The organism is Duganella flavida (assembly GCF_009857445.1).
Taxonomy (GTDB): Bacteria; Pseudomonadota; Gammaproteobacteria; order Burkholderiales; family Burkholderiaceae_D; genus Rugamonas; species Rugamonas flavida.
This window is the reverse complement of sequence record NZ_WWCN01000001.1, coordinates 400,492-458,162: the sequence shown is the minus strand read 5'-3', so window position 1 is coordinate 458,162 and position 57,671 is coordinate 400,492. Positions and strand designations below refer to the sequence as shown.

The following is a 57,671-nucleotide window of genomic DNA, read 5'->3' as shown; positions in this document are numbered from 1 at the left end:
CGCCGGAACGTGCCTACGCCAAGCTGCAGGCCGGCGAGCTGGCGCAGGCGCTGGCCAGTTCCATGGGCAATGACTGGCAGCAGGCGCAGGTGCTGCGGCTGGCGGCGGCATCGGATGGCGCCAGCGCCGACATGGTGAAACGCGCGCTGGCGCTGCCGCCGGAGCAGGGCATGGACGGCGCCACGGTGCCGCTCAGCATAGCGCTGGCGCTCAAGCACGGCGCCGATCCCAAGCCGTACATGGAAATCAGCGCCAAAGCCTACGACCGCTATCACGCGCCGATGATGGCCTTTCTGTCGGCGCTCAAGCGCGGCCAGGATCCGCTGGCCAGCGAGACCATCCTGCTGGGCCGGGTGCCGATGGAAGTGCGGGCCTACGCCTACGGCGCCGGCATGGTGCTACTCGGCCCCAAAACGCCGCCAGCCTGGCGCCAATTCAACCGCCGCCTGCTGTTCGCCTCGGAGCGGCCATTCTTCAGATAGATTAATTTGCACCTAAATAGTGCATAAATGAATAAGCTAGTAAGAAAACATTCGTTCAGTATCGTGGCCGGATTTGATAAGGTGGCGACCTTTTTCAAATCTGGACCACTTCAATGACAATAAAATTCAAATTGAACCCGCTGGCAGCTGGCGCTATCGCGCTGCTGTGCGGCGTGGCCGGCCCGACCCAGGTGCTGGCGCAAGACTCTTCGGCAGCGACCACGCCGCCCGCCGTTGTAATCACCGGTTCGCGCATCCCGCGCGCCGGCACGGAAGGCCCGACTGCCGTCACGGTTATTACCGCTGACGACATCACCAAGCAGGGCTTCCGCAATGTCTTCGACGCGCTGACCAACCAAACCCAGAACAGCGGCTTTGTGCAAGGCGCCGACTACGGCAATACTTTCACGCCGTCGGCCAACGCCATCAGCTTGCGCGGCCTTGGCCCGAACCACACGCTGGTGCTGCTGAACGGCCGCCGTATGGCGGACTTCCCGATTGCTTACGACGGCACGGTCAATTTCACCAACCTTGCCAATATTCCATCGAGCGTGGTGGAACGCATCGAGATCCTGAGCGGCGGCGCCTCGGCGGTCTACGGCTCGGACGCAATTGCGGGCGTGGTCAACATTATCCTGAAAAAGAAGGCTGACGGTTACGACATCAACGTCAAAGCCGGCGGCACCTCGCGCGGCGGCGCGGAAGATCAGCGCGTGCAGTTCACCGGCGGTAAGAGCTTCGACAAGCTGACCACCCTGTTCAGCGTGGAACTGCTGGAGCGCGAACCGCTGTGGAGCGCGGACCGCGATTTCATGGCACAGAAAACCGGCGTCGCACCGACTTCGGTGCTCGGCCGCAAGAACGTCAGCACCGGCAAATACGTCGACCTGGGCGACACTTGCTCGTCGCTGAGCGACCTGTATGGCGGCAGCACGGTCAAGTACACGGCCAAGGCAGGCAGCTATTGCGCCAGCCCGAAAGTCGGCCCGACCTACTGGACCACCCAGACCAAGAACAGCAGCCAGAATCTGTTCGGCAGCGCCAATTACGAGCTGTCGCCGGAAACCACGCTGTACGCCGAAGCGCTGTTTGGCCAGAACCGCAGCACGCAGAATACGCGCGGCCCGTCGTGGACTTCGCGTTCGCTGACCGATTCCTACTTCTGGAACCAGAACACCAATGTCTACGAGGCGTGGAACCGCTACATTTCGCCGGAAGAAATCGGTGGCGTGGAGCGCTACAACCGCTACTGGGATGACCAAACCAGCTCGCTGTCGATCGGCGCGCGCGGTGTGATTCCGGGCACCAGCTGGAATTATGAAGCCGGCTACACCGCCTCGCTGTACAAGAGCCAGGACCATCGCCCACGCGCGCTGGCCAATATCGACAGCTTCTTCCTCGGCCCGCAACTGGGCGTGGACAAGAGCGGCGTAGCAATCTACGCACCGGATCCGGCACGCCTGACCAAGCGTCTGACGCCGCAGGAATTCGATTCCATCACCGGCACTGCGGTTAGCAACGACAAGTCGTGGACCAACACTGTCAGCCTGTCGGCCAATGGCGATGCGTTCGAACTGCCGGCCGGTCCAGTGAAACTGGCAGCGGTGGCGGAACTGGGCAAGCAGGGTTTCTCGAATACGCCTGACCCACGCATCAACGAAGGCTACTTCAACGTCGCCACTGGTTCCGATGTCACCGCCGGCACCCGCAAGCGTTATGCAGCGGGCCTGGAGGCCAGCATCCCGGTGCTTAAATCGGTCAACGCCACGCTGGCAGGCCGCTACGACAAGTACAGCTTCGCCGGCCGCGATGACGGCAAGTTCACCTACAACGGCGGTGTGGAATGGCGTCCGGCCCAGCAGCTGCTGCTGCGCGGTAATTACGCCACCAGTTTCCGCGCGCCGGACATGAACTACATCTTCAAGGCACGCGGCACCGGCTACTACGCTTCCACCACCGATTACTACCGCTGCGCCAAAGCCGGCCAGCCGATCGCCAGCTGCGAGTTCGCCAACTACTCGCCGGGCGCCGACTACGTGCAGACCGGCAGCAAGGACCTGCGTTCCGAGAAGGGCCGTTCGAGCGGTCTCGGTATCGTGTGGTCGCCAAGCGCGGACTTCGATATGTCGGTCGACTACTGGAACATCAAGATCAGCGACCTGGTCACCAACCTGAGCGCCGACAAGCTGCTGCAGGACGAAGCGGCCTGCCGCCTCAAGGGCGACCTGACTTCGCCAACTTGCGCCGATGCGATTTCGCGTATCACCCGCTACGCGGACAATGCGCTGAACAAGCCGGGCGAGATCAAGTCGATCCTGGTCAACCCGATCAATGCTGCTACCACTAGCGTGGACGGCATTGATATCGCGGGCAAGTACGTGTTCCGCACCAAGGAATACGGCAACGTCATCACCAAGGCCAACTACTCGAAGACGCTGAACAAGCACTCACGCCAATTCACCGGCGATGTGCTGAACGACGACCTGGAAGACCTGACCAACTATGATTGGCGCGACAAGCTGAACGCCAGCGTGACCTGGAATATCGGCAAATGGTCGAACACCGTGTTCTTCCAGCGCTACGGCAAAGTGCCTAACGCCGCCGGCACCGCTTTCCTGACGCCGACCACCTTGGTCAACGCCAGCGTGGTGTATCGCCTGAATGAACGCACTACCCTGTCGGTGGCAGTGAATAACCTGTTCAATCAAGTGAAGACCGATAACAGCGCCGGCTGGCCGTACTACCCGGTGGGTAATTTCAGCCCGGTTGGCCGTCAAGGCTGGGTTGAGCTGAACTACCACTTCGGTGGTTAAAGTACTCGGTTAGCCAGTACAGTAGCGCCGCGCCGTTGAAGGCAGCACCGGTCAACAGCGCGGCGTGCCAGCCGTGGGTGGCAAACATCCAGCCACCCAGGGCCGATCCCACCGCGCCACCTGCAAAGAACAGCGCGAAGTAGACGCCGTTCAGGCGGCTGCGCACTTCCGCACCGAGCGTGAAGATGGCGCGCTGACCCAACACCAGATTGGCCGCCACACCCATGTCCAGCACGATGGACGCAATGACCAGCACTGCCAGCGCCACCTCGCGCGAACCCGGCACCACCATCGGCAGCGCAAATCCAATCACACCCAGCACCAGCGCGGCGGCAGTCGCCATTAGCGTGTGGCCTTTGTCGGCCAGCTTGCCCGCAATCGGCGAGGCGACTGCACCGGCCATGCCGACCAGTGCGAACAGGGCGATGCCAGTCTGCGACAGATGGAATACGGGACCGGCCAGCATCAGCGGCGTCACGGTCCAGAACAAGCTGAATGAACCGAAGATGCCGGCGTGGTAGGCGGCGCGGCGGCGCAGCAGCGGCGTTTGCAGGAACAAGTGCCACACGGAGGCCAGCAGCTTTGGATACGTGATGTGGTGGTTCGGCGCGCGCAGCGGCAGCTTGGCGCGCAGCACGAAGGCCACGATCAGCACCACCACCGCAGCACCCGCGAACACCACGTGCCAGCTGGTGGCATCGGCAATCAGGCTGGCCGCTGGGCGCGACAGCATAATCCCCAGCAGCAGGCCGCTCACCACTTTACCGACTGTCACACCGCGCGTGGATTCCAGCGACAGGTGGGCCGCAAACGGCACCACGATCTGCGCCGCCACCGAACCCAGGCCGATACCCAATGCGGCCATCAAAAACATCCACGCGCTGGTGCTGACCGCAGCCAGCACCAGCATGGCGGAAGTGAACAGCAGGCCGGTGAAGATCAGGCGGCGGTTTTCCAGCAGGTCGCCCAGCGGCACGATGAACAGCAGGCCGATGCAGTAGCCGATCTGCGTCAGGGTGACCACCAGCCCTGCCGCAGCGGGCGACAGGCCGGTGGAGGCGCTGATCGGACCGACCAGCGTTTGCGCGTAATACAGGCTGGCGACGATCAGGCCGGTCGCCGTGGCCAGCAGCCCGACCATGCCGGGGCTGATGTCTTTTTGTTTGCTCATGATGGTTCTCCAGTGGGAATATCGATGGACAAAGTGTAGGCAAAATCCCGGTAAAGATAATTAGGGCATAATGCACCTATACTTTTCACATAATGTGAACAATGGACCGACTCAAAGCCATGCAGACGTTTGTGCGCATCGTTGAGGCCAACAGCTTTACCAAGGCCGCCGAGACGCTGGACCTGCCGCGCGCGGCGCTCACCGCCACCATCAAGAAGCTGGAAGCCTTCCTCGGCACCCAGCTGCTGCAGCGGACTACGCGCCGCCTGTCGCTGACGCCGGACGGCGCCGACTATTTCCGCAAGTGCCTGGACATCCTGCAAGCGGTGGAAGATGCGGACGGGACGTATCGAGGGCAGGGCGGTGGCCCGCCGCGCGGCAAGCTGCGGGTCGAGCTGCCGGGCACTTTCGGCCGCTACGCCGTGGTGCCGTACATCGCCGATTTTTGCCGCGCCTATCCGGATATCGATCTGGTGCTGAGCCTGAACGAGCGCCTGCAAGACCTCACCGAGCAAGGTCTGGACTGCTCGCTGCGCGTGGGCGTGCTGCAGGATTCCGCCATGATCGCGCGTCCGCTGGGCAGCATGCGCTGCCTCACTTGCGCCTCGCCGGATTACCTTGCGGCGCATGGCGTGCCGCAAGCCTGGAGCGACTTGAGCGCACATCGCGGTGTGATGCATTTCTCCGGCCGCACCGGCCGTCCTTACGACTGGGATTTCGTGGTCGACGGCAGCGTGATGATCACCGCCATCCACAGCGCCATCGCCGTCAACGATGCTGAGGCCAATGTCAGCTGCGCCTTGCAGGGACTGGGTTTGGCGCAAGTGGCGGCCTACCAGGTACGTGATCAGCTGGCCAGCGGCGCGCTGGTCGAGGTGCTGGCCGACACGCCACCGGCGCCGATGCCGATCTCGCTGCAGTATCCGCAAGGCCGCATGGCGTCGCCGCGCCTGCGGGTATTTGCCGAGTGGCTGGCGGCGCTGCTGCGCAAAGATCCCGACCTGCAAAGTAAATTGTAATAAATATTGCAAGCTTGGCAGCGGCACCAGAAGCACGCATATAATGCTTTGATGAAATTCCACTTCCTTTTATCCGGCGCGGCGGTAACGGCTGCGCTGCTGGCTGGCTGCGGCGGCGGTTCGTCCGGAACGACGTCGACGCCGCCGGTTACGCCGACCGAGCCAACCACGCCAACGACCCCAACCACGCCAACCGATCCGACGACGCCGACGACGCCAACGACGCCAACGACGCCAACGACGCCAACCGATCCGGGGATACCGACGCCGCCTGAGTGGCACACGCTGCTCAATCACTGCGCTGCGCCACGCGGTGCCGGCTATCCGGACGTACAGGGCACCCTGAACGAGGAGATGCGCTGGCTGCACTCCTTCTTCGACGCGACCTACCTGTGGTACAGCGAGCTACCCAATCTCAACATGGCCGACTACAGCTCTGCCATCGACTACTTCGCGCAGTTGAAGACCAGCGCCGTCACCGCTTCCGGCCGGCCCAAGGACCGCTTCCACTTCACCTACCCGACGGCGACGTGGGAAGCGTTGAATACCGCCGGTGTGAACCTGGGCTACGGCCTGACCTGGCTGCGTAATAACGACGCTGCCTTGTCGCGCATCCTTACCGTCGGCATGGTCGAACCGGGTTCGCCGGCGGCACTGGCCGGCATGCAGCGCGGCGACAGCCTGGTATCGGCCGACGGCACCTCCGCCAGCGATACTTCGAGCGAGGCCAAGGCCATCGTCAACGCCGCACTGGCACCCAAGGCTGACGGTGAAACCCATGTGTTGTCGTGGAGCCGCAATGGCACGGTCATGCAGGCCACGCTGGCCGCACGCAACCTGACGATTCCACCGGTGCGCCTGGCCAAGGTGCTGGACACGACGGACGGCAAGGTCGGCTACCTGCAATTCAACGAGCACAATGCCGTGGCAGAGAGCCAGCTGGTGACCGCCATCCAGTCGTTCAAGACCGCCGGCGTGAAAGATCTGGTGCTCGACCTGCGCTACAACGGCGGCGGCTTGCTGACCATCGCCAGCGAGCTGGCTTACATGATCGCCGGTCCGGAGGCCACCCGTGGCAAGGTATTCGAGCAGCCGGTCTACAACGACAAGACCACGCCGCAAGCAGCCTTCATGTTCCAGACGACGGCGCTGGGCTACAAATCCGACAACACCATCAAGGCCGGCACCGCGCTGCCTTACCTAGGCCTCAAGCGCGTGACGGTGCTGACTGCAGCCGGCACTTGCTCGGCCAGCGAATCGGTGATCAACAGCTTGCGCGGCGTCGACGTGACGGTGAACCTGATCGGCGGTGAAACCTGCGGCAAACCGTATGCGTTCACACCGGCCGCCAACTGCGGTACGACCTACTTTGCCATCCAGCTGCAGGGTACTAACAACAAGGGCTTTGGCGATTACGCAGACGGCTTTACACCAACCTGCCGCGTCAGCGATGATCTGTCGCATGCGCAAGGCGACCCGGCCGAAGGCCTGTTGGCCGCAGCACTCAGCTACCGTAGCACCGGCGCCTGTCCGGTGGTGCCGCAGGCACTGCGCAGTAAGGCGTCTTCCGGACCTTTGACGCCGCTGCGGGATGAGGTGCGGGAAATCTCGATACGCGATCGATAAACAAATTTTTAACCTAACGCTGGAAGTCCGACATGATACGTTCCGCCATTCTGCTTGCCTTTGCCGCCAACTCCGCGCTGGCTATCGCTGCACCTGCTGCACCTGCTGCGGCGCCGTTGAGCACCGTTTCCGAGCGCTCCGGGTTCCAGGCCACCGGCCGTTACGACGAAGTGATCGCGCTATGCACGCAGTTCCAGAAGGCGTATCCGAAGCAGGTGCGCTGCTTTGAATTCGGCCGCACGCCGCAAGGCCGTCCGATGCTGGCACTGGCCGTCTCGCGCACTGGCGCGCTGACTGCGGAACAGGCGAAGAAGAAGGGCGTGCCGGTGCTGCTGGTACAAGGCGGCATCCACGCCGGTGAAATCGACGGCAAGGATGCAGGCTTCCTGGCGTTGCGTGAAGCGCTGGAGAACAAGGCCGCACCGGGTGCATTGGATCAGCAGGTGCTGCTGTTCGTCCCGGTGTTCAACGTCGATGGCCATGAGCGCTTCGGCAAAAACAATCGCCCTAACCAGCGCGGCCCGGTGGAAATGGGCTGGCGCACCACGGCGCAAAACTACAACCTGAATCGCGATTACGTGAAAGCCGATGCGCCGGAAATGCAAGCCATGCTGGCGCTGGTGAACGCATGGGATCCGCTGGCCTATATCGACCTGCACGTAACCGACGGCGCCAAGTTCCAGCCGGACGTTTCAATCCAGGTAGAGCCGGTACACGGCGGCGACGAAGACCTGAAAGTGGCCGGCGCCGCGCTGCAAAAAAATGTGATGGCCGATCTGAAGGCGCAGGGTTCCGATCCGCGTTCCTTCTACATTTCGTTCGCCAAGGAAGATGATCCGACCTCCGGCTTCATCGACAGCATGGCGACGCCGCGCTTCTCGACCGGCTACTTCCCGATGCGTAACCGCTTCGCCATGCTGGTGGAAACCCATTCGTGGAAAGATTATCCGACCCGTGTGCGCATTACGCGCAACACCATCGTGTCCTTGCTGTCGCAAGTGGCGCAGCATGGCAAGGATTGGCAAAAGCTGGTGCAGCAGGCCGACGCGCGCGCGCTGGCGCTGGGCGGCAGCGATTTCCCGCTCAGCTACCGCACCACCTTCAATAGTAAAACCATCGAGTTTCCGGGCTACGCCTACACGCGCGAGCACTCGGACATTTCCGGCGGCCTGTGGACGCGCTACGACGAGACCAAGCCGCAAGTCTGGAGCGTGCCGCTGCGCGATGAAGTGGTGCCGGACTACCGCGTGAAAGCGCCGCTGGGCGGCTACATCGTGCCGGCGGCGGATGCGGCCTGGGTAAGCGCCAAGCTGAAACAGCACGGCATTGAGTTCAAGGTGATCAAGGACGACCAGATGTCGGCCGAAGTGGAGTCCTTCCGCGCCAGCAAGACCACCTTCGGCGCGCAGTCGTTTGAAGGCCACCAGTCGCTGGCGGTGGAAGGCGATTGGGGCCGCGAGCGCCGTCCGGTGGCAAAAGGCGCGCTGTTCGTGCCGATTGCGCAGCCGAAGGCGCGGCTGGTGATGACCATGCTGGAGCCACGTGGCGCCGACGGTCTGCTGGCGTGGGGCGAATTCAATAACGCCTTTGAACGCAAGGAATACATGGAGGAATACGTGGCCGAGGAAGTGGCGCGCGACCAGCTGGACGCCGATCCGGCGCTGCGCGAAGAATTCCGCAAAAAGCTCGATACCGACGCGGCCTTCAACAAGAGCCCGGAGAAGCGCCTGGAGTTCTTCGCCAAGCGGCACGCCTCGTGGGATGAGCGTTTCAATCTCTACCCCGTGATGCGCACTGCGCAGAAGTACTAAAGCATGCCGGAAGAGGAGGCGTCCTGCTTGTGCGCCGCCTCTTCTATCTGCTGCTTGAGCATCGCAGCCACCTTGGCCATGACGCCGGCCTGTTCGGCCGGCGACATGGCGTCGAACTTCTCCTTACCCTGTGGTTGTTGTATTACGTACAAGCCGAGGGAAGAAGCAATTGAACTTCGAGGTCAGTCTTCCCGCTGCAGGGAAATGATGCCTGGCACGGTGGCCGGGGTGGAGCATGGCTCTTCGTCGAAGGCGATGTCGCCTTGTGGATTGGCGATGCCGTCGGCTTTGATGTCTTTGAAGCCGAACAGGTCACGGTCCATCAGGTGCGATGGCACTACGGTCGACAGCGACGAGAAGATGTTTTCAACACGGCCAGGGAATTTCTTTTCCCAGTCGCGCATCATGGCTTTGATCTGCTTGCGCTGCAGGTTTTCCTGCGAGCCGCACAGGTCGCACGGGATGATCGGGAAACCTTTGACTTCGGCGTAGCGCTCGGTGTCTTCTTCCTTCACGTAGGCCAGCGGGCGGATCACCATGTGCTTGCCATCATCCGATACCAGCTTGGCCGGCATGCCTTTGATTTTCCCGCCGAAGAACATGTTCAGGAAGAAGGTCTCAAGGATGTCGTCGCGGTGGTGGCCGAGGGCGATCTTGTTGCAGCCCAGCTCATCGGCCACACGGTACAGGATGCCGCGGCGCAGGCGCGAGCACAGCGAGCAGGTGGTCTTGCCTTCCGGGATCAGGCGCTTGACGATGCTGTAGGTGTCCTGGTTCTCAATATGGAACGGGATGCCCAGCTTTTCCAGGTAGGCCGGCAGAATGTCGGCCGGGAAGTTGGGCTGTTTCTGGTCCAGGTTCACGGCCACGATCTCGAAGTTGATCGGCGCGCGTTCGCGCAGCGTCATCAAAATGTCGAGCAGGGCGTAGGAGTCCTTGCCGCCGGACAGGCAGACCATGATCTTGTCGCCGTCTTCAATCATGTTGAAGTCGCCGATGGCCTGGCCAACCAGGCGGCACAGGCGCTTGTGCAGCTTGTTGTTCTCGTGGGCGATTTTCTCAGCGCTCTTGACGCTGATTTCTTCAATAACGGCGTTCATGCTGCGTCCTTAATTTTGAATACTTCCACGCCCACGCCTTCGCAGTCCGGGTAGACGTCCGGCTTCATGGTCGAGACGCGTGCCGCGCGCACGCTCGGGTGCTCCAGCATCGAGCGCACGATGTCGTCGCACAGCGTTTCTTGCAGCTGCACGTGGCCGCGCGCCATGCGCTGGGCGATGGTGTTGCGCATAAAGTCGTAATCCACCACTTCTTCCAGCTGGTCCTGGGTCGGCGACGACACCGCCAGCGGGATGTACAGGTCAACGTTGATCAGCAGGCGCTGCTCGCCTTTTTTCTCGAACTCGTAGACGCCGATGTTGATCATGACTTCGTAGTTGCGCAGGAACAGGCGGCGGCAGTCGTTCAGTTGTGGATGGATCAGGGCGGACAGCATGGGAAACCTTTTTGATATAAATTATTTAGCTAAAAACATCACGTCGCGTTGCAGCGGCAGCAGGTGCTGGCCGCCATCGACCAGCAGCGTGGTGCCAGTGACGGCACGGGCCGACGCGGCATACAGCACGGCGTCGACGATGTCTTGTGGAGTGCTGGAACGGCCCAGCGGCGTTTGCTGGTGCGCGTTGGCGAAACCGGCTTCGGTCTGGTCGCCGGACACCATGGTCAGGCCCGGCGCCACGCCCACCACCCTTAATTTCGGCGCCAGCGCCTGTGCCAGCATGGTGGTGGCGGTGTGCAGCGCAGCCTTGGACAGGGTGTACGACAAAAAATCAGGATTGAGATTGTACAGCTTCTGGTCCAGCAGGTTGATAACGGCGGCTTGCTGGCCGTCCGGCGTGGCCGCGTGCAGGGCTTGCGCCAGCAGTACCGGCGCGGCGACGTTGGCGCGCATATGGGCGTCCAGTTTGGCGCTGCTGAAATCGGCCGCGCTGTCGTAGTCGAACAGCGAGGCGCTGTTGACCACGCACTGCACCGCGCCCAGCGCTGCCACGGCGCGCGGCAGCAGCTCGCGCACGGCCGCTTCGTCGGCCAGCTCGCAGTGCAGAGCGGCGGCGCGGCGGCCCATGGCGACGATCTCGGCCACCACAGCCTTGGCTTCCGCTTCGGAAGCGCGGTAGTGTACCGCTACGTCCCAGCCGGCATGCGCCATGCCGAGCGCGATGGCGCGGCCGAGGCGGCGGCCCGCTCCGGTAACGAGGGCCACGCGGGGCCCGGAATTGTCCTTAGATGTCATCATGTTTGAACTGGATATAATGCCGGGATGTCCTTACCCGTACCTTCTAGCGACGCGCTGGCCGCGTCCCACGCCCTGCAGCACCTGATCGCCGCCGAAATCGAGAGCAACTCAGGCGCCATTTCCTTCGCCCGCTATATGGAGCTGGCCCTGTATGCGCCCGGCCTGGGCTACTACAGCGGCGGCTCCGCCAAATTAGGCAAAGATGGCGATTTTACAACCGCTCCCGAGCTGTCGCCCTTGTTCGGCGCGGCGCTGGCGCAAGTTGCAGCCGCTATTATCGCCCAAAGCGCGCCGAGCATCCTCGAATTCGGCGCCGGCACCGGCAAGCTGGCGTTCGACATCCTGACCGAGCTCACCGCCGCTGGCGTCAAAGTGGAGCGCTACAGCATCGTCGAACTTTCCGGCGAACTGCGCGGCCGCCAGCAGGAAAAGCTGCGCGACTTCCCGCAAGTGGAGTGGCTGGACGCCATGCCGGCATCGTTCGACGGCGTGGTATTCGGTAACGAGGTGCTGGATGCGATGCCGATTCATCTGGTGATCAAGAATCCGCAGGGCTGGCAGGAGTTGCAGGTGACGGTCAGCGATGGCCGCTTCCAGTACCTGGAGGCGCCGGCCAGCGCAGAATTGCTGCAGCAGGTCGAGCGCCAGATTCCTGAACATGAATTCCTGCCAGTCGGTTATGTGACCGAGCTGCACGGTGTGGCCTGCGGTTTCATGGCGACGCTGGGGCGCATGATGGGCAAGGGCGCCGCCTTCCTGTTCGACTACGGCTTCCCGGCGCGCGAGTACTACTTCGACCAGCGCGCCACCGGCACCCTGATGTGCCACTACCGCCATCATGCTCATCCGGACCCGTTCTACTATCCGGGCTTGCAGGACATCACTGCCCACGTCGATTTCACGGCGATGGCGCTGGCGGCGCAGGATGCGGGCGCGGAAGTGCTGGGGTATTTGAACCAGTCCGGCTTCCTGCTGGGCGCCGGCATCGGCGAACTGCTGCTGCGCACCGACCCGGCCGATGCCATGAATTACCTGCCACAGGCGCGCGCCATGCAAAAGCTGGTGTCGCCGGCTGAGATGGGTGAATTGTTCAAGGTGCTGGCAGTGGGCAAGGGCGTGGAATTGCCCGAGGCGATCGTCGCCCAGGACCGCACGCATCGTTTGTAATCGCCTGTAGACGGAAAAACACAATAGGCAGAAAAGCAAGTCAATTCCGTGCATGCTACATCGATTGCATGCGCTAAGATGGGCTATGATGACTGATTCCGCGTCGATTTCCCTTTATGGCTAAGATACATACTCACTATGACAACCTGAAAGTGGCGCGCATGGCGCCGCAGGAAGTCATACGTGCCGCCTACAAGGCGCTGAGCCAAAAATACCACCCTGATAAAAATCCGGGTGATGAGAAGGCTGCGCGCATCATGGCCATCCTCAACAGCGCCTACGAGACCCTGTCCGACCCGCAGCGCCGCAAGGAGCATGACGAGTGGATCACCTCCGAGGAGTGGGAAATCGAATGGCTGGAGAGCACCCGCAACGAGGACGGCCATGGCCATGCCCATGGCGCCCGCAGCGACAAGCATAAGCACGAGCGCGACTGGCATCCCGAACATGTTCCTGAACCGGCACGCCTGCGTCCGCGCCGCCGCGACTGGAAAGTCTGGGCCGGGTTGGCTTTGTGCCTGGTGGCGGGCTGGCTGGGCGGTGTGACCATGGTGGCCGAACCGCAGCTGGTGTCCAATATGCTGAGTGCGGCCTGGGGCGGCAAGGGCGGTATCAACGCCAATGCCGCCACACCCGACGCGGCGCCGTCGCGTTCGCAGCAAGATCCGCAACGCGCCGAACTGCGCGAAGCCTGGGCTACGGTGCGCCTGAATGAAGCGCACGCAGTCAAGCCGTCGCCGATCAAGGTGCTGGCCTCGTCGCAGGTGGTGGTGCCCGGCGCCGGCGCCGAGTGCGACAGCGAAACCCAGACCCAGACACTGGTGGCGCCCAACGGCGAACCGTGGCCGGCCCGCTCCGGCTATATGGAGGGCTTCCCGGTCGGTAACCGTGGCGATGAAATGCAGCTGACGCTGGATAACGCCGGCAACAACTCGGCGGTCTTCATCAAGGTCTACGACATGGAGCGCCACGCCAATGTGCGCTATGCCTATGTGCAGGCGCACGACAAGCTGCTGGTCGACAAACTGGCCAACGGCAAATATGAAATCCGCTATCAAAACCTGGATGCTGGCGCCAATCCGGGTGCTTGCTCGGCGGCTAACCGTACGGCTGCAGCAGGGGCGGAAGCAGGGACGTCCCCCGTCAACAACTAGTGCCGCAGCGCAGCGCGATATCTGTTGTCACCGGGGGGGATTCTGATTATCCTAGGGTAACAACAGGAGATTGCGTATATGACCGATTCCAACGCCGCAGATGACAACTGGCTGATCGACGAAGACGAAGAAGAGCTTCCAGCCAGCGGTCTCAGCGCGCCAGACCAGCGCTTGTGGCGGGTGTTAATCGTTGACGATGATGTCGATGTGCATGCCGTCACGCGGCTAGCGCTGCGCAATGTCAGCTTCAAGGGCCGCGAGCTGGAATTGTTCTCGGCCTACAGCGGGCGCGAAGCCTACGACATCCTGCGCGACACGCCGGACATCGCCCTGGTGCTGCTGGACGTGGTGATGGAAACCGACGACGCCGGCCTGCTGCTGGCGCGCCGCATACGCGAAGAACTCCACAACACCATCGTGCGCGTGGTGCTGCGTACCGGCCAGCCGGGACAGGCGCCGGAGCAGCGCGTGATCATCGAATACGACATCAACGATTACAAGGCCAAGACCGAGCTGACCACGCAGAAGCTGTTCACCACGGTGATCTCGGCGCTGCGCGCGTACGAGAGCCTGAACATGCTGGAGCGCAGCCGCATTGGCCTCGGCAAGATCCTGGCCGGCGCCACCAATCTGTACCAGATCCATTCGCTGCGCGAGTTTGCCTCGGGCGTGCTGAACCAGGTCAGCGCCATCCTCGACGTCGGTTCGGACGGCGTGCTGTGCCTGATGCAGGGCGACACCGGCGTCACCACCGTGGTGGCGGCCACCGGCAATTATGCGACGCTGAACGAGTCGGAACTGATGCCAACCTCGCACCCGCTATGGCCGACCATCGTCAAGGCCTTCAACGAAAAGAAATCGCAGTTCGAGCATCCGGCCAATGTGCTGTTCATCCACACGCAGGAAAACCGCGAGGTGGCGATTTCGGTGACGCCGCCATGGCCGCTGGCGCAGATCCAGCGCGACCTGCTGGAAGTGTTCTGCCAGCGTATTGCGGCGGCGTTCGACAATCTCTACATGTTCGGCCAGCTGCGCAAGGCGCAGGAGGCCACGGTGGTGGCGCTGGCCGATCTGGCCGAGTTCCGCGACAGCGGCACCGGCGGCCATGTGCGGCGGGTGCAGATGCTGTCCACGGGGCTGGCGCAGCGCCTGCATGAGCGCGGCGCGTATCCGGACGAGGTGACGCCGCAGCTGCTGGAAATGATCGGCCTGGCGTCGATCCTGCACGATGTGGGCAAGGTGGCGACGCCGGATCACATCCTGCTCAAGCCGGGCATTCATACGCCGGAAGAACGCGCCGAGATGCAGCAGCACGCGGCGGTGGGCAAGGCGATCCTGGAGCGGGCGTCGAAAATGGTGGATGGCGTCAGCTATCTAACTTATGGCGCCGAAATCGCCGGCGGCCACCATGAGCATTGGGATGGCAATGGCTATCCCAACCAGCTGAAGGGCCGTGATATCCCGATTGCGGCGCGGATTGTGGCGGTGATCGATGTGTTCGATTCGTTGCTGCACGAGCGCCCGTACAAGGAGCCGTGGCCGCACACCGAGGCGGTCGCCTACATCAAGGACCGCGCCGGCAAGCAGTTCGATCCTGAGGTGGTGGCGGCCTTGCTGGATATGATCGAGCGCGACCCTTCCATCGGCCGCACGCCGGACTGACGTCGTCCCGGCCTACGCCGGAACGACGGTATTTGCGCTGCGCACCATCGCTTCAAATTGCGCTACCGGCATCGGGCGCGCGAACAAATAGCCTTGCGCTTCGTCGCACTGCTTGGCGCGCAAGAAGTCGCGCTGGGCTTCCGTCTCTACGCCTTCTGCAATCACTTCCAGTCCCAGCGAATGCGCCAGCGCAATGGTGGCGGCGACGATCACGGCGTCGTCCGGATCGCTCTCGATATCCTTCACGAAACCGCGGTCGATCTTGATGCGGTCGATCTCAAACAGCTTCAGGTAACTTAGCGACGAGTAGCCGGTGCCGAAGTCGTCGATCGCCACTTTAATGCCGCGCGAACGCAATTCGATCAGCAGCGCGCGGCTGCGTTCCGGGTCCTGCATCGCTGCCGATTCGGTGATCTCCAGTTCCAGCAGGGCCGGGTCGATCCCATGGCTGTGCAGCATGCGGTCCAAATGTGGCAGCAGGCCCGGGCCGTGGCACTGGCGCGCCGACAAATTTACCGCCAGCCGCAAGTGCGACAGCTCCGGCGAACGCCAGGAATGCAGCAGGCTGCAGGCGCGCTGCAGCACCCAGTCGCCCAGCGGCAGGATCAGGCCTGACTCTTCGGCGATCGGGATGAAGCGGTCCGGACTCACCATGCCTAGCTCCGGATGGTGCCAGCGCAGCAGCGCTTCGGCGCCGATGATGCGCTGGGTCGCCAGCTCAATTTGCGGCTGCAGATACAGCTCGAATTCGTTTTGTTCCAGTGCCTGCCACAGGCGGTTTTCCAGCATCAGGCGCTCGTGGGTGGCGCTGTTCATCTCTTCCGAGAAGAACTGGAAATTGCCGCGACCCTGGCTCTTGGCGGCGTACATGGCGGTGTCGGCGTGGCGCATCAGGGTGCCGGCGTCTTCGCCATCGTTGGGGAACATGGCGACGCCGACGCTGGCGCCGCTGTGGACGGTTTTGCCTTGCAGGTGATACGGCGCGGTCAGCGCGTCGACGATGCGCACGGCGATGTTGGAGGCTTCGTCGGGCGTGATGGCGCCGTCCGTCACCACGATGAATTCGTCGCCGCCCAGACGGGCGATGGTGTCGACTTCGCGCAGCAGTTCCTGCAGGCGCTGCGAGACGGCGACCAGCAGCAAATCGCCGGTGGCGTGGCCGTGGGTGTCGTTGATTTTCTTGAAGTGGTCCAGGTCAATGAACAGCACGGCCGCCTGCCCGCCGCTGCGGCGCGTTTGCGCCAGCAGCTGTTCGAGGCGCAGGTTGAGCGACAGGCGATTCGCCAGTCCGGTCAAGGTGTCGTGGTGCGCCAGGCGATGGATGCGTTCTTGTGCCAGATGCTGTTCGGTCAGGTCGTGCAGGATGGCGACGAACAGGTGCTCATCCGGCAGTTCCACTTCCGACACCGACATCGCCAGCGGGAATTCGCTGCCGTCGCTGCGCCAGCCGGGTAGTTCGTATTCGTGGGTGACGCCGCAGGCGATCATGCGCAGCAGGCCTGTTGCATCAAGGCCTGCTGCTTCGCCGACGCCAACCGGGATCAGCTTGTCGAGTGGCAGGTCGGTCATCTTTTCCGGTGCATAGCCGAACAGGCGGCCAGCAGCGGCGTTGGCCGACATCAGGGTGCCGTTGCTGTCGATGGTGAGGATGGCGTCGGCTGCTTTGTTGAGGATCGCTTGCAGGCGCGCTTCGCGCTGGCGCAGGCGCGAGGTGGAATCTTTCACCTCTGCCTGAATGCGCGCGCGCTCACCGGAGATCAGCATCATCAGGGTGCCCAGCAAGCCGGTCAGCAGCAAGCCGCAGGTCAGCACGGTCCAGCTTTGCCAGCCGCGTTGCTGTTGCAGGTAGGCCGGTGTTGGCGCCAGCGTCAGTTCGTAGATGCGGCCGCCGAAGTGCAACTGGCGCTGGTAGTCGCCGGCGTGCACCGGGCGTTTCAGCGTGTCTTGCACCACGCGGCGCGGGCCGTCGTCGTCGGTGTCTTCAAAGCGGATCAGGAAGTGCGGGAACTCGGAGCGTTTCAGCGCCTGGTTGAGGTAAGCCTCGAACTGCATGGCGATCAGCAGCGAGCCGACGGCCTGGCGGTGGTTGCTGTTCGGGTGCACGGTCTGCATCAGCAGCAAGCCAGTGCCGGGCAGGGTGCGGGCAAATTGCAGCGGTGCGGTGGCGGTCGGCTGGCCGGACTGGATGGCGCGTTCCAGCGCGTCGCGGCGGCGTTCTTCGGACAGGAAATCGAGGCCGACGTAATCGCGCGCGGCGGTCGGTTCGACAAAGGTCACGGCGAAATAGCGCTCGCGCTGGCTGGCCACCTTGAGCGGCTGGCCCGGCTCGCCGCGGTCGCGGATAGCGTAGTCGGGCATCACTTGCTGGCGCGCCCAGGCTTCGAACGCGCCACGCTCACTGCCAGCCACCGGCACCAGCCAGCCCATCGACAGCAGCTCGGGGCGCTGGTCGAGATAGCCGTGTGCAAGGTTGCCGAAATCGTCAGCGTTGATGGTGCGGCGCGGATCGTTGAGGGCCTTGGCCATGGCATAGATGAAGCGCTCGTGCTCGCTGAACTGGGATTGCAGCAAGTCGCCGGTCTGCTGTGCCTTGAGGCGGAAGGTTTGCAGCTGCTGGTTGTTTTCCCAGCGGTCGGCTTGCAGATAGATGGCGATGAAGGCGGCAGCCGACAGCAGCAGCGGCAAGCCCACCAGTGTGCGGCGGCGCGCCCACAGCGCGCGCGGACGGCCAATGACAATCCAGGTCAGCGGCGCCGCCAGCATGATGCCGATGGTGTCGCCCATCCACCATGCCAGCCAGTCGTTGGCGACCGTCTCGCGCTGCAAGATGCCAAGCAACAGCATGCCGGATACCGACAGGGTGCTCGACACCAGCGTTACGCTGAGCGCCAGCATGATGAAGCGCACCACGTCGCGGCCGGAGCCGATGGCCTGGTCGATATAGCGGCGGAACAGGGTGCTGCCAGCCCAGGCTTGCAGCGCGGCGCCGATGGCAGGCGCGCAGGCGCCGATCGCGGCCAGGCGGGTGATGCCGGCCGGGCTCAGCGCCGGCATCACCAGGTTGACCGCCAGCGAACCGAGCGCCACCGCCGGCAGCAGGCGCGCGCCGCCCACCACGCAGGCAGCCAGCGCAATACCGGCGGGGAGGAAGATAGGAGAGGCATACCCCGGCGGCAGCGCCAGCAGCAGGCCGAGGCGGCCAGCAAGGAAATACGCGGCCCACAGGGCCAGATTGGCGAGCAGGAGGATAGGCCAGCGACCACTACGATTGTTCAAATGCAGGGCTCCAAGGATCTCTAGGGACCGGTCGATTGTATAGGAAATCATGCAACGTAAAAACAACACTTGCACAATCGCAGTTGGTGCGTTTAAAATCTCGCCCCGAAGCAGACGTTACTCTGAACAGCGCCGGAAAAGATTTACGCGGTGTTGAAAACAGGGTTGACGTCACAGAAAAATTGCTTCATACTCTGCGGTTCCTCGCGGAGGGGTGGCCGAGTGGTTAAAGGCGACGGACTGTAAATCCGTTCTCTCAGAGTACACTGGTTCGAATCCAGTCCCCTCCACCAAGTTTTTGCAAGAAGACTGAGTGGCGTAGTAAAAATGAATTGAATTGAACCAATACCTCGCGGGTGTAGCTCAATGGTAGAGCTGAAGCCTTCCAAGCTTATGACGAGGGTTCGATTCCCTTCACCCGCTCCAGTGTTGTTGCAATTCAGATGCGCAAGCATCGCAGTTGTAAAGCGCAGTACACAATAAGCCCTTTTAGCTCAGTGGTAGAGCACTCCCTTGGTAAGGGAGAGGCCACGTGTTCAATCCACGTAAAGGGCACCAGAATACGCAGTACGGCAGTACGGTAGCACTATCAAAGTTGGGCAGGGTTCCCTGCCAATCACACCAAATCGTTAGGAGTCTAAAATGGCAAAAGAGAAATTCGAGCGGACCAAGCCGCACGTTAACGTCGGCACCATCGGCCACGTCGACCACGGCAAGACCACCCTGACCGCAGCAATTGCAACCGTTCTGTCGAAAAAATTCGGCGGCGAAGCTAAAGCCTACGACCAGATCGACGCTGCTCCAGAAGAAAAAGCACGCGGCATCACCATCAACACCGCTCACGTCGAGTACGAAACCGCGGCACGTCACTACGCTCACGTAGACTGCCCAGGCCACGCCGACTACATCAAAAACATGATTACCGGTGCAGCGCAGATGGACGGCGCGATCCTGGTGTGCTCCGCAGCGGACGGCCCAATGCCACAGACCCGCGAACACATCCTGCTGGCTCGCCAAGTTGGCGTTCCATACATCGTCGTGTTCCTGAACAAGTGCGATCTGGTGGATGACGAAGAGCTGCTGGAACTGGTTGAAATGGAAGTGCGTGAGTTGCTTTCGAAATACGAGTTCCCAGGCGACGACCTGCCTATCATCAAAGGTTCGGCACGTAAAGCACTGGACGGCGACACCGGTCCTCTGGGCGAGCAAGCCATCATGGCGCTGGCCGATGCACTGGATTCGTACATCCCTACGCCAGAGCGCGCAGTGGACGGCGCCTTCCTGATGCCAGTAGAAGACGTGTTCTCGATCTCGGGTCGCGGCACCGTGGTGACCGGTCGTGTTGAGCGCGGTATCGTCAAAGTCGGCGAAGAGATCGAAATCGTCGGCATCATCGACACCGTCAAAACCACCTGCACCGGCGTGGAAATGTTCCGCAAACTGCTGGACCAAGGTCAAGCAGGCGACAACGTTGGTCTGCTGCTGCGCGGCACCAAGCGTGAAGACGTGCAACGTGGTCAAGTTCTGGCAAAACCAGGCTCGATCAAGCCGCACAACCACTTCACCGGCGAGATCTATGTTCTGTCGAAAGACGAAGGCGGTCGTCACACTCCGTTCTTCAACAACTATCGTCCACAGTTCTACTTCCGTACGACTGACGTGACCGGTTCGATCGAACTGCCAGCGGACAAAGAAATGGTTATGCCAGGCGACAACGTGTCGATCACCGTTAAGCTGATCAACCCGATCGCGATGGAAGAAGGTCTGCGTTTCGCTATCCGTGAAGGTGGCCGTACCGTAGGCGCAGGCGTGGTTGCTAAGATCATCGCCTAATAGGAAGCAAGATTGCCACCCGGGCGTCCGGGTGGTATAATCCGACTCCTTTGTAGTTTCAGGGTTTATGTAGGGGCGTAGCTCAATTGGCAGAGCGTCGGTCTCCAAAACCGAAGGTTGGGGGTTCGAGGCCCTCCGCCCCTGCCACCGAATCTGGTGCAGGGCACCGAAAGTAAAATATAAATGTCTAATCAATCCGTGCAGACTGTCAGCACGTCGAATGACAAGATTAAGGTTGCACTGGCAATTGTCGTTGCAATCGCAGGCGTGATAGGTTTTTACTACCTGTCGGACAAACCAGCTCTGGTACGCGCAGGCGCACTTGTGGCTGGTTTGGCTTTTGCCGTTTTGATCTTGTGGACTTCGTCGACTGGCCGTGAGTTCCTGAATTTCGCTAAAGAAGCCGTTCGCGAGACGAAAAAGGTCGTGTGGCCTACCCGTCGCGAAGCAACCCAGATCACGGGCATCGTGTTTGCCTTTGTGCTGGTGATGGCGGTGTTCCTGTGGGGCACGGATAAGACCTTGGAATTCCTGTTGTACGACGTCATTCTGGGCATACGAAAATAATGAGCGAAAATGTGCAAGATGACGCTCAGGGTGCAGTCCCTGAGCAAGACGCTGGCGCAGCGCCAATCAGCGTACCGGTGAGCAACAAGCGCTGGTACGTTGTGCATGCGTATTCCGGTATGGAAAAAAGCGTGCAGCGCGCGCTGACCGAGCGTGTCGAACGCGCCGGCATGCAAGAACAATTTGGCCAGATTCTGGTGCCGACCGAAGAAGTGGTCGAAGTCAAGAACGGTCAAAAGTCGGTCACCGAACGTCGTTTCTTCCCTGGCTATGTGCTGGTGGAAATGGAAATGACCGACGAAACCTGGCACTTGGTGAAAAACACCTCGAAAGTCACCGGCTTCATCGGCGGCAAATCGAACAAGCCTACTCCGATTCCTGCACGCGAGATCGACAAGATCATGCAGCAGATGCAAGAAGGCGTCGAGAAGCCACGGCCGAAAGTGCTGTACGAAGTGGGCGAGCAAGTCCGTATCAAGGACGGTCCGTTCACTGACTTCAACGGCAATGTTGAGGAAGTCAACTACGAGAAATCGAAAGTGCGCGTCTCGGTCACGATTTTTGGCCGCGCAACGCCAGTCGAACTCGAATTCGGCCAAGTCGAAAAAGTATAAGGCCGTTCGCCAGAACGGGCGACGGTGTCAAAACCCTAGTGAATTCTGGCAAAAGAGGAGCCCCGCCCTGCAACTGCGCATGGTGGGGCGCTACTACTCATATCCAAGATAGGAGCCATCATGGCAAAGAAAATCATTGGTTTTATCAAGCTGCAAGTGCCAGCTGGTAAAGCAAACCCATCCCCACCGATCGGTCCAGCTCTGGGTCAACGCGGTCTGAACATCATGGAATTCTGCAAAGCGTTCAACGCGCAGACCCAAGGTATGGAACCAGGCATGCCTATCCCAGTCGTGATCACTGCGTTCGCTGACAAGTCCTTCACCTTCGTGATGAAGACCCCACCAGCAACCTTCCTGATCAAGAAGCACTCGGGCGTGACCAAAGGTTCGCCGAAGCCACATACCGACAAAGTCGGTAAGCTGACCCGTGCTCAAGCTGAAGAAATCGCTAAACTGAAAACCCCTGACCTGACCGCTGCTGATCTGGATGCTGCTGTACGCACCATCGCTGGCTCGGCTCGTTCGATGGGCATCACCGTGGAAGGTCTGTAATCATGGCTAAACTGTCCAAACGCGCACAAGCCATCAAGGCCAAAGTTGACACCACCAAGAACTACTCGTTCGACAACGCTGTTGCTCTGATCAAAGAACTGGCAACCGCCAAGTTCAATGAATCGATCGACGTGTCGGTACAACTGGGCGTGGATCCTAAGAAGTCGGACCAGGTGGTTCGTGGTTCCGTAGTTCTGCCAGCAGGCACCGGTAAAACCGTTCGCGTAGCAGTGTTCGCTTCGGGCGACAAAGCTGAAGCCGCTAAAGCAGCTGGCGCTGACGTCGTTGGTATGGAAGACCTGGCTGAGCGCGTCAAAGCCGGCGACATGCCTTTCGATATCGTCATCGCTTCGCCAGACACCATGCGTATCGTTGGTACCCTGGGTCAGATCCTGGGCCCACGTGGCCTGATGCCTAACCCGAAAGTCGGCACCGTAACCCCTGACGTCGCTACCGCCGTGAAAAACGCGAAAGCCGGTCAAGTTCAGTACCGTACCGACAAAGCCGGTATCATCCACGCGACCATCGGCCGCAAATCGTTCGCTGACGCAGATCTGAAGAGCAACCTGGTTGCCCTGATCGACGCACTGAACAAAGCTAAGCCAGCATCGTCGAAAGGCGTGTACCTGCGTAAAGTGTCGCTGTCGTCGACCATGGGCGCTGGCGTCCGTGTTGACCAAGCTTCGCTGGCAGCCTAAGTTTTAAGTTTAAGTCCTTGTGTGGCCGTCGTGCCGCATGAGGCAGTTCTTTGGGATGGCTGCTGTTTCGGCAGCAGCCGCAATCAAAGACCGTTGGGCCAGGTGCATCAGGTAGGCACCCGGTTAATTGAATGTCTCACCCAACGCAGATGGTGTTCCCGATCAAGTTTTGCAGTCCATTGGACTCCTAACCTCGGACGCCGTTGTTCGAACCGATGACCGGCAATTTCGCCGGACATCATTTAAGGAGATTGACCGTGGGTCTCAATCTGAATGACAAAAAGGCCGTCGTCGCCGAAGTTTCCGCAAAAGTAGCAACTGCGCAAACTATCGTCGTGGCCGAGTATCGTGGCATCCAGGTTGCTCACTTGACGCAACTCCGTGCCAAAGCGCGCGCTCAAGGCGTGTACCTGCGAGTGTTGAAAAACACCCTCGCTCGTCGCGCCGTTGAAGGCACGCAATTTGCCGCCCTGGCAGACAGCATGACCGGTCCTCTGATCTACTCGATCTCGGACGATGCCGTTGCAGCAGCTAAAGTCATCAACGACTTCGCTAAAACCAACGACAAACTGGTCATCACTGCCGGTAACTTCGCAGGCAAACAGCTGGATAAAGCTGCTGTTGCTGCGTTGGCGAGCATTCCTAGCCGTGAAGTTCTGCTCTCGCAGTTGTTGGGCGTTATGCTGGCTCCGGTTTCGGGCTTTGCACGTGGTCTGGCTGCTCTGGCAGCGAAAAAATCCGAAGGCGCTCCTGCCGCTGCCGAAGCAGCAGCAGAAGAAGCCCCAGCAGCCTAATAGGCCGCTGCGCGCCACCATTGCTGGCGGCGCGGGTTTTTTATCAAGTAGCATTCTGATGTATTAACGAATCAAAAAATTATTGGAGTTTCAAATGGCAATTAGCAAAGAAGACATCCTGAACGCAGTTTCCGAACTGTCCGTACTGGAACTGAACGAACTGGTCAAACTGTTCGAAGAAAAATTCGGCGTATCGGCTGCTGCAATGGCCGCTCCAGCTGCTGGCGGCGCTGTTGCTGCTGCTGCTGAAGAGCAAACCGAATTCAACCTGGTTCTGACCGAAGTCGGCGCGAACAAAGTTGGCGTGATTAAAGCAGTTCGCGAAATCACCGGTTTGGGCCTGAAAGAAGCCAAAGACGTGGTTGATGGCGCACCAAAAACCGTAAAAGAAGCCCTGTCGAAAGCTGACGCTGAAGCCGCTAAGAAAAAGCTGGAAGAAGCTGGCGCCAAGGCCGACCTGAAGTAATTAGCGGTACCGGTGGCTAAGACGTGTGCTTAGCAACCAAGAGCCAAAGCTGAGAAGGTTTCCCCTTGAAAAAGGGGAAACTTTCGGCTTTGGCTCCTTTGTCGTCTGTGTCGTATTTGTAGCGTTTTACCGACGTTGCAGTTCCAATTGAATCAGCTGGAAATGGTAGAAGTTTCAGGTTTCGTCTGTGTGACAGACAGCCCGGTTCTTCCTGGAATACAGGCAAAACCTGAAATTTTTTCCCTTTCTGTCACTCACGGAGTGTCCATGCACTACTCATTTACTGAGAAGAAACGCATTCGCAAATCATTCGCGAAGCGCGCCAACGTTCACAACGTTCCGTTCCTGCTGGCTACCCAGCTCGAGTCCTACCACAGCTTCCTGCAAGAAGACATCGCACCGTCGACCCGCAAGAACGATGGCCTGCAGTCGGCCTTTACCTCGATTTTCCCTATCGTTTCGCACAATGGTTTTGCGCGTCTCGAATTCCTGTCGTACGTTCTGGGCGATCCTGCCTTTGACGTCAAGGAATGCCAACTGCGTGGCCTGACCTTCGCGTCGCCGCTGCGCGCCAAGGTTCGCCTGGTGATCCTGGACAAGGAATCGCCAACCAAGCCGGTCGTTAAAGAGATGAAGGAACAGGAAGTCTACATGGGCGAACTGCCCCTGATGACCTCCACCGGTTCGTTCGTCATCAACGGTACCGAGCGCGTTATCGTTTCGCAGCTGCACCGCTCCCCAGGCGTGTTCTTTGAGCACGACCGCGGCAAGACCCACTCGTCCGGCAAACTGCTGTTCTCGGCCCGTATCATTCCTTACCGTGGCTCGTGGCTGGACTTCGAGTTCGACCCGAAAGACATCCTGTACTTCCGCGTCGACCGTCGCCGCAAGATGCCAGTCAGCATACTGCTGAAAGCCATCGGCATGTCGCCGGAACAGATCCTGGCCAACTTCTTCGTGTTCGATAACTTCCACCTGCGCTCCGAAGGCGCGGAAATGGAATTCGTCGCCGAACGCCTGCGCGGCGAAGTCGCGCGCTTCGACATCGTGGATCCGAAGTCGGGCAAGACCCTGGTCATGAAAGACAAGCGTATCAATGCCAAGCATGTACGCGACATCGACGCTGCTGGCCTGAAACACATCTCGGTACCGGAAGACTACCTGGTCGGCCGCGTGCTGGCCAAGAACATCGTGGATGCGGACACCGGCGAAGTTATCGCCAACGCCAACGATGAGCTGACCGACGAAGTACTGAACCGCCTGCGCGACAGCAATGTTGCCGACATCCAGACCCTGTACACCAACGATCTGGACCAAGGTGGCTACATCTCGCAAACCCTGCGTATCGACGACACCGCCGACCAGATGGCCGCGCGTATCGCCATCTACCGCATGATGCGTCCTGGCGAACCACCAACCGAAGAGTCGGTGGAAGCGCTGTTCAACGGCCTGTTCTACAGCTCCGACCGTTATGACCTGTCGGCTGTGGGCCGCATGAAGTTCAACCGCCGTATCGGCCGTGATGAACTGACTGGCGCCATGACCCTGTCGAACGAAGACGTGCTGGCCGTGATCAAGATCCTGGTGGAGCTGCGCAATGGCCGCGGCGAAGTCGACGATATCGATCACCTCGGTAACCGTCGCGTACGTTGCGTCGGCGAACTGGCGGAGAACCAATTCCGTGCCGGTCTGGTACGGGTTGAGCGCGCCGTCAAAGAGCGTCTGGGTCAAGCGGAAGCGGACAACCTGATGCCGCACGACCTGATCAACTCGAAGCCGATCTCGGCAGCAATCCGCGAGTTCTTCGGTTCGTCGCAGCTGTCGCAGTTTATGGACCAGACCAACCCGCTGTCGGAAATCACCCACAAACGCCGTGTCTCCGCTCTGGGCCCTGGTGGTCTGACCCGCGAACGCGCCGGCTTTGAAGTCCGTGACGTACACCCGACCCACTACGGCCGCGTGTGCCCGATCGAGACGCCAGAGGGTCCGAACATTGGTCTGATCAACTCGCTGGCACTGTATGCCCGCCTGAACGAATACGGCTTCCTGGAAACCCCATACCGCAAGGTAGAAGGTTCGAAAGTGACCGACCAGATCGATTACCTGTCGGCGATCGAAGAAGGCCGCTACATCATCGCCCAGGCTAACGCCAAAGTGAATGAACAAGGCCAGCTGGTCGACGAACTGGTGTCGTCGCGTGAAGCCGGCGAGACCATCCTGGTATCGCCTGAGCGCGTGCAGTACATGGACGTTGCGCCAGGCCAGATCGTGTCGGTTGCAGCATCGCTGATTCCATTCCTGGAACACGATGATGCGAACCGTGCACTGATGGGCGCCAACATGCAGCGTCAGGCTGTACCTTGCTTGCGTCCTGAAAAGGCGCTGGTCGGTACCGGCATCGAACGTACCGTGGCAGTCGACTCCGGCACTACCGTGCAGGCAGTCCGTGGCGGTATCGTGGATTACATCGATGCAGGCCGTGTGGTGATTCGCGTGAACGACGACGAAGCTACCGCTGGCGAAGTCGGCGTGGACATCTACAACCTGATCAAGTACACCCGTTCCAACCAGAACACCAACATCAACCAGCGTCCTATCGTTGAGCGTGGTGACCGCGTTGCCAAAGGCGACGTGATCGCTGACGGCGCATCGACCGACCTGGGCGAACTGGCGCTGGGCCAGAACATGACCGTGGCCTTCATGCCATGGAATGGTCTGAACTTCGAAGATTCGATCCTGATTTCGGAAAACGTTGTAAAAGACGACCGTTACACCTCGATCCACATCGAAGAACTGAGCGTTGTTGCACGTGATACCAAACTGGGCGCGGAAGAAATCACCCGCGACATTTCGAACCTGGCCGAGAACCAACTGGCTCGCCTGGACGAATCCGGTATCGTGTACATCGGTGCTGAAGTGCAAGCCGGCGACACCCTGGTAGGCAAGGTCACCCCGAAAGGCGAGACCCAGCTGACCCCGGAAGAGAAGCTGCTGCGCGCCATCTTCGGCGAAAAAGCATCGGACGTGAAAGACACCTCGCTGCGCGTGCCTTCGGGCATGGTCGGCACCGTGATCGACGTGCAAGTGTTCACCCGCGAAGGCATCGTGCGCGACAAACGCGCTCAGCAGATCATCGATGATGAACTGAAACGCTTCCGCCTGGACCTGAACGACCAGATGCGTATTGTGGAAGGCGATGCCTTCCAGCGTCTGGAGAAAATGCTGATTGGCCAAGTGGTCAACGGCGGTCCGAAGAAGCTGGCCAAAGGCGCCAAGATCACCAAGGAATACCTGGACGATCTGGACAAGTACCACTGGTTCGACATCCGCCCAGCGGAAGACGCATCGGCGACTGCGCTGGAAGCGATCAAGGAATCGATTAACGAGAAGCGCCACCAGTTCGACTTGGCCTTCGAAGAGAAGCGCAAGAAACTGACCCAGGGCGATGAGCTGCAACCTGGCGTGCAGAAAATGGTCAAGGTTTACCTGGCCGTTAAACGCCGCCTGCAGTCGGGCGACAAGATGGCAGGCCGTCACGGTAACAAAGGTGTGGTCTCGCGTATCGTGCCAGTGGAAGACATGCCGCACATGGCGGACGGTACCCCGGCCGACGTGGTGCTGAACCCGCTGGGTGTTCCTTCGCGTATGAACGTGGGTCAGATCCTGGAAACCCACTTGGGTTGGGCAGCGAAAGGCCTGGGCATCCGTATCAGCGAAATGCTGGCACAGCAGATCAAAGTGGAAGAGATGCGCAAGTATCTGACCACGGTCTACAACGAAACCGGACGTCCGGAAGATCTGGACAAGTTCGACGACGAAGAGATCATGAAGCTGGCGCGCAACCTGAAAAAAGGTGTGCCGTTCGCAACGCCGGTGTTTGACGGTGCGCACGAGTCGGAAATCCGCCGCATGCTGGATCTGGCTTACCCAGACGACATCGCCCGCAATCTGGGCATGACGCCGTCGAAGAACCAGGTCACCATGTATGACGGCCGTACCGGTGAGGCGTTTGAGCGTAAGGTCACCGTTGGTGTGATGCACATGCTGAAACTGCACCACTTGGTGGACGACAAGATGCATGCGCGTTCGACCGGTCCATACTCGCTGGTAACGCAGCAGCCACTGGGCGGTAAAGCCCAGTTCGGTGGCCAGCGCTTCGGTGAGATGGAGGTGTGGGCACTGGAAGCGTACGGCGCATCGTACGTGCTGCAAGAAATGCTGACCGTGAAGTCCGATGACGTGAATGGCCGTACCAAAGTGTACGAAAACCTCGTCAAGGGCGACCACGTGATCGATGCCGGCATGCCGGAATCGTTCAACGTGCTGGTGAAAGAGATCCGTTCCCTGGGTATCGATATCGACCTGGAACGCAACTAAGACACTGGCCGCCGCCCCGCTGGCTGTCGCCGGCGGGGCAGTTTAAGAATTCATCACTACCTGGAGTGATACATGAAAGCACTGCTCGATCTATTCAAGCAAGTACAGACGAACGAGACCTTCGATGCAATCAAGATCGGTCTCGCCTCGCCTGAGAAAATCCGTTCGTGGTCCTACGGCGAAGTTAAAAAGCCGGAAACCATCAACTACCGTACCTTCAAGCCTGAGCGCGATGGTCTGTTCTGCGCCAAAATCTTTGGCCCGATCAAAGACTACGAATGCCTGTGCGGCAAGTACAAGCGCCTGAAACACCGTGGCGTGATCTGCGAAAAATGCGGCGTTGAAGTCACGCTGGCCAAAGTGCGCCGTGAGCGCATGGGCCACATCGAACTGGCGTCGCCAACCGCGCACATCTGGTTCCTGAAATCGCTGCCGTCGCGTCTGGGTATGGTGCTGGACATGACCCTGCGCGATATCGAACGCGTGCTGTACTTTGAAGCATATGTTGTGACCGATCCAGGCATGACCCCGCTGAAAAAGTGCCAGATCATGTCGGAAGACGACTACGCTGCCAAGTACGAAGAGTACGGCGACGACTTCACCGCCTTCATGGGTGCTGAAGGTATCCGCGAACTGCTGCGCTCGATCGACATCCACCGCGATGCCGAAACCCTGCGCGTGGAACTGAAGGAATCGAAGTCCGAAGCCAAGATCAAGAAATACGCCAAGCGTCTGAAAGTGCTGGAAGCGTTCCAGCGTTCGGGCATCAAGCCTGAGTGGATGATCATGGAAGTGCTGCCGGTGCTGCCACCGGAACTGCGCCCACTGGTACCACTGGACGGCGGCCGTTTCGCGACCTCGGATCTGAACGATCTGTATCGCCGCGTGATCAACCGTAACAACCGTCTGAAACGCCTGATGGAGCTGCGCGCTCCAGAGATCATCACGCGTAACGAAAAGCGTATGCTGCAAGAAGCAGTGGACTCGCTGCTGGACAACGGCCGTCGCGGCAAAGCGATGACCGGCGCCAACAAGCGTCCGCTGAAATCGCTGGCTGAGATGATCAAAGGTAAGGGCGGCCGCTTCCGTCAGAACTTGCTGGGTAAGCGCGTCGACTACTCGGGCCGTTCGGTGATCGTGGTGGGTCCACAGCTGAAACTGCACCAGTGCGGTCTGCCGAAGCTGATGGCGCTGGAACTGTTCAAGCCATTCATCTTCAACAAGCTGGAACTGATGGGTCTGGCGACCACGATCAAGGCTGCCAAGAAACTGGTTGAGATTCAAGAACCAGTGGTTTGGGACATCCTGGAAGACGTGATCCGCGAACACCCGATCATGCTGAACCGTGCACCAACCCTGCACCGTCTGGGCATCCAGGCTTTCGAGCCGGTCCTGATTGAAGGTAAAGCGATCCAACTGCACCCACTGGTCTGCGCGGCATTCAATGCTGACTTCGACGGTGACCAGATGGCAGTTCACGTTCCGCTGTCGATCGAAGCACAGATGGAAGCCCGCACCCTGATGCTGGCTTCGAACAACATCCTGTTCCCATCGAACGGCGAACCATCGATCGTTCCTTCGCAGGATATCGTGCTGGGTCTGTACTACGCGACCCGCGAAGCGATCAATGCAAAGAACGAAGGTATGCTGTTCCCTGACGTGTCGGAAGTCATCCGTGCTTACGACAACAAGGAAGTGGAACTGACCACCCGTATTACCGTACGTATCGTTGAGAATCCAAAAGATCCAGCGACGGGCGAATTCGTTCGCACCGTAACCCGTTACGAAACCACGGTTGGCCGCGCCATCCTGTCGGAAATTCTGCCGAAAGGTCTGCCTTTCTCGGTGCTGAACCGCGCGCTGAAAAAGAAAGAAATTTCGAAGCTGATCAACACCTCGTTCCGTAAGTGCGGTCTGCGCGCGACGGTCGTGTTTGCTGACCAACTGATGCAGTCGGGCTTCCGCCTGGCAACCCGCGCCGGTATTTCGATCTGCGTGGACGACATGCTGGTACCGCCACAAAAAGTCACCCTGATTTCGGCTGCAGAGTCCGAAGTCAAACAGATCGAGCAGCAGTACGCTTCGGGTCTGGTGACCGCCGGCGAGCGTTACAACAAGGTAGTCGACATCTGGGGCAAAACCTCGGATGAAGTCGGCAAGGCCATGATGGACCAGCTGAAAGTAGAAGACGTCATCAAGCGTGACGGCACCAAGTCGACCCAGGAATCGTTCAACGCGATTTACATGATGGCCGACTCGGGCGCACGTGGTTCGGCCGCACAGATTCGCCAGCTGGCGGGTATGCGTGGTCTGATGGCGAAACCGGATGGTTCGATTATCGAAACGCCGATTACCGCGAACTTCCGCGAAGGTCTGAACGTGCTGCAGTACTTCATCTCGACTCACGGCGCTCGTAAAGGTCTGGCGGATACGGCACTGAAAACGGCAAACTCGGGTTACCTGACCCGTCGTCTGGTCGACGTGACCCAGGATCTGGTGGTGATCGAAGATGATTGCGGCACCAGCAACGGTACCGTGATGAAGGCCATGGTTGAGGGCGGTGAAGTGATCGAAGCCCTGCGCGATCGTATCTTGGGCCGTGTGGCGGGTACTGACATCGTCAACCCAGAAACCCAGGCTACCCTGTTTGAAGCCGGCACGCTGCTGGACGAAGACATGGTGGAAGAGATCGAACGCGTTGGTATCGACGAAGTTAAAGTCCGTACCCCGCTGACTTGCGACACCCGCTTCGGCCTGTGCGCCAAGTGCTATGGTCGCGATCTGGGCCGCGGCATGCTGGTCAACTCCGGCGAAGCAGTCGGTGTAGTGGCAGCACAGTCGATTGGTGAGCCGGGTACCCAGCTGACCATGCGTACCTTCCACATTGGTGGTGCGGCATCGCGTGCAGCAGTGGCATCGTCGGTGGAAGCGAAGTCGAACGGTACCATCCGTTTCACCTCGACCATGCGTTACGTTACCAACGGCAAGGGCGCGCAAATCGTCATTTCCCGTTCGGGCGAAGTGCTGATCACCGACGACCACGGCCGTGAGCGTGAGCGTCACAAAGTGCCGTACGGCGCGACCCTGATCGTTAAAGATGGTCTGGTCATCAAGGCCGGTACTGCATTGGCAACCTGGGATCCGCTGACCCGTCCGATCATTACCGAGTACGCCGGTACGGTGCGTTTCGAGAACGTCGAAGAAGGCGTGACCGTAGCCCGTCAAGTCGACGAAGTAACCGGTCTGGCAACCCTGGTGGTCATCGATGCGAAGCGTCGTGGTTCGCTGACCAAGACCCTGCGTCCACAGGTCAAACTGCTGAACGAAGACGGCAACGAAGTGAAGATCGCCGGCACCGAACACGCCGTAGCGATTGGCTTCCAGGTCGGTGCGCTGATCATGGTGAAAGACGGCCAGGCGGTATCGGTGGGTGAAGTGCTGGCACGTATCCCAACCGAATCGCAGAAAACCCGTGACATTACCGGTGGTCTGCCACGCGTTGCTGAACTGTTCGAAGCCCGTTCGCCAAAAGACGCCGGCATGCTGGCGGAAGTGACCGGTACTGTGGCCTTCGGTAAAGAAACCAAAGGTAAGCAGCGTCTGGAAATTACCGACATGGACGGTAACAAGCACGAGTTCCTGATTACCAAGGATAAACAAGTGCTGGTCCACGACGGCCAGGTAGTGAATAAAGGCGAGATGATTGTTGACGGCCCAGCCGATCCACAAGATATTCTGCGTCTGCTGGGTATTGAAGCGCTGGCGCGTTATATCGTTGACGAAGTGCAGGACGTTTATCGTCTGCAGGGCGTGAAGATTAACGACAAGCACATTGAAGTCATTGTGCGTCAGATGCTGCGCCGTGTTCAGATCGTTAATGCTGGCGATACCAACTACATCGTTGGCGAGCAAGTTGAGCGTTCGGAACTGCTGGATGAAAACGATCGTGTGAATGCAGAGAATAAGATCCCTGCAACCTACGAAAACGTTCTGCTGGGTATTACCAAGGCATCGCTGTCGACCGATTCGTTTATCTCGGCCGCATCGTTCCAGGAAACTACCCGCGTTCTGACCGAAGCTGCAATTATGGGCAAACGCGATGGTCTGCGTGGTCTGAAAGAAAACGTCATCGTTGGTCGTCTGATTCCAGGCGGTACCGGTCTGGCATTCCACCGCGCTCGCAAAGAGAAAGAGCAGTGGGAAGTCGAAGAGCGTCAAGCTCTGCTGGCAGCTGAAAAAGCAGCCATGTCCGGCGGCGATGTGGAAACCACCGAAGTGGTTCCACACAGCGACGAAGCGTAATTAATCTGCGCTAAATAAAACGGCACCTTCGGGTGCCGTTTTTTTATTTATGAGCTTGCGGCCAAGCAAGAAGCGGCGATCTGTGTGTGGTGTTACACTGCGAATCTCTTTTCTTTTACATGCCAGCAAATAGTTCGTTCATGCTAAGATTTGGCTCATGATTGCTCAAGCCCTCTTCACTCCCGCCCAGCAAAAACTGCTGGGCTTGCTGTTTGTACGTGTCAATCAAGGCTTCCACTTGAATGAGATCATGCGCCTGACCGGACTGGGCAGCGCATCGGCGCAGCGTGAGCTGAAGCGGCTGCATGAGTCAGGTGTGATCGTGTCGGAGCGGATTGGCAATGTGCGCCGTTTTAAGCCGAACAAGGATTGCATCGTGTTCGGCGAATTGAGCGGTCTGGTGAAAAAAACCTTCGGCCTGGTCAGTGTGTTGAATTCGGCGCTGGCGCCGTTGCAGCATGTGCTGAATGTGGCCTTTGTTTATGGCGCCACCGCCAAAGAACACGAGGGTATGGATACTGCCGTTGAATTACTGCTGATTGGTGATAACACCAGTTACGGTGAATTATTATCCCGCTTGCCGGTTGCCGAACGTTTATTGCGTCGTAAAATCAATCCCAATCTTTATTCCATTCCCGATTTTAAACGCCGCCTGCGCGAACAACAGCCATTTATTCTGGAAGTTTTACGCGGTCAAAAGATTTATGTTTTAGGTGATGAAACTGATTTGGAAAAAGTCAGCGGCGATGATTTAAATCAATTGGTCGGGTAGGAAAAGATAAAGCGAAGCGCGTATATTTTCCAGCCTGCGATTCGCAATGAATATTCCCGCCAAACGCCGTAATCACTTTACGGCAAAACGCTAATCCCAAGCCAGTACCGCCGGTACTATAAAACGGTTCAAATACATGCGGCAATATATCGTCCGGAATTCCAGACCCAGTATCAGTCACGGTTAATTGTCGTCCCGCCAGCATAATCTCCAATTCGCCTCGCCCCGCCGATTTGATTGCGTGCAGGGCATTCTTGAACAGGTTGTACAGCACGTACACCAGCAGCACATCCGAGCCGAAGAAAGTGAAGTCTTCCGCCGCCCGCACCCGCACTTTTTCCCGCATCGACGTTTCAAACGGATAACTGGCCAGCGCCTCGTCCACGCATTTCTTGATGGAATGATTGGCAAAGTCACTACGGTTCAAGGTGCCGGCGCGCGCCGAGGCCAGCATCATGTCGACGATGAAATTGGAGCGGCTGATCTCATTTTCGATGTATTGATTGATCTGGTGTAAATATTGCACCTGCGCCAGCGACAGCGTTGGCGCCACCAGTTGGGCTTCCACTGCCCGCTGGTAGCCAGCCAACAAATCCGGCAAGCAACGGCTCAGGATGCGCGACTGGTTACGGATGGTGGCCAGCGGCGTGCGCATTTCGTGGGCGATGGTGGCGGCCACTTCCAGCGGATCGGCTAGCAGGTTGTAGCGCACCATCGCCTGCGCGATCAGGCCGAGGCTGGTGGCGACAAAAAGCACGCCTGGCGGGTAGAACTGCATGCCGTAGTTGCACAGGTAATCCACCGAAGCAAAAAAGTAGATCAGCAGGCTGACCAGGCAATAACGTAGCCGGGTGCGCTCAGTCGATACAGCCATGCGTTGCCGCAAATACAGCAACCACAGCCCGCGCCCGACCACCGCCGTCGTCTGCAGCAGGTGCAGCGGATGCAGCGGGCCGGCCTTGGGATAAAAGCCGAAGAAGTAGCGATAGACGCCGGCCACCAGCCAGTCGCTGGTGAGCAGCAGCACGCCCAGCACGCCCGCCACCGCGTAGGACAGCGCCACCCAGCGCCCCTCGCCGCGCTGCGCCGTCAGTTCGGCAATGAAGTGATACAGCGTGGTCGGTAGGAACAAGATCAGCAGGTAGCCCAGCTTGGCCAGCAACGCCGCTTCGTGCTCGTCATGCAGCTGGAACAGGATGGCCCAGGTGAATTGCCAGCAGAAGGTGGTGGTGCACAGCAGGAAGAAGGTCAGGCTGATGCGGCTGACGCCGCGTGAGTGCAGCACGTAGGCGCCGTAACACAGGAAAAGCAGGGAAACCACGGCTGGCAAGAGGGAGTGCATGGTGCTGGTTCCGAACGAGTTGGGAGGTCAGACAAGTATTGCGCTTGCCGAAGGAGCCCGCTTGTTTTTCGTCACACCCTTTGCGCTATATCAAACTTCCTTCACGCCAAGTCCCGCTTAGTAGTGCTGCCCGGCTGTCGGGCGACCACTTATAAGGAGCAACATCATGCTGATGCAAGTCACCAACCAAACCTTCACCCACTCGCTGACCATCTACCTGAAGGATTCCAACGCCTACGGCAATACCTACTTTGCGCGCTACTTTGAATGGCAGGGCATCTGCCGCGAAAAGTGGTTCTTCGAGTGTATATCGCGCGATATGCTGCAAAAAGAGGGCGTGTTCATCACCAAGCACGCGGAGCAAGACTATCTGCAGGAGACTTTTCCATTCCAGGAGATTGCCTGCGAGTTGAACGCATATGACGTCAAGAAGTGCTCATTCTGGCTGGAGTTCCGCTTTTATGCGGATGGCAAGCCGGTTTCGGTGGGACGCCAGCAGATTGTGTTTGCCAACCACGCCAAGCAGATCACGGCCCTGCCGGGCACGGTGATTGAGCGCATCAAGCAATATGTGAAGTAAAGGAGGAAAGGCGGGCCGGATGGCCCGCCTTGGACTGGCTTACAAAATTACTTTTGTGCCGCGATCCAGCGATCGACTTTTTCTTCCAGCAAGGCCAGCGGCAAGGTGCCATCGCTCAGCACCACGGCGTGGAAGGCCGGCAGGTTGAACTTGTCGCCCAGCGCTTTCTGCGCACGTGCGCGCAGTTGCTGGATCTTCAGCGAACCGACCTTGTAGCCCAGCGCCTGGCCTGGCCAAGCCATGTAGCGCTCGGTCTCGCTCTTGGCGACTACGTCGTAGCCCAGCGTGTCCTTCATGTACTGGATGCTCTGCTCACGGGTCCAGCCCTTGGCGTGCATGCCGGTGTCGACCACCAGGCGCACGGCGCGCAGCATTTCATCGTTCAGATGGCCGAAGTACTGGGCCGGATCGTCGAACAAGCCCATTTCCTTGCCCAGCGTTTCCGCGTACAGCGCCCAGCCTTCGGTGAAGGCATTGTTGCCGCCGAATTTGCGGAAGTTCGGCAGGTTCAGTTCCTGCGTCAGGGCGATGTGGAAGTGGTGGCCCGGTTTGCCTTCGTGCAGGAACAAGGTGGTCATGCCAGGGCTGCCGTACTTGGTCGGATCGTTGACTACCGACCAGAATACGCCCGGACGCGAACCGTCGCCGGCCGGTGCGGTGTAGTGGTCGGACGCGGTGGCACGGCTCAGTTCAGGCTCGAGGCGCAGGTCCAGCTTGGCTTTCGGGATCAGGGTGAACATTTGCGGCAGCTTGGTGTCGAGCACGTCGCTGAGCTTGTGATAGACCGCTTGTACTTCGTCTTCGGTCTTGAACGGGTAGAACTTGGCTTGCGCCGCCACCCACACCGGCAGGCCAGCGGCAGCACCGGTATAGCCCAGTTTCGGACCCAGCAGGGCAAATTCGGACTGGATGCGCGCGACTTCTTTCAGGCCGATCGCGTGGATTTCTTCCGGTTTGAGCGAGGTTGTCGTCGCGTTGGCGACACGGGCCTGATACCACGCGGCGCCATCCGGCAGGGCGCCGAGGCCGGTGGTGGTGCGGCAAGCCGGCAGGTAGTCGTTCTCGATAAAGGTGGCCAGGCGTGCCAGCGCAGGCATCAGCTTGTCGTTGATGGTCTGGCGGTAGGCGGCGGTCAGGCGCTGCTTGTCGGCGTCGGAGAACGAGGCCGGCAGCTTGCTGATCGGCGTGTAATAAATGCTGGCTTCCGGGGTAGCGCTCACCAGTTGCTTGAACTGTGGCAGGGCGGAGACCATCAGCGCCTTCGGCTGCGTCACGCCTTTTTTCATGCCGACACGCATATTGGCGATGGCTTGGTCGATCCATGCCGGCAGTTGCGATACGCGGCTCAGGTAAGCCTCGTACTCTTTCACGGTGCCGATCGGCTGCGACGCTTCGCCGCCTGCGTAGTTGGCGATGGTGACCGGCACGCTGTCCATCTGGCTCAACGGCAGCAGGTGCTCGGGGAAGCGCTCCATGGCGATCAGGCCGTTCAGCTCAAACTGCAGGATGTCGTAGTTGATGCGGTCTTTGTCGTCCAGCTGCGCGCGCGGGATAGCTTTCAGGCGCTGGGCAAACTGGCGGTATAGCTTGAATTGTGCGGCGCGCTTGCTCGGGGCGATGCTCAGGCCGAGCTGGTCGTCGAAACGGTTATCGCCGTTTTCAGTGGCGCCGATAGGCTCGAAGCGGGCAACGGCATCGTAGTACTGGTCGGCAATGACCAACAGGGCTTTGTGGATCGGTGTGGCGCTTACTTGCGGCGCCGGGGCAGCAGTCGCGGCGGTTGCGGCGCCCAACGGGGCGAAGGCCAGAGCGATAGCGGCGGCCAGCGGAGCGATGATGTTGCGGCGATACGTCATGTCTTGATCCTCGGTGTAACAAAGTTGGCCGACAGCATAAGCCATCAAAGGGCAAGCGCGGAGAACAAATTTGTATCAGCGACACATTGTTTTTTTAAGGCAATATTAGCTTCCAAATTGCCATTTATTTTGTCGATCCGATATCAAATGAGGAGTATGATCAACTCCCGTGGCACTACCAACAACATAGAGGGGGATGTATGAAAGGCTTGAAAAAAGCAGGCTTGGCGTTGGCCTTGATCGCGCCGTTGCAAGTGTTTGCAGCAGATACCGTCAACTGGACCAAGTGGGACAACGCCAGCACCGGCCAGTTCATGTTCGGCATGACCAACGTCACCGTCACCTACACCGGCGAAACCTTCGGCATGGATACCAGCGCATACATCTACGATGTGCCGTCATCGTTCACCAACGCCGAGGTGACCAATACGCCGGGCAGCAACGGCACCATCCTGATGTCGGGCGGCGGCCCGTATGTGGTGAACAATTTCCACTTCAGCTCGCCAGTGACGAATCCCTACCTCGATATGTTCAGTGTGGGACAAGGCGGTGTGCCGGTCAGCTTCGTGTTTCAGAACGGCAGTTTTACCATCCTCGCGCAGGGCAGCGGCCACTGGGGCGGCGGCACGTTGACGCAGAGTGGCATGACGGTAACCGGGGTGGAGGGTAACGGCCTGCTGAAGTTCAGCGGCACTTACACCGACATCAGCTTTATCACGCCGAACGGCGAGTACTACTACGGCGCCACGGTGGGCGGCATGGTCTCAGGAGTGCCGGAACCGGCAACCTACGCCATGTTGCTGGCCGGCCTGGGCCTCACGGGCGCACTGGCCCGTCGCAAGAATAAGCAACAATAATAGTGTGCCACGCCATTGGCCGCGCTTCGTGCGCGGCCTTTTTTATTAGGCGGCCGCTTCCGCGAAACGGCTTTCGTACAGCGCCGCCACCAGGTCCGATTGCGTGACAATGCCGACAAATCGCTGCTCTTCATCGACGATGGGGATGTGGTGGAAGCCCGAGTCCGCCATCAGCGGCACCAGGTCGACGATAGGCGTGTCGATGCGCGCGGTGGTTGGATGCGCGCTCATGATCTGGCCCACGACTTCGGCTTTTTCCGTGTGGGTTACGCCGCTCTTGCGCAGGAATCGACGCAGTTGCTGGCGTATGCTACGGTAGTTGTCGAGTCCGCCATGTTCGAGGAAATCGGTTTGGGTGGCGATGCCGATCACGCGCCGCGCGCGGTTCAGCACCGGCAGTGCCGCCACGCGGTGGGCGCGCATTTGCGACCACGCTTCTGCTAATTCAGTGCCGAACTCAGCGCTGACCACGTCGCGCGACATGATGTCGGCGCAGCTGATGATACCGAAGCGGCGCTGGTAGGCGCGCTGCTCGGTCTGCATGAACAGCGATTCGAGGTCGTCGCGGCTGATGTCCAGCACTTGATTATGTTGCTGCAGCACGGCGTCCAGGTCTTCCGGCTTGAAGCCCAGCCGCACGGTTGGGACCGTGTCTTTGGTGGCATGCGGATTCATATGCGGATTCTGCTGCTGGTGCGGATAGCTGCGGCCGGTCAGGTTGTTGTAGGTGACGGCCATCAGCACCAGCAGGATGGAATCGGCCAGCACGGTCATCAGCACAAATTCAAAGCCAGCCGCCTGCACCGCGGTGCCGCCGATCACCGTGGTCAGCGCCACCGCACCGCCGGGCGGATGCAGGCAGCGCATCACAAACATGGCGGCAATCGCACCGCCGCACGCGGCGCCGGCCAGCAGCGGCAAGGGCAAGCTGGTGCCCAGCCAGCGCACGCAGGCCACACCCACCAGTCCGCTGATGACGTTGCCGCCGATCACAGACCAGGGCTGCGCCAGCGGACTGGCCGGCAGCGCAAACAGTAGCACCGAGGAAGCGCCGATCGGCGCCACCAGGAAGGCCACCGCGTGGGTCGATTGCAGCAGCGCCTTGCTGAGCATGGTCGTCAGCATGATGCCGATCAGGGCGCCGACGGCGGCGCGCAGCTGTTCACGGCGGTTGGCGGTGGTCGGGCTGGGCAGCCAGCTGGCAAACAAGGCGCGCATGGGCTTAATCAAGTATTTAAAAGATGCATTATCGCACTTTATTGGTGCGAGACCAGTCCGAGCGGCAGCGAGGTGGTGATCTTGATCTGTTCCATCGAAAACGCCGAGGACACCCCGGTGAGCTGCACGGATTTAATCAGTTTCTTATAAAAACGGTCATATCCTTCGATATCGCTGGTAACCACCTTTAACAGGTAGTCAATATCGCCGCTCATGCGGTGGAATTCCTGCACCTCCGGCAGCGCCGCCACGGCGTCGGCAAAGCGCGCGAACCAGTTTTCGTCGTGCTGGGTGATACGGATGCTGACAAACACCGTCACCGGCAAGCCCACTTTGCGGCGGTTGATAATCGCCACGCGATTCTCGATAAAGCCTTCCTCTTCCAGTCGGCGCAGGCGTTTCCAGCACGGCGTGGAAGACAGGCCGATCTGTTCGCTGAGTTGGGCCACGGACAGCGTGCCATCGCGCTGCAAGGCATCCAAAATCGCGTAATCGTAGCGGTCAAGTTGGTTCATTCTAATAAATGGCAAATAAAAGCATAAAACATCTACATTCTATGCCTGAAGGCGATACTTTGGTACGTCTATTTCAGTTCCAGTGAGTAAGCTATACGCATGACTACCGAAATCTATCTCGACAGCAACGCCACCAGCGTTGTTCTGCCTGCCGCCATCGAAGCGGCCACCGACGTCATGCGCCAGCGCTACGGTAATCCGAGCAGCACGCACGCCACCGGTCTGCAAGCCAAAGCGATCCTGGACGAGGCCCGTGCCTGCGCTGTGCGTCTACTAGGCGTGGGCAATGGCCGCCTGATGTTCAACAGCGGCGCCACCGAAGGCATCCAGACGTCCGTACTGTCGGCACTGGTGTCACTGCGCGAACGCCGCGATGCGGGCGAAGCCATCGGCTCGCTGCTGGTCTACGGCGCTACCGAACACAAAGCCGTGCCAGAAAGCCTGGCGCACTGGAATCGCCTGCTGGGCCTGAACCTGACACTGCACAAACTGCCGGTCGATCATGACGGCGCTCACAGCCTGCAAGCGCTGCGCGAAGTCGCGCTGCAAGCGGCCATGGTGTGCACCATGGCGGCCAACAACGAAACCGGCGTGGTCAGCGACCTGGCCGGCATCGCCTCGGTACTGGCCGCCAGCAAAGCGCTGTGGATGGTCGACTGCGTGCAGGCGCTGGGCAAGCTCAAGCTGGATCTGTCCTCTACGCGCATCGATTACGCACCGTTCTCCGGCCACAAACTGTACGCGCCGAAGGGCATCGGCATGCTGTACGTGCGCACCGGCGCGCCGTTCACGCCGTTGATCATGGGCGGCGGACAGGAAGGCGGCCAGCGCTCTGGCACCGAGAACATGGCTGGCATCGCCGCGCTGGGCGCGGTGCTGTCGGCGTTGGAACGCGGCGATACCTTCCGCAGCAATGAAGAACTGCATAGCTTCCGCGCACGCCTGGCCGAGAGCTTGCGTGCCGCGCTGCCGGGCGTGGTGTTCAACAACCCGTTCGACAAATGCCTGCCGACTACGCTGAATTTTGCCGTGCCCGGCCTGTCGAGCCGTGAGCTGATGGATGTGTTCGACGCCGCCCAGGTGCGCGTCAGCGCCGGCAGCGCCTGCTCCTCGTCCAAGGCCGCACCAAGCTACGTGCTGGACGCGATGGGATTACCGCTGTGGCGCAGTGCCGGCGCCATCCGCATGTCCTTCGGTCCACTGGCCGACGAAGCCACCATCGCCGCCGCTTGCAAGCGCATCGAACGCTGCGGTGAAGCGCTGCGCGCCAGCTGCCTGATTCCATCCGAACGCCCGGCCGCGCCGCACGACGGCTTGTTGCAACTGGGCGTGGAAGGCGCGTGCAGCTGGATGGTGCTGGACGCCGCCAGCCGCAGCTGCATCGTCATCGATCCGCTGCCGGACCATGTGGCGCGCATCGAATCCTATGTGCGCTGCCAGGGTTATAAAGTACAAGCCATCGTCAGCACCTTGCCGAACGCCGGCCGCGCCATGCTGATTGATGCGCTGGGCCGTCACTTCAACCACCACACGGAAGCCGACGAGTACGGCTGTCCACTGCAAGCCGCCAGCATCACGCTGGCCAACGGCGCCAGCGCCGGCACCATCGCACTCGGTGCGCAAGTGCTGGCCTGCGTGCACTGCGGCACCGGCGACGAGTTGCGTGCCTACCTGCTGGGCACGCCGCAAGGAACGGTATTGCCGGCCGCATCGGTGCGTTTCGCCTTCAGCGCGCGTCCGGCGCAGCAGGCGCTGCGTGCCGTTAGCGTCGAGCAAACGCTGCTGTGTCCAACGCGCGATGAGCACAACCAGTTCTGCACCATCGCCGCACCGGTGACTGCGCTGGCCGCCGATGCCCAGCTGGACAGCCGCGCGCTGGAGGCTTTCCTGCAAGCCCATCCGGATGCGCGCCTGGTGGATGTGCGCGAGCCGTATGAGTTCGCCGCCACCGTGGCGCCATCGCCGGCTGGCCGCGCCGCGCTGAGCGTGCCGCTGGGCCGGCTGGCTGAATTCGCCAGCGAGTGGCTGCGTGCAGAGCAAACGCCGCTGGTGTTCTTCTGCCGCAGCGGCAACCGCAGCATGAAGGCGGCCCAATGCCTGCGTCGCCTGGGCCACCAGCATGCTTACAGCCTCAACGGAGGCCTGGCGCTGGCGCCGCCGCTGCCCCTCGCTGCATAAGGCAGCAAGCCGCAACCGAACAGGCCGCTGATGCGGCCTGTTTTTTTGCCAACCTCCTTCTGTACGCCAGCGTACAGTCGTATGCCGTGCGCCACCGTACCATCGCTTGGACCATACTTTTATTCGCAGACATGAAGGCGAGGTCCATGTTGAACAACTTCCATTCCCTGTTGCGCGCGCTTGCGCCCGGTTTTCGTGAATCGCCGTCCGGCTCCCTGCTGTCTGACGAAGACGATGAAGACCTGCCGTTGCGGGGGGAACTGTTCAGCGCCGCGCAAATGGCCGCGCACGGCAAGACGCTGGCCCGGCATCATGAACTGAGCAAGCGCGGCGGGCGTGACCGCCTGCTATCGCGGCTGGCGGAAAACGCCGCCGTCATCGACTCCACGTGCGACGAGCTCACCGCCGCCGTTAAAAGTGGCCGTCAGATCACACCCGCTTCGGAATGGCTGCTCGATAACTTCTACCTGATCGAAGACCAGATCCGCATTGCGCGCCGCCACCTGCCCAAGAACTACAGCAAGGAGCTGCCACGCCTCGGCAAGGGTGCCTCGGATGGCTGCCCGCGCGTGTACAAAATCGCGCTGGAGATCATCGCGCATGGTGATGGCCGCGTGGATCCGGAATCCCTGTGCCGCTTTGTCGACGCCTACCAGGAAGTGGCCACGCTGAAGCTGGGCGAGCTGTGGGCGATTCCCATCATGCTGCGCCTCGCATTGATCGAGAACCTGCGCCGCGTGGCTGCGCGCGTGGCCGAGAACCGCATCCAGCGCGACCTCGCCAACAGCTGGGCCGACCAGATGACGGACATCGCGGAAAAAAATCCCAGCGGCCTGATTTTGCTGGTGGCCGACATGGCCCGTTCCAATCCGCCCATCACCAGCGGCTTCGTGGCTGAACTGGCGCGCCGCCTGCAAGGACAAAGCCCGGCGCTGACCCTCGCGCTAACCTGGATCACGCACCGCCTCGCCGAATCCGGCCAGACCATCGAGCAGCAGATACAGTCCGAGATTCAGCTGCAAGCAGCCGAACAAGTCTCGCTGGCCAACAGCATTGGCAGCCTGCGCTTCCTCGGCACCATGGACTGGCAGGAGTTTGTCGAGACCATGAGCGTGGTCGAACAAACGCTGCGCCAGGACCCGGCCGACATCTACGGCAAAATGGAATTCTCCACGCGCGATCAGTACCGCCATGCGATAGAAAAAATCGCCAAGCGCTCGCGCTTCTCGGAAGTGGAAGTGGCGCAGCAAGCCTTGCAGCTGGCGCTCAACCACCACGGCACGGGCGACGCGCGCCACGGCCACGTGGGCTTCTACCTGATCGGCGGCGGCCTGGCCGCGCTGGAACGGCAGGCCGGCATGCGCCGTCCGTGGCTGGAAGCCTTGCAGCAAACCTCGCGCGCCTCGCCACTCACTTCCTATCTCGGCGCGATTGCCGCGATAGCACTGGTGTGCACCGCCTTGCTGCTGGAGCGCGCATCCTTCCATGGCGTGCACGGCTTCGTGTTGTTTGCGCTGGGCGTACTGGCGCTGCTGGGCAGCAGCCAGCTGGCGCTCAGCCTCGTTAACTGGTTTGCCACGCTGGTCACGCGTCCCCATCCCTTGCCGCGCATGGACTTCAAGAACGGCATTCCTGCCGACGCGCGCGCGCTGGTGGTGGTACCCACGCTGGTCTACAGCAAGGCGAATATCGAACAGCTGTTTGAGCAGATGGAAGTACGCTTCCTCGCCAACCGCGATCCGAACCTGAAGTTTTGCCTGCTGACCGACTTCGCCGACGCCCGCGCCGAAAAGCTGCCCGAGGACGATCAACTGGTCGAGCAGATGAAGCGCTGTACCGCCCACCTGAATCACAAGTACCCGGACAGCCAACCCTTCCTGCTGCTGCATCGTCCACGCATGTGGAATCCGCAGGAAGGCGTGTGGATGGGCTATGAACGCAAGCGCGGCAAGCTGGAAGACCTGAACCGCTACCTGCGCGGCGGTGCGCGCGAAAAATTCTCAGTGGTGGTGGGCGATACCAGCGATCTGGAAAGCATCCGCTACGTCATCACGCTGGACACCGATACCCAGCTGCCGCGCGACGCCGCCGCGCAATTCGTCGCCACCATGCAGCATCCGCTCAACCGCCCGCATGTCGACGTGGAGCGCGGCCGCGTGACGGAAGGCTACGGCATCCTGCAGCCGCGTGTGGCGGTCAGCCTGCCGAGCGAGCACGCCTCGCGCTATGAAAAACTGTGCGGCGGCGAGCCGGGCATCGATCCCTACACGCGCACCGTGTCGGACGTGTATCAGGACGTGTTCTTCGAAGGCTCCTTCATCGGCAAAGGCATCTACGATGTGGACGTGTTCGAGCAAGTGTTGGGCGGCCGCCTGCCGGAAAACAAAATCCTCAGCCACGACCTGCTGGAAGGCTGCTACCTGCGCGCCGGCTTGCTCAGCGACGCGCAGCTGTACGAAGAATATCCTGCCCGTTACAGCGATGATGTGAGCCGCCGCCAGCGCTGGATCCGCGGCGACTGGCAGTTGATCGGCTGGCTCGCTGGCCGCGTGCCTGGGCGTGGCGGCAAGCGTGAAAAGAATCCGCTGTCGTTGCTGTCACGCTGGAAGCTGTTCGACAACCTGCGCCGCAGCCTGACCGCACCGGCCCTGGTGCTGTCGCTGATTACCGCGTGGCGCTGGCTGCCGGAGCCATGGATGTGGACTGGCGCTGCGCTGGCGGTGATCTTCGTGCCGCCGGTGGTCAGCATGCTGTATGACCTGTGCCGCCGCCCGCGCGACACCTTGTGGAGCCAGCATTTTCGCGCCGCGCTGCGCCGCGGCGGCATGCATTTTTCGCATGCCATCCTGATGCTGGTGTTCCTGCCGTACGAAGCCTATTTCAGCATGGACGCGATCGTGCGTAGCCTGTGGCGTTCGCTGGTGTCGCACCGCCGCCTGCTGGAGTGGCGTGCTTCGGCGCTGGTACGCCAGTCCGACGGTGCGGCCAGCACGTGGCGCACCATGTGGATTTCGCCGACGCTGGCGCTGTTTGTCGGCGGCGCTCTGCTGGGATGGCATCCTGCCAGCCTGCCGGCAGCGGCGCTGTTCCTGCTGGCGTGGCTGGTGGCGCCGGCGGTGGCCGACTGGATCAGCCGCCCGATCGAGCGCCAACAGGCGCAGCTTTCCACCGAGCAGCACCAGTTCCTGAACCAGCTGGCGCGCCGCACCTGGGCTTATTTCGACCGCTTCGTCGGCCCAGAGGACAACTGGCTACCACCCGATAATATGCAGGAGCATCCGGTGCAGGTCATCGCCCACCGCACCTCGCCCACCAACATCGGCATGGCCTTGCTGGCCAATCTGACGGCCTGTGATTTCGGCTACATCACGGTAGGACAGATGATGGAGCGCACCACCAATACGCTGGACAGCATGGATAAGCTGGAGCGCTACCAGGGCCACTTCTATAACTGGTACGACACGCAGACCCTTAAGCCGCTGCAGCCGGTCTACATCTCGACGGTGGACAGCGGCAATCTGGCCGGCCACCTGCTAACCTTGCAGCCCGGCCTGACCGGTTTGTACGACGCGCCGATACTCGGCCCGCAAATCGTCGAAGGGATTATTTCCACCGCGCGCGTGCTGGATGAAACACTGAGCGAGTCCGGCGCCAGCACGGTGCTCAACGCGCTGATGCCGACGCCTGATACCTCCAACCTGCAGCAGCTGCGCGCATGGCTGCTGCGGGTCGATGCGGCGGCGGACGACCAGCTGCAACGCGCCGCCGCTCATAGCGAAGCAGGCGATGCATGGTGCCGCTCCCTGATCCAGCAGTGCCGCTCCGCACTGGACGAATTGGCGCTGCTCACGCCTTGGGCCGCGCTATCGCCCGATGCGGTATTCGACACCAGCATGACGCGCATGCCGACCTTGCGCGAACTGGCGGGCCTGGCGCGTGCCAGCGCCACCGTCGCAACAGTGGCGAGCGATCTCGCACCGGCGGAACGCGAACGCCAGCAGCAACTGGCGCAGCTGTTTGAAAAAGGCAGCACCGCCGCGCACGAACGCATGCGCGCACTGGCCGACATGGCGCTGCGCTGCGGCGCATTCGCCCAAATAGAATATGGCTTCCTGTACAACCAGACCACCAACCTGCTGGCCATCGGCTACAACGTCAGCGAGCGCCGGCTGGACGCCAGCTATTATGATTTGCTGGCCTCCGAAGTGCGCCTTGCCAGCTTCGTCGCTATCGCCCAAGGGCAGCTGCCGCAGGAGCACTGGTTCGCGCTGGGCCGTCAGCTGTGCATCGTAGCCGGCAAGCCGGTGCTGCTGTCGTGGAGCGGCTCCATGTTCGAGTACCTGATGCCGCTGCTGGTAATGCCGACTTATCCAAGCACGCTGCTCGACCAAACTTACCATTCCGTGATCGACGCGCAAATCGACTACGGCAAGCGCCGCAACGTGCCGTGGGGGATATCCGAATCCGGCTACAGCACGGTGGACGCCAGCCTCAATTACCAGTATCGCGCGTTCGGCGTGCCAGGACTGGGGCTGAAACGCGGCCTGGCCGACGATCTGGTGATCGCGCCATACGCCAGCATGATGGGACTGATGGTGCAACCAGAAGCCTCCTGCGCCAACCTGCAGAAAATGGCGGAACTTGGCTTCATGGGCCGCTATGGTTTTTACGAAGCGATCGATTACACCACCTCGCGCCTGCCGCGCGGACAGGCTTATGCCGTGGTCCGTTCCTTCATGGTGCACCACCAGGGGATGGGCTTCCTGGCCTTGAGCTACCTGCTGCACGATCGCCCGATGCAGCGCCGCTTCGAATCGGACCCGCTGCTGCAATCGGCCTTGCTGATGCTGCAGGAACGCAGCCCGCAAGCCGGCGCCTTCTACTCCAACACCACCGAGCTGGCAGCCATCCGCAACAATGCGCCCGACCAGTCGATGCCGATGCGCGTACTGACGCAGACGGCGACGCCGGTGCCGGAAACGCAGCTGCTGTCGAATGGCCGCTATCACGTCATGGTCACCAACGCCGGCGGCAGCTACAGCCGCTGGAAAGACCTGGCCGTGACGCGCTGGCGCGAAGACAGCACGCGCGATAACTGGGGCAACTTCTGCTACGTGCGTGATGTGGAGGACGGCAAATTCTGGTCCACTACCTACCAGCCTACGCTGGTGGAGCCGCGCAAATTCGAAGTGATCTTCTCCGAAGGCCGCGCTGAGTTCCGGCGTTCCGACCACCACATCGACCTGTACACCGAAATCGTGGTCTCGCCGGAAGACGATATCGAATTGCGCCGCACCCGCATCACCAACAAGAGCGACCGCGTACGCACCATCGAAGTGACCAGCTTTGCCGAAGTGGTCATGGCGCCGGCCGCCGCCGACAATGCGCATCCGGCCTTCAGCAAACTGTTTGTGCAGACTGAAATCCTGCGCGATGAAAACGCCATTCTTTGCACGCGCCGTCCGCGCGGACAGGGCGACATCATGCCGTGGCTGATGCACTCGGTGATGGTGCACGATGCGCCGGTGCTGGACGTGTCGTTTGAAACCGACCGCTCGCGCTTTATTGGCCGTGGCAACACCGCCGCCGCGCCGGACGCCATGCTGCACGAGGGCCCGCTCAGCGGCAGTGAAGGCTCGGTACTCGATCCGGTGGTGGCAATCCGCTACACCATCACGCTGCAGCCTGACCAGTTTGCGACGGTGGACATCGTCACCGGCATGACCGAACAGCGCGAAACGGCGCTACACCTGATCGACAAATACCAGGACCGCCATCTGGCTGACCGCGTGTTCGAACTGGCGTGGACCCACAGCCAAGTGGTGCTGCGCCAGCTGAACGCCAGCGAGGCCGACGCGCAGCTGTACGGCCGTCTGGCCAACTCGGTAATCTATCCGAATGCGGCCTTGCGCGCCGATGCTTCCACGCTGATGAAAAACCAGCGCGGCCAGTCTGGCCTGTGGGCCTACGCGATTTCCGGCGACCTGCCGATCGTACTGCTGCAAATTAAAGACCCGGCCAACATCGAGCTGGCGCGCCAGATGGTGCAGGCACACGCCTACTGGCGCTTGAAAGGGCTGGTGGTGGATTTGGTGATCTGGTACGAAGACCAATCCGGCTACCGCCAGGCCTTGCACGACCAGATCATGGGCCTGATCGCCTCCGGCATTGACGCGCAAGCCATCGACCGGCCGGGCGGCATCTTTGTGCGCCTGGCCGACCAGATCGCGAACGAAGACCGGGTGTTGCTGCAATCGGTAGCGCGCGTGATCATCAGCGATGCGCGCGGCACATTGGCGGAGCAGATCAAACGTCCCGCCGCGCCGGCCATGCGCATGCCGCCGCTGCAAGCCGACAGCCGCGGTGAATATGCGGACGCCGGCCCCGCCACGCATCCGGCGCGCGGGCTGGTACTGGAAAACGGCATCGGCGGCTTCACGCCGGATGGCCGCGAATACGTGATCACCACCAGCGATGCGCAGCGTACGCCAGCACCGTGGTCCAACGTGCTGGCCAACCCGCAGTTCGGCAGCGTGATTTCGGAAAGCGGCCAGGCCTACACCTGGCACGAGAACGCGCACGAATATCGCCTCACGCCGTGGCACAATGATCCAGTCAGCGACGGCAGCGGCGAGGCCTTCTACCTGCGCGATGAGCAGAGCGGCCAATTCTGGTCGCCTACCGCCTTGCCGGCGCGCGGCAGCGGCGAGTACATCACGCGCCACGGTTTTGGCTACAGCGTGTTTGAACACATCGAAGCCGGCATCCACAGCGAGATGACCACCTTCGTCGCCGTCGATGCGCCAATCAAATACACCGTGCTAAAAGTGCGCAACGATTCGATGGTGTCGCGCCGCTTGTCGGCCTTCGGCTACGTCGAGTGGGTGCTGGGCGATATGCGCTCCAAGTCCGGCATGCACATCATCACCGAGGCTGATCCGGTCAGCGGCGCGCTGTTCGCCAAGAACGCCTACAACACGGAGTTCAGCGGCCGCGTGGCCTTCTTCAATTGCGATGCAACGATGCGCACCGTCAGCGGCGACCGCACGGAATTCGTCGGCCGCAACGGCACGCTGGATGCACCGGCGGCGCTGCGCCGTTCGCGCCTGTCGGGCAAGACCGGCGCAGGCCTCGATGCCTGCGCTGCCATACAAGCGCCGTTCGACCTGCTGCCAGGCGAGGAGCGCGAAATTGTGTTCGTGCTGGGCGTGGGCGGGCGTCGCAATGCGGACGCCAGCAGCCTGGTGGAAAAACACCGCAGCGCCGGTGCCGCGCACGATGCGCTGGCCGCCGTGCACGCGCATTGGGAAGAGGTGCTAAGCGCAGTGCGCATCGAAACGCCGGAACCGGAGCTGGACGTCCTCGCCAACGGTTGGCTGATGTACCAGACCATCGCTTGCCGCATCTGGGCGCGCAGCGGCTACTACCAGTCCGGCGGCGCATTCGGTTTCCGTGACCAGCTGCAGGACGCCATGGCCACCATTCACACGCAGCCGCAGCTGCTGCGCGATCAATTGCTGCTGTGTGCTGCGCACCAGTTCCATGAAGGCGATGTGCAGCACTGGTGGCATCCGCCGTCGGATCGCGGCGTGCGCACGCACTGCTCGGACGATTATCTGTGGCTGCCGCTGGGAGCATGGCGCTACGTCATCGCCACCGGCGATACCGCCATCCTCGATGAAACCGCGCCTTATCTGGAAGGGCGTCCTGTCAAACCGGAAGAAGATTCCTACTACGATTTGCCGGGCCGTTCGGGCGAGCATGGCACGCTGTACGACCACTGCGTGCGCGCCATCCGCAATGGCTTGCGTTTCGGCCAGCACGGCTTGCCGCTGATCGGCTCCTGCGATTGGAACGACGGCATGGACAAGGTAGGCGAGCATGGCAAAGGGGAGAGCGTGTGGCTGGCCTTCTTCCTGTGCGAGGTGCTGAAGCGCTTTGCCGAAGTGGCTGACCTGCGGCACGACGATGCCTTCGCTGCCGAGTGCCGCGAACAGGCGCGTAGCATCGCCGCCAATGTCGAGCAGAATGCGTGGGACGGCGAGTGGTATCGCCGCGCCTATTTCGACGATGGCACGCCGCTGGGATCACACACCAATGAGGAATGCCAGATCGATTCGATCTCGCAAAGCTGGGGCGTGCTGTCCGGCTCCGCCGACCCGGTGCGGGTGCGCGGCGCGATGGAGCAGGTCAACCAGCGCCTGGTGCGGCGTGATTCGGGCATCATCCAGTTGCTTGATCCGCCGTTCGACAAGGCCGGGCCGAATCCCGGCTACATCCGCGGCTACGTGCCGGGTGTGCGTGAGAACGGCGGCCAGTACACGCACGCCGCCATCTGGACTGCGATGGCCTTTGCGCGATTGGGTGAAACGGAACGGGCATGGGAACTGGCGCGCATGATCAATCCGGTGCAGCATGCAGCCACGCCGGAAAAGAGTGCGCGCTACAAGGTGGAGCCGTACGTGGTGACGGCGGACGTGTATGCGGTGGCGCCGCATGTGGGGCGCGGCGGCTGGAGCTGGTACACCGGTTCGTCCGGTTGGATGTACCGCCTGATTATCGAGTCGCTGCTGGGGCTCACGCGCACGGCCACGCATCTCAAGTTGGAACCGCGCATGCCGGCGGGGTGGAACAGCTTCACGCTGTCCTATCGCCACGCCAGCACCACGTATGAAATCCGCGTGGTGCGAAGCGGCGGCGACACGCCATCGCTGACGGTAGATGGCGTGCCGCAGCACGACCAGATGATCGAGCTGCGCGACGGTGGCGGTTTGCTGCAGGTGGAACTGCTGCTGCCGCAAGCGTCAGGCTTAGACGCCCAGGCTAGCCCCGGCGCCTAACAGCGTGGCCACGCCCAGCACCGCGAAGATCAGCGCCGCGATGCTGTGCACCAGCTTGAGCGAAATCTTGTTGGCGATCTTGTCACCGAAGTACACGGCCGGCACGTTCGCCAGCATCATGCCCAGCGTGGTGCCGCACACCACAGCGACAATGCTGTCATAGCGTGCCGCCAGTGCCACGGTGGCCACCTGTGTCTTGTCGCCCATCTCGGCCAGGAAGAACGCGATCAGGGTGGTGAGGAACACGCCGTACTTGGCCAGTTCGGTGTCTTCGTCATCCAGCTTGTCCGGCACCAGCGTCCACGCGGCCATCGCGAGGAAGGATGCGCCCAGCACCCAGCGCAAAATCTCAGGCCCCATCAAGCTGGTGATCCATGCGCCGATGGCAGCGGCAAACGCGTGGTTGGCGATGGTGGCGACAAAAATCGCGGCGACGATAGGTAGCGGACGGCGGAACCGGGCGGCAAGAACAAATGCGAGCAGCTGGGTTTTGTCGCCGATTTCTGCGAGGGCGACGATGCCGGTAGAGACGAGGAAGGCTTCCATGTGTGTGTATGCGTAAAAGTGTGAGGGCCGGATACGAAAAACCAATGATCAACGCGCGGCTCCGGCCCTACATGGCCGCGCAATGATCATGGTCTCGTCAAGCCTTACAGCCACCTGCACCACGGTCTGCGGACCGATTATGTTGACACAGGTTCTTGCGCCGGGGAGGCGCAAGCCGACTACTCCCCAATTACGGACGAAATTCTATCACATGTCTAACACATGCCAGAAACATGCCTATGCTATTCTGCTCGACGCCACAGACAATATTGAAAGTATTACCATGATCAAGAAGACTCTCGCCGCCTTCGTGCTATCCGCATGTATGTCGCTCGCCGCTCACGCTGATCCGCTGAGCTACGCCCGTTACGACCAGGTTCGCACCACCGACCTGTATCTCGATTTGAAGGCGGACTTCAATCACAAAATCCTGGCCGGCTACGCCGAGTTGACGCTGAACTGGATCGACAAATCCGCGCGCACGCTGGTGCTGGATACGAATGAACTCAACATCGCCAAAGTGCAGGTGTTGAACGCCAACGGCAAATGGACCGCCGCCTCCTTCATGCTCGATAAACTGGATGCAGAGAAGGGCCGCGCGCTGCGCATCGCCCTGCCGTTCCAGCCGCAGAAAGTGCGCGTGTACTACCGCACCGCGCCGTCGGCCGCTGCACTGCAGTGGATGCTGCCGGAGCAGACCATGTCGGGCAAGCGTCCGTTCATGTTCAGCCAATCGCAGGACATCAACGCCCGCTCGTGGGCGCCGATCCAGGACACGCCAGCAGTACGCTTCACCTACAGCGCCCGTATCGATGCGCCGGCCGGCCTGCGCGTGGTGATGAGCGCCGAGAACGATCAGAAATCGACCGGCGCCGGCGGCTGGAAGTTCAAGATGACGCAGCCGATTCCATCGTACCTGCTGGCCATCGCCATCGGCGAAATCGAAGTGCGCAACCTCGGTCCGCGCACCGCCGTCTACGCCGAACCGGCGCGCATCGAAGCTGCCGCCTATGAAATGGGCGACACGGAAAAAATGATCGATGCCGCAGAAGGCCTGTACGGCCCGTATCGCTGGGAGCGATACGACATGATCGTGCTGCCGCCATCGTTCCCATACGGCGGCATGGAAAACCCGCGCATGACCTTCCTCACGCCGACCATTATCGCCGGTGACCGCAGCCTGAATGACGTGATCGCGCACGAACTGGCGCACTCGTGGTCCGGTAACCTGGTGACCAACGCCTCGTGGAAGTACACCTGGATGAACGAAGGCTTCACCACCTACGTCACCACCCGCATCGTTGAAAAACTGTACGGCGCGGAGTTCGCGCAAATGCAGCAGCAAGTGGAGCAAGAGCAGGCATTGGCCTCGCTGGCCACCATCCCGGCAGTCAAGCAGGCCTTGGCCACGCGTGGTCCGGATACCGATCCATCGGTCTACGCCGACGGCAGCCTGATTTATCCGAAAGGCGCGTGGTTCCTGCACACGCTGGAGCAGCGCGCTGGCCGCGAAGTGTTCGATCCCTTCCTGCGCGGCTGGTTCGACTCGCACGCCTTCCAGTCGGCCAGCACTGACCAATTCGTAGACTACCTGAAGAAAAACCTGCTGGACGCGCATCCGGACATCATGCCGGCAGCGGAACTGGATGAATGGCTGTATAGCCCAGGCATTCCAGCCACCGCCAAGCGCGAAGCGTCGCCGCGTTTCCTGGCGGTGGACGCGCAGCGTACCGCATGGCTGAAAGGCGAACTGCCGACCGCGCAGCTGAACGGCAAGAACTGGGTCGCGCTGGAGTGGATGCACTTCCTGAACGACATCGATGGCAAGGCCACCGCTGCACAGATGCAGGAACTGGATCAGGCCTTCGGCTTGGGCAAGAGCGGCAACAACGAAATCGCCTACCGCTTCTACCTGTCGTCGGTGAAGGCCGGCTACAACGTGCGCGAGCCGCTGGAGAAATTCCTGATGAGCGTCGGCCGCCGCCTGTACGTGGTGCCGCTGTATAAAGCGCTGCTGGCCAATCCGAACGAAAAGGACTGGGCGAAGACCTTGTACACCAAGGCGCGCTCGCATTATCACCCGATCACGCAAGTAGCCGTCGACAAGGCGTTCAAGAAGCAATGACGATGAAAAAGATCTTTGTAGCGGCAGCGTTTTCGCTGGCCGCTGTGGGAGCGTACGCCGCTCCCGCATTCAATCTCGATGCGGACGTGAACCGCGCCCTGAAAACGTTCGACGTGCCGGGCATGGCTATCGCCATCGTCAAGGACGGCAAGGTAGTGGTAGCCAAAGGCTACGGCGTGCGCAAGCTGGGCGAACCTACGACGGTGGATGGCAAGACGCTGTTCGAAGTAGCGTCCAACTCCAAGGCCTTCACCGCTGCTGGTCTGGCGATGCTGGTCGATGAAGGCAAGATCGCGTGGGACGATCCCGTCACCAAGCACCTGCCGGGCTTCCAGATGTTCGACTCGTACGTTACGGGCCAGATGACGGTGCGCGATTTGCTCACGCACCGCAGCGGCCTCGGTCTCGGCGCCGGCGATTTGCTGTGGTGGCCGAGCACCACCTTCAGCACCGACGAAATCATCGCCAAGCTGCGTTACGTAAAGCCGGCCACCAGCTTCCGCGCCAGCTACGCCTACGACAACCTGCTGTACATCGTGGCCGGCAAAATCATCGCCGAGAAGACGGGCAAGCCGTGGGGCGAGGCGGTGCAGGAACGCATCCTCACACCGCTGGGCATGACCGGCACCAAGACCAGCGTGGCCGACATGCTGGCCACCAGTGACTACTCCGCGCCGCACAGCAAAATCAACGACAAGATCGCGGTGGTGAAGCCAATGCCGGTGCCGAACGCGGTTGGCGCAGTGGGCATCAACACCAACGCCGAAGACATCGCGCGCTGGATGACAGTGCTGCTCAACCAGGGCCAGATGGCAGATGGCAAGCAGCTGTTCAGCGCCAAGCAGGCGGCCGAGTTGTGGACCGAGCAAACGCCGATGCGCATCCGCGAACCGAAACCGGCGCTGGCCGCGACCAAGCCTAACTTCTTTGCGTATGGCCTGGGCTTCCAGCTGCGCGACTACAAGGGCCGCAAGATCGCCATGCACGGCGGCGCGCTGCAAGGCTTCTACTCGACGGTGCTGATGGTGCCGGAAGAGAAACTGGGCATCGCCATCCTGACCAACGCCGAGAACAGCCCGGCGATGGCGTCGCTGTACTACCGCATCCTCGACCAGTACCTGAAGGTGCAGCCATCTGACTGGATCCAGCTGTATGCGGACCAGGAAGCGGCGATGCACAAGGAGGAGCTGGAGCGCCAGGGCAAAGAGCACACGGCCCGTGCGGCGGAATCGAAACCGTCGCTGCCGCTGTCAGCCTACGACGGCACGTATGAAGATCCGTGGTATGGCAAGGTCAGTATCCGCGAAGAGGGCGGCAAGCGCATCATGCGTTTCGAACGCACGCCGGATTTGAGCGGAGTGCTGGAGCACTTCCAGCACGACAGCTTTATCGTGCGCTGGCAGGAGCGCAACTTCAACGCCGATGCCTACGTGAGCTTCGCGCTGAATCCGGACGGCAGCATCGAGCGCATGAAAATGGCGCCCATCTCCACCGAAACGGACTTCAGCTACGACTTCCGTGATCTCAACTTCACGCCGGTGAAGTAAGGCCATCTTGGGTCGCGCCTTCAACGAGGTTGCGACCCTTATGCTTGGCGCGGTACAGCGCCTGGTCGGCGGCATGCAGCAAGTCGTCCAGCGCCGCTGCCGGACCGCCGGCGCTGGCCACGCCAAAGCTGGCCGTCACGCGCAGGATATGGCCGTCGGCCAGCGTGAGCGGTTCCTCGGCGATGGCTTTGCGCAGGCGCTCGGCCAGCATGCAGGCTTGCTGCTGGCTGCAATGCATTGGCATCACCACAAACTCTTCACCGCCATGGCGCGCTAGTATCTCGCCGTCGCGTAGCTGGTCGCGCACCACTGCCGCCACGCGTATCAATACCTGGTCGCCGGCCTCGTGGCCGTAAGTATCGTTGACTGACTTGAAGTGATCGATATCAAACAGCACCACCGCCAGCGACTCCTTGCGGTCGAAGGCGCGCCGCAAGCGCTTGTTTCCCGCCGTGGTGAAGGCACGGCGGTTCAATATCCCCGTCAGATAATCGGTGTCGGCGCGCAGGCGTAGTTCTTCGATCAATCGCTGGCGTTCCAGTTCCAGTTGCTGCTTCTCGATGCTGTTGGTGCGCAGCGTGGACAGCGCGCGCAGCATGTCGCCGATTTCATCTTGCCGCGACGAGCCGCTCGGATCGCGCGAGTAGTCGCCATTCCCCAGCCGGATCACCGCGCGCGTGGCGCGCAGCACCGGCACCACCACGCGCCGCCGCACGATCAATATCAGCAGCGTCAGCGCCAGCAGGATGGCCACGCCGGACAGGCTGGCAATCAGCAGCTCATAGCGTGCATGTTCGTGATCGCTCCAGGCCTGTTCCTGCGCCTCGCGCAGCAGTTCATCGCGCAGCGCCAGGATCGGCGTCATCGTCGGCACATAGCGCAGCGCGAACTGGCCGGTGTCCATGTCGTAGTCACGGCCTTCGCGGCTGGCTTGTTCAATTTCCGCCACCAGCTGCTTGCCGGCGCCCAGCGAGACATCGTCCACGCGCGCGATGGCGGCCACCAGTTCGGGCGAGCTACCGTCGCCGGGCGTGAGCATTTGCTGGCGCAGTTGGGCGATGCGTCCGCGCAGCGCTTGCAGTTGTTCGTAGTCCGCTGCGCTGAGCGGCTGGCGCGTGGCCAACGCCACCGTCAGCACGGAACCGAGCCGGCCGGCATATTCGCGCAGCTCGACCGCGTAGCGGGCCTTGATCAGCGGGCGCGAGATGCGCGGGTAGGCGCGTTCTGAGGCCAGCGTGTAACCAGTCACCGCGTCCAGCGCCTGCGGCACCAGCGCAAACATCTGGCTGACCGCGCCGCCCAGCCGCTCCGCCGTGCGTGCAGCAGGCGGCAGCGCGGCCAGCTGGTCGACGGTGCTGCGCGCGGCAGCCAGCGTGCGGTACAGCGGCGCCATCTCCACCGGATGCGGCGCGCCGATATCGGCCTGCAGTTCGCGTTCCAGCTGCATTAGCGCCAGGTCGGTGGCGGCGCGGGCGCGTACCAGCCGCTCCTGCCGGGCCGGATCGCCCGGCTGGCGGTCGCCCAGTACGGCGTTGACCGGCCCCCGTTCGAAGGAGAGTTTTTCGGCCGCCACCATGGCCCGTTGCATCAGGCGCAGCGCTTGCAGACCGGTGTTGGTGTGCTCATAGTGCAGCCAAGCGTCGCGCGTGATGTGGCCCAGCATGCCAAGCACCAGCACCGCCAGCATGGCGGTCGACAGGGTAAGCAGGCGTGTGAGTTTCATGAATGTAGTCGAAGACTTTTACTACAAGCAATATGCCACAAAGCCAGCCGTAGCGGGTAGTTAGAGGGGACATGATGGTACAATGCCGGCCTCGCGTCGCTGCCGTTGCGTGGACAGGATGCAAAGTTTAAATGATTACTATCGAGGAAAAAGACGATGCAACGTATTATGCTGCGCTCCAAGCTGCACCGCGTGACCGTGACCCAGGCCGACCTGAACTATGAAGGTTCGTGCGGGATTGACGTGGATCTGCTGGAAGCGGTCGACATCAAGGTCAACGAGCAGATCGAACTGTATAACGTGAACAACGGTGAGCGTTTCGCCACCTACGCCATTCCAGGCAAGCGCGGTAGCGGCGAGATTTCGCTGAACGGCGCGGCCGCCCGCAAGGCCCAGCTGGGTGACCTGCTGATCATCTGCACCTACGGCCCGATGACCGACGCGGAAATCGAGACCCACGTGCCGAAAGTCGCCTTCGTCGACGCCAACAACAAGATTACCTCGATGAAGAAGTAATCCCGCTGTAGCGCCGGCGGCCGCCGATTCTCCACAGGCCGCCGGTTCCCGCCTTACCCTTGCTTACTCCTTCAGATACGACATTGCCGTGGCTTGTTTGGCCAGGTCGTGATCGTTATCGGCAAAGCGCGCCGCAATCTCCTTGAACGCCTGCACATTGGCCATGAAGGCGTCGCACACATCCGGATCGAAATGCGTGCCGCGCCCTTCGCGGATGATGTCCACTGCTTTTTCGTGCGGCATGCCGTCCTTGTAGACACGGCGGCTGATCAGCGCGTCGTAGACGTCGGCCACCGCCATCAGGCGCGCCGCCAGCGGAATGACGTCGCCGGACAAGCCCTCGGGATAGCCGCTGCCGTCCCATTTTTCCTGGTGG

37 protein-coding genes, 4 tRNA genes and 1 riboswitch (2 of these 42 only partly in view) are annotated in these 57,671 nt (G+C 60.9%); of the genes, 29 read left to right on the top strand and 12 right to left on the bottom strand.

The window, feature by feature from the left end:
• Both GTP46_RS01940 and GTP46_RS01935 read left to right on the top strand, forming a co-directional pair.
• On the top strand, nt 1-482 hold the 3' portion of the coding sequence (locus GTP46_RS01940) for a M48 family metalloprotease (protein WP_161004924.1). The gene continues 3,319 nt to the left of window position 1, outside the view; only the last 482 of its 3,801 coding nucleotides appear in the window; its start codon lies beyond the left edge, outside the window; the stop codon is at nt 480-482.
• Nucleotides 483-595: 113 nt separating this feature from the next.
• Nucleotides 596-3,295: a TonB-dependent receptor plug domain-containing protein gene (locus GTP46_RS01935; protein ID WP_161004923.1), complete on the top strand. Its 2,700-nt coding sequence runs from the start codon at nt 596-598 to the stop codon at nt 3,293-3,295.
• Here the strand turns inward: GTP46_RS01935 and GTP46_RS01930 are convergent.
• Nucleotides 3,240-4,466 (bottom strand): MFS transporter, encoded by a 1,227-nt coding sequence (locus GTP46_RS01930; protein ID WP_161004922.1) that lies wholly within the window; start codon nt 4,464-4,466, stop codon nt 3,240-3,242. The two genes, GTP46_RS01935 and GTP46_RS01930, sit on opposite strands and share 56 nt — an antisense overlap.
• Before the next feature lie 101 nt (nt 4,467-4,567).
• On the opposite strand from GTP46_RS01930, the gene GTP46_RS01925 reads away from it, so the two are divergent.
• Genes GTP46_RS01925 through GTP46_RS01915 form a run of 3 tightly spaced genes read left to right on the top strand, consistent with a single transcriptional unit; the run spans nt 4,568 to nt 8,922 of the window.
• On the top strand, nt 4,568-5,485 hold the full coding sequence (locus GTP46_RS01925) for a LysR family transcriptional regulator (protein ID WP_161004921.1): 918 nt from the start codon (nt 4,568-4,570) through the stop codon (nt 5,483-5,485).
• 51 nt (nt 5,486-5,536) lie between these two features.
• Nucleotides 5,537-7,111 (top strand): S41 family peptidase, encoded by a 1,575-nt coding sequence (locus tag GTP46_RS01920; RefSeq protein ID WP_161004920.1) that lies wholly within the window; start codon nt 5,537-5,539, stop codon nt 7,109-7,111.
• 32 nt (nt 7,112-7,143) lie between these two features.
• A complete protein-coding gene (locus GTP46_RS01915) occupies nt 7,144-8,922 on the top strand; it encodes a M14 family metallopeptidase (protein ID WP_161004919.1) in 1,779 nt (592 codons plus the stop codon).
• Between the two features lie 182 nt (nt 8,923-9,104).
• Here the strand turns inward: GTP46_RS01915 and ttcA are convergent, their stop codons facing one another.
• From ttcA to GTP46_RS01900, 3 genes are read right to left on the bottom strand one after another with little or no spacing between them, the layout of a single operon-like run.
• Nucleotides 9,105-10,022, bottom strand: a complete 918-nt coding sequence (ttcA, locus tag GTP46_RS01910) for a tRNA 2-thiocytidine(32) synthetase TtcA (protein ID WP_161004918.1) — start codon at nt 10,020-10,022, stop codon at nt 9,105-9,107.
• A complete protein-coding gene (locus GTP46_RS01905; protein ID WP_161004917.1) occupies nt 10,019-10,417 on the bottom strand; it encodes a dihydroneopterin aldolase in 399 nt (132 codons plus the stop codon). Before GTP46_RS01905 ends, ttcA begins: the two co-directional genes overlap by 4 nt.
• A gap of 21 nt (nt 10,418-10,438) precedes the next feature.
• The gene (locus tag GTP46_RS01900) at nt 10,439-11,218 is read right to left on the bottom strand and encodes an SDR family oxidoreductase (protein WP_161004916.1); all 780 of its coding nucleotides are present in this window, start codon (nt 11,216-11,218) and stop codon (nt 10,439-10,441) included.
• Between the two features lie 24 nt (nt 11,219-11,242).
• On the opposite strand from GTP46_RS01900, the gene GTP46_RS01895 reads away from it, so the two are divergent.
• The 3 genes from GTP46_RS01895 to GTP46_RS01885 all read left to right on the top strand — a co-directional run bounded on the left by GTP46_RS01895 (nt 11,243) and on the right by GTP46_RS01885 (nt 15,201).
• Complete coding sequence (locus GTP46_RS01895) at nt 11,243-12,385, top strand: class I SAM-dependent methyltransferase (RefSeq protein ID WP_161004915.1); 1,143 nt, start codon at nt 11,243-11,245, stop codon at nt 12,383-12,385.
• A gap of 116 nt (nt 12,386-12,501) precedes the next feature.
• A complete protein-coding gene (locus tag GTP46_RS01890) occupies nt 12,502-13,539 on the top strand; it encodes a J domain-containing protein (protein ID WP_161004914.1) in 1,038 nt (345 codons plus the stop codon).
• A 78-nt stretch (nt 13,540-13,617) separates the two neighbouring features.
• Complete coding sequence (locus GTP46_RS01885; RefSeq protein WP_161004913.1) at nt 13,618-15,201, top strand: DUF3369 domain-containing protein; 1,584 nt, start codon at nt 13,618-13,620, stop codon at nt 15,199-15,201.
• A 12-nt stretch (nt 15,202-15,213) separates the two neighbouring features.
• On the opposite strand, the gene GTP46_RS01880 is transcribed toward GTP46_RS01885, so the two are convergent.
• Complete coding sequence (locus GTP46_RS01880) at nt 15,214-18,477, bottom strand: EAL domain-containing protein (RefSeq protein WP_161004912.1); 3,264 nt, start codon at nt 18,475-18,477, stop codon at nt 15,214-15,216.
• A gap of 208 nt (nt 18,478-18,685) precedes the next feature.
• Between GTP46_RS01880 and GTP46_RS01875 the strand changes: the two genes are divergently transcribed.
• From GTP46_RS01875 to GTP46_RS01810, 14 genes are all read left to right on the top strand, one after another.
• Nucleotides 18,686-18,770, top strand: a tRNA-Tyr gene (locus GTP46_RS01875).
• Nucleotides 18,771-18,829: 59 nt separating this feature from the next.
• Nucleotides 18,830-18,903 (top strand) — tRNA-Gly (locus GTP46_RS01870).
• A 57-nt stretch (nt 18,904-18,960) separates the two neighbouring features.
• Nucleotides 18,961-19,035, top strand: a tRNA-Thr gene (locus tag GTP46_RS01865).
• Nucleotides 19,036-19,119: 84 nt separating this feature from the next.
• On the top strand, nt 19,120-20,310 hold the full coding sequence (tuf, locus tag GTP46_RS01860; RefSeq protein WP_161004852.1) for an elongation factor Tu: 1,191 nt from the start codon (nt 19,120-19,122) through the stop codon (nt 20,308-20,310).
• A 71-nt stretch (nt 20,311-20,381) separates the two neighbouring features.
• A tRNA-Trp gene (locus tag GTP46_RS01855) sits at nt 20,382-20,457 on the top strand.
• A 36-nt stretch (nt 20,458-20,493) separates the two neighbouring features.
• On the top strand, nt 20,494-20,877 hold the full coding sequence (gene secE / locus GTP46_RS01850; protein ID WP_161004911.1) for a preprotein translocase subunit SecE: 384 nt from the start codon (nt 20,494-20,496) through the stop codon (nt 20,875-20,877).
• Nucleotides 20,877-21,491 carry a transcription termination/antitermination protein NusG gene (gene nusG, locus GTP46_RS01845; protein WP_161004910.1) on the top strand — a complete coding sequence of 205 codons (615 nt, stop codon included), beginning with the start codon at nt 20,877-20,879 and terminating at the stop codon, nt 21,489-21,491. The genes secE and nusG overlap by 1 nt, the downstream gene beginning before the upstream one ends.
• Nucleotides 21,492-21,611: 120 nt before the next feature.
• A complete protein-coding gene (gene rplK / locus GTP46_RS01840; RefSeq protein ID WP_161004909.1) occupies nt 21,612-22,043 on the top strand; it encodes a 50S ribosomal protein L11 in 432 nt (143 codons plus the stop codon).
• A gap of 2 nt (nt 22,044-22,045) precedes the next feature.
• Complete coding sequence (gene rplA, locus GTP46_RS01835; protein WP_161004908.1) at nt 22,046-22,741, top strand: 50S ribosomal protein L1; 696 nt, start codon at nt 22,046-22,048, stop codon at nt 22,739-22,741.
• A gap of 257 nt (nt 22,742-22,998) precedes the next feature.
• Entirely contained in the window at nt 22,999-23,535 is a 537-nt protein-coding gene (rplJ, locus tag GTP46_RS01830) for a 50S ribosomal protein L10 (RefSeq protein WP_090192336.1), read from the top strand.
• Nucleotides 23,536-23,629: 94 nt separating this feature from the next.
• Entirely contained in the window at nt 23,630-24,001 is a 372-nt protein-coding gene (gene rplL, locus GTP46_RS01825; RefSeq protein ID WP_161004907.1) for a 50S ribosomal protein L7/L12, read from the top strand.
• Nucleotides 24,002-24,268: 267 nt separating this feature from the next.
• On the top strand, nt 24,269-28,378 hold the full coding sequence (gene rpoB, locus GTP46_RS01820) for a DNA-directed RNA polymerase subunit beta (RefSeq protein WP_161004906.1): 4,110 nt from the start codon (nt 24,269-24,271) through the stop codon (nt 28,376-28,378).
• Between the two features lie 72 nt (nt 28,379-28,450).
• Nucleotides 28,451-32,680: a DNA-directed RNA polymerase subunit beta' gene (rpoC, locus tag GTP46_RS01815; RefSeq protein WP_161004905.1), complete on the top strand. Its 4,230-nt coding sequence runs from the start codon at nt 28,451-28,453 to the stop codon at nt 32,678-32,680.
• A gap of 157 nt (nt 32,681-32,837) precedes the next feature.
• A complete protein-coding gene (locus GTP46_RS01810; RefSeq protein ID WP_092281508.1) occupies nt 32,838-33,452 on the top strand; it encodes a helix-turn-helix domain-containing protein in 615 nt (204 codons plus the stop codon).
• On the opposite strand, the gene GTP46_RS01805 is transcribed toward GTP46_RS01810, so the two are convergent.
• On the bottom strand, nt 33,418-34,794 hold the full coding sequence (locus GTP46_RS01805; protein ID WP_161004904.1) for a sensor histidine kinase: 1,377 nt from the start codon (nt 34,792-34,794) through the stop codon (nt 33,418-33,420). The genes GTP46_RS01810 and GTP46_RS01805 overlap by 35 nt on opposite strands.
• A gap of 166 nt (nt 34,795-34,960) precedes the next feature.
• On the opposite strand from GTP46_RS01805, the gene GTP46_RS01800 reads away from it, so the two are divergent.
• Complete coding sequence (locus GTP46_RS01800; protein ID WP_229258758.1) at nt 34,961-35,374, top strand: acyl-CoA thioesterase; 414 nt, start codon at nt 34,961-34,963, stop codon at nt 35,372-35,374.
• Between the two features lie 47 nt (nt 35,375-35,421).
• On the opposite strand, the gene GTP46_RS01795 is transcribed toward GTP46_RS01800, so the two are convergent.
• Entirely contained in the window at nt 35,422-37,230 is a 1,809-nt protein-coding gene (locus GTP46_RS01795; RefSeq protein ID WP_161004903.1) for a DUF885 domain-containing protein, read from the bottom strand.
• 200 nt (nt 37,231-37,430) lie between these two features.
• On the opposite strand from GTP46_RS01795, the gene GTP46_RS01790 reads away from it, so the two are divergent.
• On the top strand, nt 37,431-38,087 hold the full coding sequence (locus tag GTP46_RS01790; protein WP_229258757.1) for a PEPxxWA-CTERM sorting domain-containing protein: 657 nt from the start codon (nt 37,431-37,433) through the stop codon (nt 38,085-38,087).
• A 45-nt stretch (nt 38,088-38,132) separates the two neighbouring features.
• Here the strand turns inward: GTP46_RS01790 and GTP46_RS01785 are convergent, their stop codons facing one another.
• Nucleotides 38,133-39,305 (bottom strand): HPP family protein, encoded by a 1,173-nt coding sequence (locus GTP46_RS01785; RefSeq protein ID WP_161004902.1) that lies wholly within the window; start codon nt 39,303-39,305, stop codon nt 38,133-38,135.
• Between the two features lie 38 nt (nt 39,306-39,343).
• Entirely contained in the window at nt 39,344-39,820 is a 477-nt protein-coding gene (locus GTP46_RS01780; RefSeq protein WP_161004901.1) for an Lrp/AsnC family transcriptional regulator, read from the bottom strand.
• A 99-nt stretch (nt 39,821-39,919) separates the two neighbouring features.
• Between GTP46_RS01780 and GTP46_RS01775 the strand changes: the two genes are divergently transcribed.
• Together GTP46_RS01775 and GTP46_RS01770 are read left to right on the top strand one after the other, a co-directional pair.
• Nucleotides 39,920-41,998: an aminotransferase class V-fold PLP-dependent enzyme gene (locus tag GTP46_RS01775; protein WP_161004900.1), complete on the top strand. Its 2,079-nt coding sequence runs from the start codon at nt 39,920-39,922 to the stop codon at nt 41,996-41,998.
• 146 nt (nt 41,999-42,144) lie between these two features.
• The gene (locus GTP46_RS01770) at nt 42,145-50,838 is read left to right on the top strand and encodes a GH36-type glycosyl hydrolase domain-containing protein (protein ID WP_161004899.1); all 8,694 of its coding nucleotides are present in this window, start codon (nt 42,145-42,147) and stop codon (nt 50,836-50,838) included.
• On the opposite strand, the gene GTP46_RS01765 is transcribed toward GTP46_RS01770, so the two are convergent.
• Nucleotides 50,809-51,384 carry a TMEM165/GDT1 family protein gene (locus GTP46_RS01765; protein WP_161004898.1) on the bottom strand — a complete coding sequence of 192 codons (576 nt, stop codon included), beginning with the start codon at nt 51,382-51,384 and terminating at the stop codon, nt 50,809-50,811. The genes GTP46_RS01770 and GTP46_RS01765 overlap by 30 nt on opposite strands.
• Before the next feature lie 15 nt (nt 51,385-51,399).
• Nucleotides 51,400-51,584: riboswitch (yybP-ykoY riboswitch) on the bottom strand.
• An 83-nt stretch (nt 51,585-51,667) separates the two neighbouring features.
• On the opposite strand from GTP46_RS01765, the gene GTP46_RS01760 reads away from it, so the two are divergent.
• Both GTP46_RS01760 and GTP46_RS01755 read left to right on the top strand, forming a co-directional pair.
• On the top strand, nt 51,668-53,509 hold the full coding sequence (locus GTP46_RS01760) for a M1 family metallopeptidase (RefSeq protein ID WP_161004897.1): 1,842 nt from the start codon (nt 51,668-51,670) through the stop codon (nt 53,507-53,509).
• 2 nt (nt 53,510-53,511) lie between these two features.
• Nucleotides 53,512-55,056, top strand: a complete 1,545-nt coding sequence (locus GTP46_RS01755; protein ID WP_229258756.1) for a serine hydrolase — start codon at nt 53,512-53,514, stop codon at nt 55,054-55,056.
• Here GTP46_RS01755 and GTP46_RS01750 read toward each other — a convergent pair.
• Entirely contained in the window at nt 55,040-56,779 is a 1,740-nt protein-coding gene (locus GTP46_RS01750; RefSeq protein WP_161004895.1) for a GGDEF domain-containing protein, read from the bottom strand. The genes GTP46_RS01755 and GTP46_RS01750 overlap by 17 nt on opposite strands.
• Before the next feature lie 156 nt (nt 56,780-56,935).
• Between GTP46_RS01750 and panD the strand changes: the two genes are divergently transcribed.
• Nucleotides 56,936-57,295: an aspartate 1-decarboxylase gene (gene panD / locus GTP46_RS01745; protein ID WP_161004894.1), complete on the top strand. Its 360-nt coding sequence runs from the start codon at nt 56,936-56,938 to the stop codon at nt 57,293-57,295.
• Nucleotides 57,296-57,358: 63 nt separating this feature from the next.
• Here the strand turns inward: panD and GTP46_RS01740 are convergent, their stop codons facing one another.
• Nucleotides 57,359-57,671 carry the 3' end of a response regulator gene (locus GTP46_RS01740; RefSeq protein ID WP_161004893.1) on the bottom strand. It continues 839 nt past the right edge of the window, so 313 of the gene's 1,152 nt are visible here — the last part of the coding sequence; its start codon lies beyond the right edge, outside the window; its stop codon occupies nt 57,359-57,361.

Bases quoted from the DNA above. Each gene is read 5' to 3' on its own strand.
- GTP46_RS01930 (WP_161004922.1), bottom strand. From the start codon at position 4,466: ATGAGCAAACAAAAAGACATCAGCCCCGGCATGGTCGGGCTGCTGGCC.
- rplK (WP_161004909.1), top strand. From the start codon at position 21,612: ATGGCAAAGAAAATCATTGGTTTTATCAAGCTGCAAGTGCCAGCTGGT.
- GTP46_RS01760 (WP_161004897.1), top strand. From the start codon at position 51,668: ATGATCAAGAAGACTCTCGCCGCCTTCGTGCTATCCGCATGTATGTCG.
- GTP46_RS01810 (WP_092281508.1), top strand. From the start codon at position 32,838: ATGATTGCTCAAGCCCTCTTCACTCCCGCCCAGCAAAAACTGCTGGGC.
- secE (WP_161004911.1), top strand. From the start codon at position 20,494: ATGTCTAATCAATCCGTGCAGACTGTCAGCACGTCGAATGACAAGATT.
- GTP46_RS01750 (WP_161004895.1), bottom strand. From the start codon at position 56,779: ATGAAACTCACACGCCTGCTTACCCTGTCGACCGCCATGCTGGCGGTG.
- GTP46_RS01900 (WP_161004916.1), bottom strand. From the start codon at position 11,218: ATGATGACATCTAAGGACAATTCCGGGCCCCGCGTGGCCCTCGTTACC.
- panD (WP_161004894.1), top strand. From the start codon at position 56,936: ATGCAACGTATTATGCTGCGCTCCAAGCTGCACCGCGTGACCGTGACC.
- GTP46_RS01785 (WP_161004902.1), bottom strand. From the start codon at position 39,305: ATGCGCGCCTTGTTTGCCAGCTGGCTGCCCAGCCCGACCACCGCCAAC.
- GTP46_RS01755 (WP_229258756.1), top strand. From the start codon at position 53,512: ATGAAAAAGATCTTTGTAGCGGCAGCGTTTTCGCTGGCCGCTGTGGGA.
- GTP46_RS01765 (WP_161004898.1), bottom strand. From the start codon at position 51,384: ATGGAAGCCTTCCTCGTCTCTACCGGCATCGTCGCCCTCGCAGAAATC.
- rpoB (WP_161004906.1), top strand. From the start codon at position 24,269: ATGCACTACTCATTTACTGAGAAGAAACGCATTCGCAAATCATTCGCG.
- GTP46_RS01800 (WP_229258758.1), top strand. From the start codon at position 34,961: ATGCTGATGCAAGTCACCAACCAAACCTTCACCCACTCGCTGACCATC.
- GTP46_RS01935 (WP_161004923.1), top strand. From the start codon at position 596: ATGACAATAAAATTCAAATTGAACCCGCTGGCAGCTGGCGCTATCGCG.
- GTP46_RS01780 (WP_161004901.1), bottom strand. From the start codon at position 39,820: ATGAACCAACTTGACCGCTACGATTACGCGATTTTGGATGCCTTGCAG.
- GTP46_RS01775 (WP_161004900.1), top strand. From the start codon at position 39,920: ATGACTACCGAAATCTATCTCGACAGCAACGCCACCAGCGTTGTTCTG.
- GTP46_RS01895 (WP_161004915.1), top strand. From the start codon at position 11,243: ATGTCCTTACCCGTACCTTCTAGCGACGCGCTGGCCGCGTCCCACGCC.
- GTP46_RS01805 (WP_161004904.1), bottom strand. From the start codon at position 34,794: ATGCACTCCCTCTTGCCAGCCGTGGTTTCCCTGCTTTTCCTGTGTTAC.
- ttcA (WP_161004918.1), bottom strand. From the start codon at position 10,022: ATGAACGCCGTTATTGAAGAAATCAGCGTCAAGAGCGCTGAGAAAATC.
- GTP46_RS01790 (WP_229258757.1), top strand. From the start codon at position 37,431: ATGAAAGGCTTGAAAAAAGCAGGCTTGGCGTTGGCCTTGATCGCGCCG.
- rplA (WP_161004908.1), top strand. From the start codon at position 22,046: ATGGCTAAACTGTCCAAACGCGCACAAGCCATCAAGGCCAAAGTTGAC.
- GTP46_RS01915 (WP_161004919.1), top strand. From the start codon at position 7,144: ATGATACGTTCCGCCATTCTGCTTGCCTTTGCCGCCAACTCCGCGCTG.
- GTP46_RS01920 (WP_161004920.1), top strand. From the start codon at position 5,537: ATGAAATTCCACTTCCTTTTATCCGGCGCGGCGGTAACGGCTGCGCTG.
- tuf (WP_161004852.1), top strand. From the start codon at position 19,120: ATGGCAAAAGAGAAATTCGAGCGGACCAAGCCGCACGTTAACGTCGGC.
- GTP46_RS01905 (WP_161004917.1), bottom strand. From the start codon at position 10,417: ATGCTGTCCGCCCTGATCCATCCACAACTGAACGACTGCCGCCGCCTG.
- GTP46_RS01795 (WP_161004903.1), bottom strand. From the start codon at position 37,230: ATGACGTATCGCCGCAACATCATCGCTCCGCTGGCCGCCGCTATCGCT.
- rplL (WP_161004907.1), top strand. From the start codon at position 23,630: ATGGCAATTAGCAAAGAAGACATCCTGAACGCAGTTTCCGAACTGTCC.
- GTP46_RS01890 (WP_161004914.1), top strand. From the start codon at position 12,502: ATGGCTAAGATACATACTCACTATGACAACCTGAAAGTGGCGCGCATG.
- GTP46_RS01885 (WP_161004913.1), top strand. From the start codon at position 13,618: ATGACCGATTCCAACGCCGCAGATGACAACTGGCTGATCGACGAAGAC.
- GTP46_RS01770 (WP_161004899.1), top strand. From the start codon at position 42,145: ATGTTGAACAACTTCCATTCCCTGTTGCGCGCGCTTGCGCCCGGTTTT.
- GTP46_RS01925 (WP_161004921.1), top strand. From the start codon at position 4,568: ATGGACCGACTCAAAGCCATGCAGACGTTTGTGCGCATCGTTGAGGCC.
- rpoC (WP_161004905.1), top strand. From the start codon at position 28,451: ATGAAAGCACTGCTCGATCTATTCAAGCAAGTACAGACGAACGAGACC.
- nusG (WP_161004910.1), top strand. From the start codon at position 20,877: ATGAGCGAAAATGTGCAAGATGACGCTCAGGGTGCAGTCCCTGAGCAA.